This is a genomic window from Kaistia sp. MMO-174 (assembly GCF_037147815.1).
Classification (GTDB): domain Bacteria; phylum Pseudomonadota; class Alphaproteobacteria; order Rhizobiales; family Kaistiaceae; genus Kaistia; species Kaistia nematophila.
The window spans coordinates 281049-336562 of record NZ_JBBCUO010000005.1 but is presented as its reverse complement, the minus strand read 5'-3'; the positions used below and the strand labels follow the sequence as shown (position 1 = coordinate 336562).

55 protein-coding genes (2 of these 55 cut by a window edge) are annotated in these 55514 nt (G+C 67.2%); 20 read left to right on the top strand and 35 right to left on the bottom strand.

Annotated elements, in window-relative coordinates:
• The 7 genes from WFK98_RS19440 to WFK98_RS19410 all read right to left on the bottom strand — a co-directional run.
• Positions 1-529: the start of a GcvT family protein gene (locus WFK98_RS19440; protein WP_336801365.1), read on the bottom strand. 1922 nt of this gene lie to the left of the window's left edge; only the first 529 of its 2451 coding nucleotides appear in the window; its start codon is at positions 527-529; its stop codon lies off the left edge, out of view.
• Entirely contained in the window at positions 526-1419 is an 894-nt protein-coding gene (locus tag WFK98_RS19435) for a choline/ethanolamine kinase family protein (protein WP_336801364.1), read from the bottom strand. Before WFK98_RS19435 ends, WFK98_RS19440 begins: the two co-directional genes overlap by 4 nt.
• 354 nt (positions 1420-1773) lie before the next feature.
• Positions 1774-2541 carry a glutamine amidotransferase gene (locus WFK98_RS19430; RefSeq protein ID WP_266337356.1) on the bottom strand — a complete coding sequence of 256 codons (768 nt, stop codon included), beginning with the start codon at positions 2539-2541 and terminating at the stop codon, positions 1774-1776.
• Positions 2542-2581: 40 nt separating this feature from the next.
• Positions 2582-3067: a tellurite resistance TerB family protein gene (locus tag WFK98_RS19425; RefSeq protein ID WP_266336839.1), complete on the bottom strand. Its 486-nt coding sequence runs from the start codon at positions 3065-3067 to the stop codon at positions 2582-2584.
• A gap of 689 nt (positions 3068-3756) precedes the next feature.
• Positions 3757-4038 carry a translation initiation factor IF-1 gene (infA, locus tag WFK98_RS19420; protein WP_201401761.1) on the bottom strand — a complete coding sequence of 94 codons (282 nt, stop codon included), beginning with the start codon at positions 4036-4038 and terminating at the stop codon, positions 3757-3759.
• A 10-nt stretch (positions 4039-4048) separates the two neighbouring features.
• The gene (locus tag WFK98_RS19415) at positions 4049-4255 is read right to left on the bottom strand and encodes a cold-shock protein (RefSeq protein WP_018182467.1); all 207 of its coding nucleotides are present in this window, start codon (positions 4253-4255) and stop codon (positions 4049-4051) included.
• A 53-nt stretch (positions 4256-4308) separates the two neighbouring features.
• The gene (locus WFK98_RS19410; RefSeq protein ID WP_336801362.1) at positions 4309-5577 is read right to left on the bottom strand and encodes a DEAD/DEAH box helicase; all 1269 of its coding nucleotides are present in this window, start codon (positions 5575-5577) and stop codon (positions 4309-4311) included.
• A gap of 307 nt (positions 5578-5884) precedes the next feature.
• On the opposite strand from WFK98_RS19410, the gene WFK98_RS19405 reads away from it, so the two are divergent.
• The 3 genes from WFK98_RS19405 to WFK98_RS19395 all read left to right on the top strand — a co-directional run bounded on the left by WFK98_RS19405 (position 5885) and on the right by WFK98_RS19395 (position 9602).
• Positions 5885-6829, top strand: coding sequence for a DMT family transporter (locus WFK98_RS19405; protein ID WP_266336838.1), 945 nt, complete (start codon positions 5885-5887; stop codon positions 6827-6829).
• Between the two features lie 163 nt (positions 6830-6992).
• Positions 6993-8138 (top strand): GNAT family N-acetyltransferase/peptidase C39 family protein, encoded by a 1146-nt coding sequence (locus WFK98_RS19400; RefSeq protein ID WP_266336837.1) that lies wholly within the window; start codon positions 6993-6995, stop codon positions 8136-8138.
• Positions 8139-8144: 6 nt separating this feature from the next.
• Positions 8145-9602 (top strand): RimK family protein, encoded by a 1458-nt coding sequence (locus tag WFK98_RS19395; RefSeq protein WP_442907467.1) that lies wholly within the window; start codon positions 8145-8147, stop codon positions 9600-9602.
• Between the two features lie 194 nt (positions 9603-9796).
• Here WFK98_RS19395 and WFK98_RS19390 read toward each other — a convergent pair whose 3' ends face one another.
• From WFK98_RS19390 to gndA, 3 genes are all read right to left on the bottom strand, one after another.
• Complete coding sequence (locus WFK98_RS19390) at positions 9797-10174, bottom strand: nuclear transport factor 2 family protein (protein ID WP_266336835.1); 378 nt, start codon at positions 10172-10174, stop codon at positions 9797-9799.
• 116 nt (positions 10175-10290) lie between these two features.
• Positions 10291-10701, bottom strand: a complete 411-nt coding sequence (locus WFK98_RS19385; protein ID WP_266336834.1) for a hypothetical protein — start codon at positions 10699-10701, stop codon at positions 10291-10293.
• A 177-nt stretch (positions 10702-10878) separates the two neighbouring features.
• Entirely contained in the window at positions 10879-12309 is a 1431-nt protein-coding gene (gene gndA, locus WFK98_RS19380) for an NADP-dependent phosphogluconate dehydrogenase (protein WP_266336833.1), read from the bottom strand.
• Positions 12310-12539: 230 nt separating this feature from the next.
• Here gndA and WFK98_RS19375 point away from each other — a divergent pair, with 230 nt between their 5' ends.
• Positions 12540-12941, top strand: coding sequence for a lysozyme inhibitor LprI family protein (locus tag WFK98_RS19375; RefSeq protein ID WP_336801360.1), 402 nt, complete (start codon positions 12540-12542; stop codon positions 12939-12941).
• 27 nt (positions 12942-12968) lie between these two features.
• Here the strand turns inward: WFK98_RS19375 and gyrB are convergent, their stop codons facing one another.
• Positions 12969-15398, bottom strand: coding sequence for a DNA topoisomerase (ATP-hydrolyzing) subunit B (gene gyrB, locus WFK98_RS19370; RefSeq protein WP_266336831.1), 2430 nt, complete (start codon positions 15396-15398; stop codon positions 12969-12971).
• A gap of 246 nt (positions 15399-15644) precedes the next feature.
• Here gyrB and WFK98_RS19365 point away from each other — a divergent pair, with 246 nt between their 5' ends.
• Complete coding sequence (locus WFK98_RS19365; protein WP_336801359.1) at positions 15645-16241, top strand: DedA family protein; 597 nt, start codon at positions 15645-15647, stop codon at positions 16239-16241.
• Between the two features lie 10 nt (positions 16242-16251).
• Here the strand turns inward: WFK98_RS19365 and recQ are convergent, their stop codons facing one another.
• The 9 genes from recQ to mutM form a co-directional block, all read right to left on the bottom strand.
• A complete protein-coding gene (gene recQ / locus WFK98_RS19360; RefSeq protein ID WP_336801358.1) occupies positions 16252-18054 on the bottom strand; it encodes a DNA helicase RecQ in 1803 nt (600 codons plus the stop codon).
• Positions 18055-18213: 159 nt separating this feature from the next.
• Positions 18214-18837, bottom strand: coding sequence for a LysE family translocator (locus tag WFK98_RS19355; RefSeq protein WP_266336828.1), 624 nt, complete (start codon positions 18835-18837; stop codon positions 18214-18216).
• 1 nt (position 18838) lies between these two features.
• The gene (recF, locus tag WFK98_RS19350) at positions 18839-19993 is read right to left on the bottom strand and encodes a DNA replication/repair protein RecF (RefSeq protein WP_336801357.1); all 1155 of its coding nucleotides are present in this window, start codon (positions 19991-19993) and stop codon (positions 18839-18841) included.
• Positions 19990-21111: a DNA polymerase III subunit beta gene (gene dnaN / locus WFK98_RS19345; protein WP_266336826.1), complete on the bottom strand. Its 1122-nt coding sequence runs from the start codon at positions 21109-21111 to the stop codon at positions 19990-19992. The genes recF and dnaN overlap by 4 nt, the downstream gene beginning before the upstream one ends.
• A 201-nt stretch (positions 21112-21312) precedes the next feature.
• On the bottom strand, positions 21313-22761 hold the full coding sequence (gene dnaA / locus WFK98_RS19340; RefSeq protein ID WP_266336825.1) for a chromosomal replication initiator protein DnaA: 1449 nt from the start codon (positions 22759-22761) through the stop codon (positions 21313-21315).
• 109 nt (positions 22762-22870) lie between these two features.
• A complete protein-coding gene (locus tag WFK98_RS19335; protein ID WP_266336824.1) occupies positions 22871-23317 on the bottom strand; it encodes a rhodanese-like domain-containing protein in 447 nt (148 codons plus the stop codon).
• A 664-nt stretch (positions 23318-23981) separates the two neighbouring features.
• Positions 23982-24248, bottom strand: coding sequence for a 30S ribosomal protein S20 (rpsT, locus tag WFK98_RS19330; protein WP_266336823.1), 267 nt, complete (start codon positions 24246-24248; stop codon positions 23982-23984).
• A gap of 155 nt (positions 24249-24403) precedes the next feature.
• Positions 24404-25177 (bottom strand): enoyl-CoA hydratase, encoded by a 774-nt coding sequence (locus WFK98_RS19325; RefSeq protein WP_336801356.1) that lies wholly within the window; start codon positions 25175-25177, stop codon positions 24404-24406.
• Between the two features lie 143 nt (positions 25178-25320).
• On the bottom strand, positions 25321-26190 hold the full coding sequence (gene mutM / locus WFK98_RS19320; protein WP_336801355.1) for a bifunctional DNA-formamidopyrimidine glycosylase/DNA-(apurinic or apyrimidinic site) lyase: 870 nt from the start codon (positions 26188-26190) through the stop codon (positions 25321-25323).
• Between the two features lie 168 nt (positions 26191-26358).
• Between mutM and ubiE the strand changes: the two genes are divergently transcribed.
• The 6 genes from ubiE to cysK all read left to right on the top strand — a co-directional run bounded on the left by ubiE (position 26359) and on the right by cysK (position 32590).
• Entirely contained in the window at positions 26359-27138 is a 780-nt protein-coding gene (gene ubiE / locus WFK98_RS19315; RefSeq protein WP_336801354.1) for a bifunctional demethylmenaquinone methyltransferase/2-methoxy-6-polyprenyl-1,4-benzoquinol methylase UbiE, read from the top strand.
• Positions 27139-27142: 4 nt separating this feature from the next.
• Positions 27143-28717 carry a 2-polyprenylphenol 6-hydroxylase gene (gene ubiB, locus WFK98_RS19310; protein ID WP_336801353.1) on the top strand — a complete coding sequence of 525 codons (1575 nt, stop codon included), beginning with the start codon at positions 27143-27145 and terminating at the stop codon, positions 28715-28717.
• A 39-nt stretch (positions 28718-28756) separates the two neighbouring features.
• Positions 28757-30010, top strand: coding sequence for a bifunctional phosphopantothenoylcysteine decarboxylase/phosphopantothenate--cysteine ligase CoaBC (gene coaBC / locus WFK98_RS19305; RefSeq protein WP_336801352.1), 1254 nt, complete (start codon positions 28757-28759; stop codon positions 30008-30010).
• 99 nt (positions 30011-30109) lie between these two features.
• Positions 30110-31036, top strand: coding sequence for an Lnb N-terminal periplasmic domain-containing protein (locus WFK98_RS19300; protein ID WP_336801351.1), 927 nt, complete (start codon positions 30110-30112; stop codon positions 31034-31036).
• Positions 31037-31074: 38 nt separating this feature from the next.
• Entirely contained in the window at positions 31075-31551 is a 477-nt protein-coding gene (gene dut / locus WFK98_RS19295; RefSeq protein WP_336801350.1) for a dUTP diphosphatase, read from the top strand.
• A gap of 73 nt (positions 31552-31624) precedes the next feature.
• Entirely contained in the window at positions 31625-32590 is a 966-nt protein-coding gene (gene cysK, locus WFK98_RS19290; protein WP_266336815.1) for a cysteine synthase A, read from the top strand.
• Between the two features lie 330 nt (positions 32591-32920).
• Here the strand turns inward: cysK and WFK98_RS19285 are convergent, their stop codons facing one another.
• A complete protein-coding gene (locus WFK98_RS19285; protein ID WP_336801349.1) occupies positions 32921-33682 on the bottom strand; it encodes an SDR family NAD(P)-dependent oxidoreductase in 762 nt (253 codons plus the stop codon).
• A gap of 365 nt (positions 33683-34047) precedes the next feature.
• Between WFK98_RS19285 and WFK98_RS19280 the strand changes: the two genes are divergently transcribed.
• Positions 34048-34578 carry a hypothetical protein gene (locus WFK98_RS19280; RefSeq protein ID WP_336801348.1) on the top strand — a complete coding sequence of 177 codons (531 nt, stop codon included), beginning with the start codon at positions 34048-34050 and terminating at the stop codon, positions 34576-34578.
• 90 nt (positions 34579-34668) lie between these two features.
• Here the strand turns inward: WFK98_RS19280 and WFK98_RS19275 are convergent, their stop codons facing one another.
• The gene (locus WFK98_RS19275) at positions 34669-35586 is read right to left on the bottom strand and encodes an MBL fold metallo-hydrolase (protein ID WP_336801347.1); all 918 of its coding nucleotides are present in this window, start codon (positions 35584-35586) and stop codon (positions 34669-34671) included.
• Between the two features lie 82 nt (positions 35587-35668).
• Between WFK98_RS19275 and WFK98_RS19270 the strand changes: the two genes are divergently transcribed.
• From WFK98_RS19270 to WFK98_RS19245, 6 genes are all read left to right on the top strand, one after another.
• Positions 35669-35992, top strand: coding sequence for an ArsR/SmtB family transcription factor (locus WFK98_RS19270; RefSeq protein ID WP_336801346.1), 324 nt, complete (start codon positions 35669-35671; stop codon positions 35990-35992).
• 29 nt (positions 35993-36021) lie between these two features.
• Entirely contained in the window at positions 36022-36558 is a 537-nt protein-coding gene (locus WFK98_RS19265; RefSeq protein ID WP_336801345.1) for a rhodanese family protein, read from the top strand.
• A gap of 10 nt (positions 36559-36568) precedes the next feature.
• Positions 36569-37354 carry a sulfite exporter TauE/SafE family protein gene (locus WFK98_RS19260; RefSeq protein WP_336801344.1) on the top strand — a complete coding sequence of 262 codons (786 nt, stop codon included), beginning with the start codon at positions 36569-36571 and terminating at the stop codon, positions 37352-37354.
• Positions 37355-37439: 85 nt separating this feature from the next.
• Positions 37440-38363: a cation diffusion facilitator family transporter gene (locus tag WFK98_RS19255; protein ID WP_336801343.1), complete on the top strand. Its 924-nt coding sequence runs from the start codon at positions 37440-37442 to the stop codon at positions 38361-38363.
• A 104-nt stretch (positions 38364-38467) separates the two neighbouring features.
• Entirely contained in the window at positions 38468-39181 is a 714-nt protein-coding gene (locus WFK98_RS19250) for a DUF899 family protein (RefSeq protein WP_336801342.1), read from the top strand.
• A 19-nt stretch (positions 39182-39200) separates the two neighbouring features.
• Positions 39201-39599, top strand: a complete 399-nt coding sequence (locus WFK98_RS19245) for a YciI family protein (protein WP_336801341.1) — start codon at positions 39201-39203, stop codon at positions 39597-39599.
• Positions 39600-39611: 12 nt separating this feature from the next.
• On the opposite strand, the gene deoA is transcribed toward WFK98_RS19245, so the two are convergent.
• The 7 genes from deoA to WFK98_RS19210 all read right to left on the bottom strand — a co-directional run bounded on the left by deoA (position 39612) and on the right by WFK98_RS19210 (position 47442).
• On the bottom strand, positions 39612-40922 hold the full coding sequence (gene deoA / locus WFK98_RS19240; protein ID WP_336801340.1) for a thymidine phosphorylase: 1311 nt from the start codon (positions 40920-40922) through the stop codon (positions 39612-39614).
• A 198-nt stretch (positions 40923-41120) separates the two neighbouring features.
• Positions 41121-41939, bottom strand: coding sequence for a purine-nucleoside phosphorylase (locus tag WFK98_RS19235; protein WP_336801339.1), 819 nt, complete (start codon positions 41937-41939; stop codon positions 41121-41123).
• Positions 41939-42364, bottom strand: coding sequence for a cytidine deaminase (gene cdd, locus WFK98_RS19230; RefSeq protein WP_266336802.1), 426 nt, complete (start codon positions 42362-42364; stop codon positions 41939-41941). Before cdd ends, WFK98_RS19235 begins: the two co-directional genes overlap by 1 nt.
• Before the next feature lies 1 nt (position 42365).
• Positions 42366-43334: an ABC transporter permease gene (locus tag WFK98_RS19225; RefSeq protein WP_266336801.1), complete on the bottom strand. Its 969-nt coding sequence runs from the start codon at positions 43332-43334 to the stop codon at positions 42366-42368.
• Between the two features lie 9 nt (positions 43335-43343).
• Positions 43344-44471 carry an ABC transporter permease gene (locus WFK98_RS19220; protein ID WP_336801338.1) on the bottom strand — a complete coding sequence of 376 codons (1128 nt, stop codon included), beginning with the start codon at positions 44469-44471 and terminating at the stop codon, positions 43344-43346.
• A gap of 193 nt (positions 44472-44664) precedes the next feature.
• Complete coding sequence (locus tag WFK98_RS19215) at positions 44665-46203, bottom strand: ABC transporter ATP-binding protein (RefSeq protein ID WP_442907458.1); 1539 nt, start codon at positions 46201-46203, stop codon at positions 44665-44667.
• A gap of 246 nt (positions 46204-46449) precedes the next feature.
• Positions 46450-47442, bottom strand: a complete 993-nt coding sequence (locus WFK98_RS19210; RefSeq protein ID WP_336801337.1) for a BMP family lipoprotein — start codon at positions 47440-47442, stop codon at positions 46450-46452.
• Positions 47443-47790: 348 nt separating this feature from the next.
• Between WFK98_RS19210 and WFK98_RS19205 the strand changes: the two genes are divergently transcribed.
• Both WFK98_RS19205 and glk read left to right on the top strand, forming a co-directional pair.
• Entirely contained in the window at positions 47791-48186 is a 396-nt protein-coding gene (locus tag WFK98_RS19205) for a methylglyoxal synthase (RefSeq protein ID WP_266336798.1), read from the top strand.
• A 48-nt stretch (positions 48187-48234) separates the two neighbouring features.
• Entirely contained in the window at positions 48235-49272 is a 1038-nt protein-coding gene (gene glk / locus WFK98_RS19200; RefSeq protein WP_266336797.1) for a glucokinase, read from the top strand.
• Between the two features lie 250 nt (positions 49273-49522).
• On the opposite strand, the gene WFK98_RS19195 is transcribed toward glk, so the two are convergent.
• The 6 genes from WFK98_RS19195 to fabA form a co-directional block, all read right to left on the bottom strand.
• Entirely contained in the window at positions 49523-49750 is a 228-nt protein-coding gene (locus WFK98_RS19195) for a DUF2442 domain-containing protein (protein WP_336801336.1), read from the bottom strand.
• A gap of 99 nt (positions 49751-49849) precedes the next feature.
• A complete protein-coding gene (hrpB, locus tag WFK98_RS19190; protein ID WP_336801335.1) occupies positions 49850-52303 on the bottom strand; it encodes an ATP-dependent helicase HrpB in 2454 nt (817 codons plus the stop codon).
• Between the two features lie 269 nt (positions 52304-52572).
• A complete protein-coding gene (locus WFK98_RS27400) occupies positions 52573-52722 on the bottom strand; it encodes a GIY-YIG nuclease family protein (protein WP_442907466.1) in 150 nt (49 codons plus the stop codon).
• Positions 52723-52911: 189 nt separating this feature from the next.
• Positions 52912-53760: an enoyl-ACP reductase FabI gene (fabI, locus tag WFK98_RS19180; protein ID WP_266336793.1), complete on the bottom strand. Its 849-nt coding sequence runs from the start codon at positions 53758-53760 to the stop codon at positions 52912-52914.
• A 26-nt stretch (positions 53761-53786) separates the two neighbouring features.
• Positions 53787-55010 carry a beta-ketoacyl-ACP synthase I gene (fabB, locus tag WFK98_RS19175; protein WP_266336792.1) on the bottom strand — a complete coding sequence of 408 codons (1224 nt, stop codon included), beginning with the start codon at positions 55008-55010 and terminating at the stop codon, positions 53787-53789.
• 69 nt (positions 55011-55079) lie between these two features.
• Positions 55080-55514 carry the 3' portion of a 3-hydroxyacyl-[acyl-carrier-protein] dehydratase FabA gene (fabA, locus tag WFK98_RS19170; RefSeq protein WP_266336791.1) on the bottom strand. It continues 93 nt past the right edge of the window, so the window shows 435 of its 528 coding nt (coding positions 94-528); the start codon falls outside the window, past its right edge — the gene reads right to left on this strand; the stop codon is at positions 55080-55082.

The window sequence follows — 55514 nt, the reverse complement described above, 5'->3', positions numbered from 1 at the left end:
CGGCGACGCCCTCGCGGATCGTCACGCCCTTCTGGCGCGCGCCCCTGGCGAGCGAGGCGGAGATGTCGGAGGGCGAGACCTGGCCGTCGGTCGGCAGGAAGGCGGCGCCGACGACGTCGTCGACCTGCATCAGCGGCCAGAGGTCCTGCGCCTCGCGCGGCGAAAGCAATTGCATCTCCAGCCCGAAGGAGCGCGCCGTCGTCGCCTGGCGGCGCACCTCGGTCCAGCGCTCGGCATTGCAGGCAAGCCGCAGGCCGCCATTGCGCTTCCAGCCCGTCGCCTGGCCGGTCTCGGCTTCGAGCCGGTCGTAGAGCGCGACCGAATAGCCGAGCAACTGGGTGATGTTCGCCGAAGTGCGAAGCTGGCCGACCAGGCCGGCGGCATGCCAGGTCGAGCCGGAGGTGAGCCTGCCGCGCTCCAGCAGGATGACGTCGGTCTGCCCCATGGCGCCGAGGTGATAGGCCACCGACGCGCCGACAATGCCGCCGCCGATGATGACGATGCGGGCGGAACCGGGAAGATCGCTCATGCGCGCTCCATCTCGTCAAAGCTGGCGAGCGCGAGCTTGAAGCGCCCGAGATATTCGGCCGTATAGGCGGGATAGTCGAAGACCAGGTGGCTGTGCAGCTCCGACACCATGCTCCACATGGTCTCGCGCAGCAGCGACGCCGCCGTCATCGCTGCCGCCCGCCGGCGGAGTTCATCGGTGAGCGGCCGGTCGAAATAGAGTTCGAGCGCGCGCTCGGCCTGCTGCCGCGACAGCAGGTTGTTGGAGGCCAGCCCGCCGAGGTCGAACAGCGGCGAGTTGAAGCCGGCATAGTCCCAGTCGACCAGCCAGAGGCGCTGGCCGTCGTCGATCAGATTGGCCGCCAGCATGTCGTTGTGGCCGAAGACGAGCTCTACCGGACCGACCGCCTTTTCCAACCGCTCGGTCGCGTCGAGCACCCGCACCAGCATCGGCAGGTAATGGCTCTCGCCCGCCTCGAGCGTATGGGTGTAGTCGCGGATGACCTGGAACACCCAGAACAGCGGCGCCGGGCCGCGGAAGAAGCGCGGGATGTCGTGATGGGCCCGCCGCAGCAGCTCGACGATACGGCCGAGATAGCGCTCGTCGCGGATATCCGCCGGCGTCAGGCTACGGCCCTCGACGAAATCGATCACCATCGCGCCCGGCTCGGCATGCACGACGATCGGCGAGATGCCGGCCTCGGCGGCCGCGTGGCTCGCCGCCAGCTCGGTCGAGCGGATGATGCCGTGCTCGATCCTGTCGCCACCGATGCGCACGACATATTTGCGGCCGCCATCCTCGACCAGGCAGTTGGTGTTGGTGAGGCCGCCGGCCAGGGGCTGCGGCGAGACGGGGCCGCTCCAGAACGAGAGCCGCGCGGCGCGCGCCAGCGAATCCTGCGTGTCCGTCATGACCGAAGGTTCCCCCCGCGACGGAAGGAATCCGCCACGCCGCTATAGGAGACCAGGGAGGGGTTGGGATGCAAGCGCCGCGTGCAGGGGCGACGGAAAGCGGAGCGGAGAAGGGTTACCGGGGGTCATCGGTTCCACCCTTCTCCGTCCGATCAGAGCTGACTACGCACAACCGGAAGGTCAGCTTGCCAAGATGTGTCGCAAGCCTCCTGCCAGTTGTGCCGGCCCGTGCCGCCACCAGATATGGTTATAATTTGAATCAAATCGTCCAGATCTGGGGATGGTTAACAACCGATTCACCTTCCGCGCATCGCAATTTGCGAGAGCTTTCGCAATTTGCAACGCGGAGGCGGCTCAGCCGAGGCCGATCGGCTCGGGCGTGCCGGGATCGACCTCGGCCGGTTCGCCATTGGCGCGCGGCAGGCGCAGCCAGAAATCGAGGAAGCCGTCGAGGAAGCGCGAGGTCTGGCCGTCATAGACCGCCCGCCCCTCCATGTGCTGCGCGCGCGGCTGGGCGCCGGGCAGCTTGAAGCGCTCTTCGCCGGTCGTGGTCCAGCGATGCATCATCGCCAGGGTCAGCTCGATATGGAACTGGAAGCCGAAGGCGGACGGGCCGTATTGGAAGGCCTGGTTCTGGTAGAGCTGGCCCTCGGCGAGCAGCGCCGCGCCGGCGGGCAGGTCGAAGCCCTCGCCATGCCACTGGTAGACGATCTCGGGCCACGCGCAGAGCCCCTGCCCCGCCTCGGTAGCGCGCAGCGGATAATAGCCGATCTCGACCAGACCGTCCGGGCGCGGCCCGACGCGGGCGCCGAGATGGCGCGCCAGCATCTGCGCGCCGAGGCAGATGCCGAGCAGCGGCGCCTGTTCGGCGAGCGGCACCGACATCCAGTCGATCTCGCGGCGGATATAGTCCTCGTCGTCATTGCTCGACATCGGGCCGCCGAAAACGATCGCGCCGGCATGATCGGCGAGCGTGTCGGGCAGCGGATCGCCGAAGCGCGGCCGACGGATGTCGAGCGGATGGCCGCGCTCCGCGAGCCGATGGCCGACGCGACCGGGCGTCGAATGCTCCTGGTGCAGGACGATCAGTACAGGCTTCGGCGACTGCGGCACGGCGGAGATCCTATCCCCCGGAGCCACCGGCTCCGCGGGTCGTTGCGATTCATTCCTTCGGCGGAACCAGCATCTCGACGGCATTGCCGCCGGACTGGACGATCTTCTTCAGGCGCAGCCGGGCCCGGCCGGAAACGCCAAGCAAATCGGCGACGCGCCAGATCGCGTTGTCCTCGAACTCGGTCAGCCGTCCATCCGCATAGACGAGGTCCCACATCATCGCGACCACCTGCTCGCGGTCGATCTCTTCGAGCTGCGATTTCAGCACGCTGGTGAAGCGGTAGAAGTCGACCGCCTCGTCGTCGGCCTGCTCGGCGGCGCGCATGAGGTCGTCGGTCGCCTCCTCGTCGAGGCCGAAGCGCGCCTTGAGCAGGTCGTGCAGGCGGACGCGCTCCGCTTCGGAGACCTCACCGTCGACGGCGACGACGTGGTAGAGCAGCGCCGCCGCGGCCAGGCGGTGGTCATTCTCGCCGAAACGCCGGGCCGGCGCCTCGCCGGTCAGCTCCGCGATGAAGTTGCGAAGAACGTTGAGCATCCAATTCCTCCAGGCAACCGACTCGAACGCCGATTCGGTCGTCGTGACGTCCCAAGCTGCATGAGATTAAGGCATGGATAGGAAAGTGGCGCGCGACATGCCGTCGCCGGGCAGAATCGAGACTGGGCCGCCGCGGAATCGCCCGAATCCAGCCGAGTAGCAGGCCGGCAGCGCCACACTCGGGCAAAGTAAACGGCCCACAAAAACAAACCGCCGACCTTTTGGGCCGGCGGCTAAACCATAACTTAAGAAGAATAATTCTTCGCCCGAACCAAAAAAAACTCGAGCTCATCAATTCTAACTACAACTGCGTATCCAATAAGATTCGAATACACTTCTAACCGGGAAGCTCCCGAATGCGTCGAGAGAGAAGGCGACTTAAGATTTGGTGAATCGTCTACCCCCGCGACAAGAAAAGAATATGGTCTTCTGCGGCAGGACGCAAGCGGGTTTTGCCCTCCAGGCGCCACATTTTCACAACCCGCCGAATTTCGGCCCAATTTGGGGTTAATCCGAGGAAACCATACTAGGGTTAGTAAAAGGTTGAGAAAAGCGGCGTCGCCGGACCGGATCGAGCCCCGGCGAAGCCGGCCACCCGAGCCGCCCGAGCCCGCCGTCCGCCGGCCAAAAAGAAAGGGCCGGCGCGATTGCTCGCGTCGACCCTCATGATCTTCACCTGGCGTCGGATGTCAGCGTCGACGTGCCGCGCCACCGCGGAAGGGCGGCCTGGGTGCTTGCGGTGCAAGCGGTTCGCCCTTGTGCCGGAAAACCAGTCGCGCCCGATCGAGATCGTATGGCGTCATCTCGACGGTTACGCGGTCGCCCGCCAGCGTCTTGATCCGGTTCTTCTTCATCCGGCCTGCGGTGTAGGCGACGACGACATGCCCGTTCTCGAGTTCCACGCGGAACTTGGCGTCGGGCAGGACCTCGACGACCGTACCCTCGAATTCGAGCGCTTCTTCCTTCGCCATGTGTCGTTCCTTACGAGACCTTCAGTTCCGTCGCGGACGTCTTGCCGCGACGGTCGGTCTCGAGCTCGTACGAGATCTTGGCGCCGTCGCGCAGCGTCGACAGACCAGCGCGCTCAACGGCGCTGATGTGCACGAACACGTCCTGACCACCCTGGTCCGGCTGGATAAAACCGTAACCCTTGGTCGCATTGAACCACTTAACTGTACCCGTCGCCATGGAAATCTCCTTCAGTCTGGCGGTAGAGAACTTTGCTAACGACGTTCCCGTCGTCAAGCCGCTCGACGGCGCTGTTGGCCACGCCACCGATTTTTCTTGCTCTTTTCTTGCATAGGCTGCCCGTCCCGAGCCGGCTTATCGCCCCGATGCGTCTCCGCAGCGGGTCTCTGAGCCGAAGACGGGGCTTTGAAATTGGTCGCGACTTCCGGAATCGAACGGCGAATCAGCCGCTCGATGGCCTTCAGACGCGCAGCTTCGCCAGCGTCGAACAGAGAGAGTGCGAGCCCGCTGCGACCAGCACGGGCCGTACGTCCGATACGATGGACATACGATTCCGGCTCGTCGGGCAGGTCGAAATTCACAACATGGGTCACGCCAGAGACATCGATGCCGCGGGCAGCGATGTCGGTCGCGACGAGCACGCGAAGGCTTCCATCCTTGAAGCCTTCCAGCGCCTTTTGACGGGCGCCCTGTGACTTGTTGCCATGCAGGGCGAGCGTCTCGACGCCCGCCTTCTGCAGGTGTTGCGCGACGCGGTCGGCGCCGTGCTTGGTACGCGTGAAGACGATGACGCGCTCCATCGCCGGATTGGCAAGCAGATCCAGCAGGAAGTTGCGCTTTTCCGCCGTCGGCACGCGGTAGAGCTTCTGGTCGATGCGATCGACCGTGACTGCCTCCGGCGTCACCTCGACCCGGACCGGGTCCTTGAGGATCTTGCGAGAAAGCTGCGCCACTTCGGCCGGCATGGTGGCCGAGAACAGCAGCGACTGCCGGTTCTCGGGCAACAGGCCGACGATCTTCATGACGTCGCGGACGAAGCCCATGTCGAGCATGCGATCGGCTTCGTCGAGGACGAGATGGGTGACCTCGTCGAGGCGGACGACGCGGGCCTGCAGATGGTCGAGCAGGCGGCCGGGCGTGGCGACGAGGATGTCGACGCCCTTTTCAAGGGCGCGGATCTGCGGCTGATGGCCGACGCCGCCGAAGACGAGCGCATGGCGAATGCCGAGATATTTCGAGAACTTGCGCAGCTCGGAGTCGATCTGGATCGCCAGTTCGCGGGTCGGGGCCAGGATCAGCGAGCGCACGCTCTTCGGCGCAAGGCCATCGGCGCGGCGCGAGAGCTGCTGCAGCAGCGGCAGGCCGAACGCGGCGGTCTTGCCGGTTCCGGTCTGCGCAATGCCGAGCATGTCGCGGCCTTCGAGAAGCGCGGGGATTGCCTGGGCCTGGATCGGCGTCGGCGTCGTGATGCCGGCCACGTCGAGCGCGCGCACCAACGGCTCGGCAAGTGCCAGAGCCGCAAAATTTGTCAGTTGATTCAAGAAGAAAGCCTAATTGTGCGAATACCACCCGGTACTCGACTTCTAGCCATGACCCACGCGCGACAGGATCAGAGGACGGGGTCGTGTCCCGCCATTTCCAGCGAGATGGAGCCACCGAATCTCGTGTGGCACAGCGCGATCACGATGATCGTCGCCGCGTATATGCAGGTTCGACGCGGAAAAAGCAAATGAAAAGTCGCCGCCCCGCAGAAGAAGCCGCCGGATCGCGACGGAAGGGTCTTCGTTCCGGTTGCCTCTGCCGTGCTTCTGTGCAGAGTGCATATTCTCTCATCCCCCAAGTGATCTCATGTCCGCCACCAGCCCCGCCGCTACCGTCCGCCCGCTCTCCGGCCCCCTCCTCGGCATCGCCCTGATGGTACTGGGCATCCTGCTCTACTCCGTCAACGACACGCTCGGCAAATGGCTGGTCGGCACCTATTCGGTCGGCATGATCCTGCTGATCCGCTCGCTGGCGGCGCTCCTCGTCATGCTGCCGGTGATCTGCCGCGACAATGGCGTGCGCCAGCTCGCCAAGGCGCCGCGCCCCTGGATGCAGCTGCTGCGCGTCGGGGTCATCACCGGCGAGATCGGCTTCTTCTACTGGGCGGTGTCGCTGCTGCCGCTCGCCGACGTGATGACCTATTACCTCGCCGGACCGATCTATGTGACGGCGCTGTCGGCGCTGCTGCTGAAGGAAAAGGTCGACGGCCCGCGCTGGGCGGCGATCCTCGCCGGCTTCGTCGGCGTGCTGATCGTGCTGCAGCCCTCGTCCGACAGCCTGAGCTGGGGCGCGCTGATCGCGATCGGCGGCAGCCTGTTCTTCGCCGCGCTGATGATCGTCACCCGCCAGCTGCGCGGCACGCCGGACAAGACGCTGCTGACCTTCTCGACGGTGAGCACGTTGCTCGTCGGCGCGGTGATCGCGCCGTTCAGCTGGGTGACGCCGACGACGATCGACTTCGGCCTGCTCGGCCTGCTCGGCGTCGTCGCGCTGATGGCGCAGTTCTGCGTCACCCGCTCGCTCAAGCTGGCGCCCGCCTCGGTGGTGGTTCCCTACCAGTATACGATGCTGATCTGGGCCGTCGTGTTCGGCTATTTCGTATTCGGCGACCAGCCCAAGGTGTCGATGCTGATCGGCGCCGCGATCATCATCGCCTCGGGCCTGTTCATCTTCATGCGCGAGCAGCGCGAGACGAGGAACAAGGCCGGCGAGACGATCGCCGAAGAAGTCGGCGACAACGTCCCCGGCTAGCCCGCAACGATGCTTCCGGCGCGCCGAAAAAGGCCGGCGCGCTCACGATTGCGTGTTGGAAAAGGTCATAGCGGCGCCGCAATTGCGGCGGGAGATCCGCACTCCGGATGGCGCCCGATCCCGAGGCACCGGCTTTTCCGGAGCCTATTGCGGATCGATCGAAATGGGCGTTCCATCGCGCCTCGTGAGTGCCGTCGACGCCCCATCGCCTCCCGTGTTCACCGTGCGCCCCGCACTGGCCGCCGATGTCGACGGGCTGGTCGCGATCGAGGCCGCCGCCTTCGAAACGGACCGGATCGCGCGGCGCAGCTTCCGCAAGCTGGTCGAGGCGCCGACCGCCGCCATCACCGTCGCGGCGCTGCCCGGCGGCAGGTTGATCGGCTACGCGCTGCTGCTGTTTCGCGCCGGCACCGGCATGGCGCGGCTCTATTCGATCGCCGTCGTTCCCGAGCAGCGCGGCAGCGGCGCCGGCACGGCGCTGATGGCAGAAGCCGAGCGGGTCGCCTACGCCCGCGACCGCCTGCTGCTGCGGCTCGAGGTGCGCGAGGACAATGCCCGCGGCATCCGCCTCTATGAACGGCTCGGCTATCGCCGCATCGGCCGCTATCTCGACTATTACGAGGACCACGCCAACGCGCTGCGCTACGAGAAGCGGCTGCGCGGCGACGCCCAGACAACCGCCGTCCGCTACTATGAGCAGACCACCGATTTCACATGCGGCCCCTGCTGCGTGATGATGGCGCTCGGCCATTTCCGCAAGGACTACGCCCTCGGCCCGGTCGAGGAGATCAAGCTGTGGCGCCAGGCGACGACCGTGTTCATGATGGCCGGACTCGGCGGCTGCGACCCGCACGGGCTGGCCGTTTCCGCCGCGCGCAATGGCCTCTCGGCCAGCGTGCATGTCAGCCGTGAGGGCTCGCTCTTCCTGGAATCGGTGCGCGATCCCGAGAAGCGCCGCGTCATGGAGCTGGCACAGGAGGATTTCCGCCGCCAGACCATCGCCTTCGAGATCCCGATCGCCTATCGGCCGCTCGACGTGGCGGCGATCCGGGCGGGGCTGGCCGAGGGCGCGCTCGTGATCGTGCTGATCTCGGCCTACCGGATGTTCGGCAAGAAGGTGCCGCACTGGGTGCTGGTGGTCGGCGACGACGGCCGCCATCTCTTCGTGCACGACCCCTGGGTCGAGGACCGCGAGCACGAAACCCATGCCGACGCGGCCAACCTGCCGATCCCCTACGCCGATTTCGAGCGCATGGCGCGCTGGGGGCGGGAACCGTTGCGCGCCGCCGTCGTTCTGAGACCGAGGTGAGCCATGGTGGATTGGGTGATCCTGGTCGACGCGGCCAAGGACTTTCCGAATGAAGACACGCCGCACAAGGTGATCACGACCAAGGACTATCTGGCCCGCGCCAACCTGTTCCGCGGCTCCCGTCCCAAGATCATCAACCTGTCGCGCTCCTTCGCCTATCAGAGCCGGGGCTACTACGCCTCGCTTCTCGCCGGCGCGCGCGGCCATCGCGTCGTGCCGACGGTCGAGACAATGATCGATCTCGGCAGCCGCACCCTCTATGCCCAGGCCCTGCCCGAGCTGGAGGACCAGCTGGCCAAGGCCGTCTCCAACGGCGACGACAGGGAAATGCCCGCCCGGCTGCTGGTGATGTTCGGCATCACCGAGGATCACCGCTTCGACCGCTTCGCGCGGCTGCTGTTCGACTGGTTCCGCTGCCCGGTGCTGGAGGTGACGATCGAGCCCGCGGGCCGCGCCGAGATCCGCAAGCTCGCCCCGGTGCCGATCAACAAGTTGACCGCCGAGGAGCTCGCTTTTTTCCATCAGGCGCTACACGACCATACGCGCCGCGAATGGCGCTCGAAGAAGGCGACGCCGACGGCGCCGCGCTATTCCTTCGCCGTGCTGCACGACCCGGCCGAGGCGATGCCGCCCTCGAACCTCGCCTCGCTGAAGCACTGGGCCCGCATCGCCGAGAAGCTCGGCGTCGAAGTCGAGCCGATCACCAGGAAGGACCTGGCGCGGCTGGCCGAGTTCGACGCGCTGTTCATCCGCGAGACGACCTCGATCGACAATCACACCTATCGCTTCGCCCGCCGCGCCGTGCAGGAAGGCATGCCGGTGATCGACGATCCCGTCTCGATGATCCGCTGCACCAACAAGGTCTATCTGCAGGAGCTGATGACCGGGAACGGCATCGCCGTGCCGCCGACCATCATCCTCGCCGGCAATGGCGACCTCGAGCGGGCGGCCGACGAGCTCGGCTTCCCGCTGGTGATGAAAATCCCGGATTCCTCGTTCTCGCGCGGCGTGAAGAAGGTCGACAACCATCGCGAGATGGACCAGTTGGCGCGCGCCTGGTTCAAGGACACCGATCTGCTGCTGGCGCAGAAATTCATGCCGACGGAGTTCGACTGGCGCGTCGGCGTGCTCGGCGGCAAGCCGCTGTTCGTCTGCCAGTACACCATGGCGCGCAAGCACTGGCAGATCGTCAAGCACCAGCGGAACGGCAAGGCGCTCGAAGGCGGCCTGCGCTCGATGACGATCGGCGAGGCGCCGCCGGAGGTGATCGACATCGGCCTCCGCTCCGCGCAGTTGATCGGCAGCGGGCTCTATGGCGTCGACATCAAGCAGACCGACGACGGCTTCTTCGTCATCGAGGTGAACGACAACCCGAACATCGAGCACGGTATCGAGGACGCGGCCGAAAAGGACCAGGTCTGGATCGAACTGACCCGCTGGTTCGTCAACCGGCTGGAACGGTGAGGCAGGCTCTCCGGTCTCTCCAGCTCATGCAATCATGGCCGCGAACCCGCGGTCATCCCGGGCTGGACCCGGGATCATTCAGCCGGACTGACCACCGCGAAACTCCCGGCTTCGCGGCTGCATGGATACCGGATCTCCGCTGCGCTGCGTCCGGGATGACGGCGAGCGTGGAACTGGGGCAGCGGCACCCAGCCTCAATGATCCCAGGCCTGGATGTTGGTCTGGCGGCGGATCTTGCCGTCGGCGAGCTCCAGCATGGCGCTCATGTAGACCTTGACGCCGTCCGGATAGGTGCAGGTCTCGGAAAAGGCCATGTGGCTGCCATCGACCAGTCCGTCATCGACGTGGTGCTTCATGGCGCGGTTGCAGACGTCGTCGAGCATGGCGCCGATCGCCTGCTTGCCCTTGAGCACCAGCGGCCGGCTCGGCGGATGATCCTGGTCGATCACGCGGATCTCGGCATCGTCGGCATAGAACGCCGCCAGCGCCCTCGCGTCATTGCCTTCCACGGCCTTGCGGAGACTGGAGAGATTGAGCCCATCCTGCATCGCTTCCTCCCATGGCTTGGACACGCGCCGCCCGGGGCGCGAAGGGAAGCTTAGCCGATCCGGGCTGGGGCTGGAGGCGTTCGCGACGGCCGCCCGGTCACATTCGGGCGACCGGGTCGCGATCGGGAGGGGGAAAGGGTTCAGCGCTTGCCGTCGCGGTCGCGCGGTTCGACGACGTGGTAGTCCGCGTCGATGGTCGGGCCGTCGCCGGCACGGGGACCGGACGCGCCACGGAACGGATTGGGCTCTTCGAAGGGCGTCGCCGTCTCATAGGCCGTGTCGTAGCCGGTCTCGCGGCCGAAACCGGCGGCGCCGGGCTGCGCGCCCGGTGGCATGGCGCGCGCCAGGATGGCGCGCAAGATCCGCTTGCGGAAGAGATAGACGACGGCAAGGACGGGGATCAGCACCAGCGCGATCGAGAACGACACCACCAGAGCCGCGAAGACCACGGCAGCGCCGACGACCATGGCTGCGCCAAGCTTGAGCTTGTCCTTCCAGCTGGTCGCGCCACGGGGGCCTGAAAGCACGTAGGTCCGGTAGGTCGTCATCATCTCCGCCTGTTCAATATCGCTGACACCATGTGGGAGCGATGGATCGTTCGTGCAATGCCCGTGCGATCCGTAACGGCAGGATTGCGGGCGAATGCGCCCGGATTTGGGCCGTCGCGCAACGGTGCGTTGCGCGACGGTATCATTTTGTTTCCGCGCCGGCGGCGGCGCGAAGCGGCCTCAGGCCTGGATCTCGGATCCGTCCTGGCTCCAGCGGGTGTGGAACTTGCCGGGCTTGTCGAGGCGGCCATAGGTGTGGGCGCCGAAATAGTCGCGCAGGCCCTGCAGCAGGTTGGCCGGGCCGCGGGCGCGGCGCAGCCCGTCATAATAGGCGATCGACGAGGCGAAGGCCGGAACCGGGATGCCCTCGGCGATGGCGAGGCCGACGACCTTGCGCCAGTTCGCCTCTGCCTGGACCACGGCGTCGCGGAAATAGTCCTGCAGCAGCAGGTTGTCGCCGGCGCCGCCCGTTTCGTAGGCCTCGCGGATGCGGTTCAGGAAGCGGGCGCGGATGATGCAGCCGCCGCGCCAGATGGTGGCGAGGTCACCGAGCTTCAGGTCCCAGCCGAACTGCTGCGAGGCGACGGCGAGCTGCTCGAAGCCTTGCGCATAGGCAACGATCTTCGACGCGTAGAGCGCATCTCGGATCGCGTCGATGTCGGCCTGGGTGATGGTCCGCTTCGTCGTGGCCGGATGCGGGAAGCGCTTTTCCGCCTCGGCGCGCTGGGCGCGGCGGCCGGAAAGCGCGCGGGCGAACACGGCCTCGGTGATCGAGGTCAGCGGCACGCCGAGATCGAGCGCGGACTGGGCGGTCCAGCGGCCGGTACCCTTCTGCTCGGCTTCGTCGACGATCGAATCGACAAGCGGCTTGCCGGTCGAGTCGACCTTGCGCAGCACGGCATCGGTGATCTCGATCAGGTAGGAGTTGAGCTCGCCCTTGTTCCATTCGGCGAAGATGTCGGCGATCGCGCCGGCCTCCAGCCCATAGACCGTCTTGAACAGGTCATAGGCCTCGGTGATCAGCTGCATATCGGCATATTCGATGCCATTATGCACCATCTTGACGTAATGGCCGGAACCCTCGGTGCCGATATAGGTGCAGCAGGGCTCGCCATCGACCTGAGCCGCCATCTTGGTGACGATCGGCTCGATGCGGGAATAGGCCTCGCGCGTGCCGCCCGGCATCATGCTCGGACCTTCGAGCGCGCCTTCTTCGCCGCCCGAAACGCCCATGCCGATGAACTTGATGTCCCGGTCCTTGAGGTAATGGAAGCGGCGGTTGGTGTCGGTGTAGAGCGAGTTGCCGCCGTCGATGATGATGTCGCCGACTTCCAGATGCGGCAGCAGTTCCTCGATCACGTCGTCGACCGGCTGGCCGGCCTTGACCATGATGATGATGGCGCGCGGCTTGGCGATCGAGGCGACGAATTCAGGGATCGTCTTCGACGGCGTGAAGCGGCCTTCGCCGCCATGCTCGTTGATGAGTTCGTCGGTGCGGGCGCCGTTGCGATTGAACACGGCGACACCGAAGCCCTTGCGGGCAGCGTTGCGGGCGAGGTTCGCGCCCATCACGGCGAGACCGAGCACGCCAATATCAGCGAGTTGCTGCAATGTGTTTCATCCCTGATGCGTGTGAGTTGTTGACCATCGCACTGCTTATGCTGGCGAGTATGGCACCGGCCACGCGGCTTGCGGAAGTAGACGAGCGCATGACGTATGAACCGATGGCGGAGCGAGGGCAATATGGCGACGGCAAATTGCTACGAACCTCGAACCATCGGGCGCTTGCCGGCCGATGAAATCCGGCCTCTATTGGACGTGGATCAGCCGGGGAGAAACCCATGCGCCGCTTCGTTCTCATCGCCGCAATGACGCTTGCGGGACTGCCGGCGGCGCAGGCCGTCGACTGCGACAATGCCGAAGACCAGGCAACGATGACCGCCTGCGCCGACATGGCGCTGAAGGCGACCGACAGGCAGCTGAACACCACCTATCAGGCGATCACCCGCCGTCTCGCCGACGATCCGGACACCGCCAAGCAACTCGTCGCCGCCCAGCGCGCCTGGATCGCCTTCCGCGACGCCGAATGCGACTTCCGCAGTTCCGGCGTATCGGGCGGCAGCGCCTATCCAATGGTTCGCGCCGCCTGCCTCGATGGCCTCACCCGCACGCGCCTCGATCAACTGAAGACGCTGCTTGTCTGCCAGGAAGGCGACATGAGCTGTCCCGTGCCGGCCGAATAGGCCGGCCGAGACGGCGCCCCCTCCCGATCAGACGTCGAGATTGACGACGCTGAGGGCGTTGTCCTGGATGAAGTCGCGGCGCGGCTCCACCTCGTCGCCCATCAGCTTGGTGAAGAGATCGTCGGCGGCGTCGGCCTCCTTGATCTTCACCTGCAGCAGCGAGCGGACGTTCGGGTCGAGCGTCGTCTCCCAGAGCTGGCTGGCGTTCATCTCGCCGAGACCCTTGTAGCGCTGCAGCTGGATGCCCTTGCGACCGGTGACAAAGACAGCCTCCAGCAACGAACGCGGGCCGTGGATCGGCGTCGACACCTCTTTGCGGCGCAGCGTCGAAGGCCTGGCGAAGACGTCGGAGATGCGCGCGGCGATGGCGTGCAGCTTGCGGGCATCGGCCGAATCGATCAGCGCCATGTCGATCGAATGCACCTCGCGGACGCCGCGGACCTCGCGCTCGAAGCGGTAGCCGCCCTGCGGGTCGAGCGTGCCCTGCCAACCGCGCTCGGTTTCCTCGGCGATCAGGTCGAGCCGCTCGGCAATGGCGTGGGCGGCGGCGAGCGCGCGGTCCTTGTCCTCGAGCAGCGCCGGGTCGAGGCCGCCGGCCATCGCCGCCTGCTCGACCATGCCGCGATCGTAGCGGGTATGGATACCGCTCAGGATCTGGGCGATCTGGCGCGCGTCCTGGATCAGGTGTTCGAGATCGGCGCCGGCGCGGACTTCGCCATCCTCCAGCTGCAGCGCGGCCTCGTCGAGGCCCTGCTGGATCAGGTAGTCCTCCAGCGCCCGCTCGTTCTTCAGATACTGCTCCGAACGGCCCTTGGTGACCTTATAGAGCGGCGGCTGGGCGATGTAGACATGGCCGCGCTCGATCAGCTCCGGCATCTGGCGGAAGAAGAAGGTGAGCAGCAGCGTGCGAATATGGGCGCCGTCGACGTCGGCGTCCGTCATGATGATGATCTTGTGGTAGCGCAGCTTTTCCGGTGTGAACTCGTCCTTGCCGATCGAGGTGCCGAGCGCGATGATCAGCATGCCGATCTGCTCGGACGACAGCATCTTGTCGAAGCGGGCCCGCTCGACGTTCAGGATCTTGCCGCGCAGCGGCAGCACGGCCTGGTTCTCGCGGTTGCGGCCCTGCTTGGCGGAGCCACCTGCCGAGTCACCCTCAACGATGAAGATTTCGGACTTGGCCGGGTCGCGCTCCTGGCAGTCGGCGAGCTTGCCGGGCAGCGAGGCGATGTCGAGCGCGCCCTTGCGGCGGGTCAGCTCGCGCGCCTTGCGGGCGGCCTCGCGCGCGGTCGCGGCCTCGACGACCTTGGACAGGATCGCCTTCGATTCCGCCGGATGCTCCTCGAACCACTGGCCGAGCATCTCGTTGACGATGTTCTCGACGACCGGGCGCACCTCGGACGAGACGAGCTTGTCCTTGGTCTGCGACGAGAACTTCGGGTCCGGCACCTTGACCGAGAGAACGGCCGTCAGCCCCTCGCGGCAGTCATCGGCCGAAAGCGACACCTTCTCGCGCTTCGAAATGCCCTCGCGGTCGGCATAGCCGGTCACCTGGCGCGTCAGCGCGCCGCGGAAACCGGCGAGATGGGTGCCGCCATCGCGCTGCGGGATGTTGTTGGTGAAGCAGAGCACGTTCTCGTGGTAGCTGTCGTTCCACCACATCGCGACCTCGACGGTGATGCCGTCGCGCTCGTTGCTCATGGTGACCGGCGCCGGCATCAGCGGCTTCTTGGTGCGGTCGAGATAGCGCACGAAGGCCTCGAGGCCGCCGTCATAGACGAGTTCCTCGCGCCGAACCTCGACGCCGCGCTTGTCGGTCAGCACGATGCGGACGCCGGAATTCAGGAAGGCGAGCTCGCGCAGCCGGTGCTCCAGCGTGTCGAAATCGAACTCGACCTTGGTGAAGGTCTCGGTCGATGGCAGGAAGGTGACCTCGGTGCCGTTGCGGCCGTCCCAGTCGCCGACCACCTTCAACGGCGACACGGCGTTGCCATGCGCGAACTCGATCTCGTGCACCTTGCCGTTGCGCCAGATCTTCAGCTTCAGGAAGCTCGACAGCGCGTTGACCACCGAGACGCCCACGCCATGCAGACCGCCGGAGACCTTGTAGGAGTTCTGGTCGAACTTACCGCCGGCGTGCAGCTGGGTCATGATAACCTCGGCCGCCGAGACGCCCTCTTCGGCGTGCAGATCGGTCGGGATGCCGCGGCCATTGTCGCGGACCGTGCACGATCCGTCCGGATTGAGGGTGACGTTCACCTCGTCGGCATGGCCGGCCAGCGCCTCGTCGATGGCGTTGTCGACCACCTCATAGACCATGTGGTGCAGGCCGGAGCCGTCGTCGGTGTCGCCGATATACATGCCCGGGCGCTTCCGGACGGCGTCCAAGCCCTTGAGCACCTTGATAGAATCGGCGCCATAGGCTTCAGAGGCTTGATCGCGGGCGGTATCGGACATTCAGGCTTCCTTGAACGTGTCGCGCGCGCGTGCGCGCGAACAGTCGAATCGAGTGGCTAATATATTGCCTGGACAAGCAAATTGCACCCTTTCCCCTAGCAGGAAATCGCGGCGGCGCCGTGGCGAAACGCAGCTGCCGCGCCATCCGGGCACCATGACCGCAACGGCGCTTGCCAGCCTGGCCATGGCACCGGATGCTGTCGGCCTGCCGCCGGTCCCGGCGCCCGCGCAAGGAATGTCCGCCCGATGTCTGCGATCCACGCCTTCCTCGTCCAGTACGGCCTGATCGTCGTCTATCTCGGCGTCATCATCGAGGGCGAAAGCGTGGTGGTCGCCGCCGGCTTCCTGGCGCACCAGCACGTCCTGACCCCCTACTCCGTGTTCCTCGCCGCCTTCGCCGGCTCGGTCACCGGCGATCAGCTGCTGTTCTTCGTCGGGCGCTATTTCGCAGGCAGCCGCTTCGTGCAGCGTCAAACGAAGCGACCCTTGTTCATCCGGGTGCTCGACCAGATCCAGCGCAACCAGGTGGCGTTCATCCTCGCCTTCCGCTTCATCTACGGCATGCGGACGATCAGCCCGATCGCGATCGGCATCGCCCGCGTCAACCCGGTGCTCTATGCGGGGCTGAACCTGGCCTCGGCCGCCGCCTGGGCGGCGATCATGACCACGATCGGCTACCTGTTCGGCCAGACGGTCGAGCGCTTCGCCGGCAGGCTGCACCAGGATCACAAGCTGATCATCGCCGGGCTGCTGCTCATCGGCCTGCCGGTGGCGATCGGCCTTGCGCGCAGCTGGCACGCCCACCGGCAGGCGCGCGCCGCATCGGACGCGGAGGCGCCGTAGCTGGCGCCGGTCAGGCGTGCAGCGCCTCGAGGAACGCCTCGCCATAGAGGGTCAGCTTGCGTTCGCCGACGCCCTGCACGGAGCGCATCTCGTCGAGCGTGCCGGGCATCGCCTCGGCCATTTCGATCAGCGTGCGGTCTGGGAAGACCATGTAGGCCGGCACGCCCTCGTCGCGGGCGATCTCGCGCCGGAGCGCGCGCAGCCGCTCGAACATCGTCGCCGTCGCCTCGTCGAGACCATCGGCGCGGTCGTCCTTGTCGGCGCGACGGGCTCCGCGCCGCGGCGGCGCCTCGCGGATCGAGCGCAATGCGATCTTCTCGTGGCCGAACAGCACCGCCTCGCCTTCCGGGGTGATGCGGAAGCCGCCATGCTCGGCGCTCGCCTCGGCGAGCGCGCCGGCGGCGAAGAGCTGCCGCACCAGCGTGCGCCAGACATGGGCGCTGCGATCGGTGCCGACGCCGAAGGTCTTGATGCGGTCGTGGCCCTGACGCTGCACGGCGTCGGTCGCCTCGCCGCGCAGGACATCGACCAGATGCGCGGCGCCATAGCGCTGGCCGGTGCGCACCACGGCGGAGAGCACCTTCTGGGCGTCGATGGTGGCGTCGACCAGCTCGGCGCCGCCCTGGCAGAGGTCGCAATGCCCGCACGGCCCCATCTGCTCGCCGAAATAGGAAAGCAGCGCCTGGCGCCGACAGGTGGCGTTCTCGGCGAGATCCGTCATCGCCTGGAGCCGCTTCATCTCGACCCGGCGCTGCGCCTCGCTGATCGCCTTCTCCTCGATCTGGCGGCGGCGGAAGGCCATGTCGTCGAGGCCGTAGAGGGTGAGCGTGTCGGCCGGCAGGCCGTCGCGGCCGGCGCGGCCGATCTCCTGGTAGTAGGCCTCGACGCCGCCCGGCATGTCGGCATGGACCACGAAGCGCACGTCGGGCTTGTTGATGCCCATGCCGAAGGCGACGGTGGCGACGACGACGACGCCGTCCTCCTGCAGGAAGATGTCCTGGTGGCGCGAGCGCGTGTCGGCGTCGAGGCCGGCGTGATAGGGCACCGAGCGGATGCCCTTGCCGACCAGCCATTCCGAAAGCTTCTCGGTCTTGTCGCGCGACGAGGCGTAGATGATGCCGCTGCCGCCCTTGTGACGGGCGAGGAAGTCGGCGATCTGCGTGCGCGGCCGGTCCTTCGCCTCGAAGCGCAGGTGAATGTTGGGCCGGTCGAAGGAATGCACCACGACGCGGGGCGGCGACGGAAACAGCTGGGCTGCGATGTCGTTGCGCGTCGCCTGGTCGGCGGTCGCCGTCAGCGCCACCACCTGCACGCCGCCGAGCGCCTCGCGCACCGAGGCGAGCTGGCGGTATTCGGGCCGGAAATCATGCCCCCATTGCGACACGCAATGCGCCTCGTCGATCGCCAGCCGCCGCACGTCGCAGGCGGCGAGCAGCGAGACCAGGCCGTCGCCGGCGAGGCGTTCGGGCGAGACGAAAAGCAGCGTGATCTCGCCGGCGCGCAGCCGCCGCAGCGTCTCGCGATTGGCGTCCTCGCCATTCATCGAGTTCAGCGTCGCCGCCGCCACGCCGACATGCTGCATCTGCTGCACCTGGTCGCGCATCAGCGCGATCAACGGCGAGACGACCAGCGTCAGCCCGCCATCGACGATCGCCGGGAGCTGGTAGCACATGGACTTGCCGGAGCCGGTCGGCATCACCGCGAGCACATGCTCGCCGCGCATCACCGCAGCGATGACCTCGTCCTGTCCGGGGCGGAAATCGTCATAGCCGAAGACGGATTTGAGCGCGGCACGGGCGCGCGAAAGCGGCATGGGGTATCCGGGAGTGATTCGTTTTCGCGCCAATGCTAACCGCTCGACAGCCGGCTTACACGCGCGAAAGCCGGGGCGCGGCGATCCGTCTGGCGCCCAGCTCTTTGTTGGGTCGCGTTTTCTTCACGCGAACCGGCATCCCCTTCGCTCGAAAACGATCTAGCGCGAGGCGATCGCCACCGCCGCGCCGGCCATGACGACGCTGCTGCCGCGATTGACGAGCCGCACCGCCTTCGAACTGGTGATCAGCCGGCGCGCGCGCAGCGCCACCAGGACATAGAAAGCGAAGACGCCGCCGACGACCGTCAGCGTGACCGTGGCGAGTTCCAGGAAGGCGAGGCCGTCGATCTTGTTGATGTCGAGGATCGAGGGCAGCAGTGCCAGGTAGAACACCATCGTCTTCGGGTTGCCGAGGCAGACGGCGAGCCCGGCGAAGAACAGTTTCACCCGGCTCTCGCGCGTCGTCACCGGGGCGAGGTCGGGCGCGGCGGCGGGCGCCTTCCACATCTTCCAGGCGATGTAGAGCAGATAGGCGGCGCCGGCATATTTGATGACGGCGAACACCTCGTGGAAGGTCTGCGCCACGACGGCGAGACCGAGCACGGCGAGGGTCAGCCAGACGATGTCGCCGATCGCCATGCCGGCGGTGAACGCGACGGCGCCGGGGCGGCCGCGACCGAGCACGCGGGCGACGATCGCGGCGATGCCCGGGCCGGGCGCGAAGGCGGCGACGGCCAGCGCGGCGGCGAACAAAGCCAGTCCCGAGATCGAAAGTCCTGTCATCTCACCCCTCGCCCGAAAACGGCTCGACGCGACCCGGCGTCACCGTGAAGATCTGCGCCGATTGCGGCAATTCGGCGAAGAGCGCCGGATCGGCGCCGGTCATGAACACCTGTCCGCCCAGCCTGTCCAGTGCCTCGAACAGCGCGGCCCGGCGACGCTGGTCGAGATGCGCGGCGATCTCGTCGAGCAGCACGATCGGCGCCAGCCCGCTCATCCGCGCAACGAGGCGGGCATGAGCCAGCACGATGCCGACCAGAAGCGCCTTCTGCTCGCCGGTCGAGGCTCGGCCGGCGGGCACGTCCTTCGGGCCATGGCGGACGACGAGATCGCTCGCCTGCGGACCGACCAGGGTGCGGCCGGCGGCGCGATCGCGGGCACGGCCATTGCGCAGCGCGGCACGGTAGCGGTCCTCGGCCTCGACGGCGGGACCCTCGCCGATCCAGCCCTCGACATCGCCCTCCAGCGCCAGCACGGCGAACGGGAACGGCGAGGCGTCGTCGCGCTCCTCGGAGATCAGGCCGGCGAGGCGCTCGGCCGTCTCCTTGCGCGCCGCGGCGACCGCAACGCCGATCTCGGCGATCTCGGCCTCCAGCCCGTCGAGCCAGGCGCGATCTGGCGCGGGATCCTCGAGCAGGCGATTGCGGCCGCGCACGGCCTTTTCGAACGCGTTGACGCGGGCGCCATGCTGGGCGTCGACCGCGAGCACGAGCCGATCGAGGAAGCGGCGACGGTCGCCGGCCGGCCCGGTGAAGAGGCCGTCGAGCGTCGGCGTCAGCCAGACGATGCGGAGATATTCGGCAAAGGCGGTGGCGGAGGAGACCGGCGCGCCGTCGATGCGGCAGCGGCGCGACGGCGGCTGGCCGTCGAGCGCCGTGCCGAGGCGGACCGGCCCGTTCGCCGTGTCGAGATCGACCGCGACGACGAATCCGCCACCGCCGCCGATCCGCGCCATATCGGCCATGTCGGCCCGGCGCAGGCCGCGTCCGGGCGCCAGCAGCGAGATCGCTTCGAGAAGATTGGTCTTGCCGGCGCCGTTCTCGCCCGAAAGCGCCACCAGCCGCCCGGCGATCGGGACATCGAGGCGGGTGTAGGAGCGGAAATCGGCCAGCGTCAGCCGCGTGATGCGCGGCTGGGCAACCTCGGAAACCAGGCTCACACGCGCATCGGCATCAGGACGTAGAGCGCGTCCTCGTCGCCGTCGTCCTGGATCAGCGTCGGCGAACCGGGATCGGCCAGCTTGAACAGCGCCGTCGCCGTCTTCAGCTGTCCGGCAATGTCGAGCAGGTAGCGCGAATTGAAGCCGATATCGATGGGATCGGCGCCGTAGTCGACGTCGAGTTCTTCCGTCGCCGAGCCGGAATCCGGATTGTTGACGGTGAGCGCCAGCCGGCCCTCGGAGGAGAGCGACAGCTTGACGGCGCGGCCGCGTTCGCTGGCGATGGTCGAGACACGGTCGACGGCGTTCGAGAAGGTGCCGCGGTCGACCTTGAGCAGCTTGTCATTGCCCTGCGGGATCACGCGCGCATAGTCCGGGAAGGTGCCGTCGATCAGCTTCGAGGTCAGCACCACGCCGCCGAAGGAAACGCGGATCTTGGTCTCGGACAGCTCGATCGTCGCCGTCTCGTCGGAGTTCTCGAGCAGCTTCTGGATCTCGCCGACGGCCTTGCGCGGCACGATCACGCCCGGCATGCCCTCGGAGCCGGCCGGCGCGGCGGTCTGCGCCCGGGCGAGACGATGGCCGTCGGTCGCCACCGCGCGCAGCACGGTGCGGCCGTCGATCGTCGGCGTGTGCAGATAGATGCCGTTCAGGTAATAGCGGGTCTCTTCCGTCGAGATCGCGAACTGGGTGCGATCGATCAACGTCTTGAAGGCGGAGGCCGGCATCTCGAAGCGGATCGGGAATTCGCCGGTAGTCAGGTCCGGGAAATCCGCCTCGGGCAGCATCTGCAGCGAGAAGTTCGAGCGGCCCGAGCGGACCGTCAGCGTCTGGCCGTCGGCCGAGGTCTCCAGCGCCACCTCGGAACCGTCCGGCAGCTTGCGGACGATGTCGTAGAGCATGTGCGCCGGCACGGTGGTCGCGCCGGGGCGACCGACGTCGGCGGCGATGGTCTCGAGGATCTCGAGGTCGAGATCCGTCGCCTTCAGCGTCAGTTCCGAACCGGAGGCCCGCAGCAGGACGTTGGAGAGGATCGGGATCGTGTTCCGCCGTTCGACCACGCGATGGACGTGGTTGAGGGACTTGAGGAGATTGGATCGCTCGAGGGTCGCTCTCATGGAACGCAGGAACCTTGACAGAAAAGCCGCGCGGATGGCGCGGCGGCACCGACAGAGGCCGGACATGCGTCCGGTACGGACCGTGGAAATTGGCTTGTTCCAGACCGGAACGCAAGGCCTCCACGGCGAATGGACGAGGCGCGGCGAAAGCCGGGACGGAAACGGGCCGGCGGAATGGATCCGCCCGGCCCGCCGTCTCGACTATTCGTCGATCATGCGCTTCAGCAATTCGATCTCTTCCGCCAGGTGCTGGTCGCCCTGCATCATCTCCTCGACCTTGCGGACGGCGTGCAGCACCGTGGTGTGGTCGCGACCGCCGAAGCGGCGACCGATCTCGGGCAGCGAGCGCGGCGTCAGCGTCTTCGACAGATACATGGCGATCTGGCGCGGGCGCACGATGGTGCGGGTGCGCCGGCTCGACAGAAGGTCGGCCTTCGAGACGTTGTAGTGGCGCGAGACGATCTTCTGGATGTCCTCGATCTTCACCCGGCGCGGCTCGGAAGCGCCGACCAGATCGCGCAGCGTGATCTCGGCCGAGCTCATCGTCACCGGCTGGTTGGTGAACTGCCACTGCGCCACGAGGCGGTTCAGCGCGCCTTCGAGGTCGCGACCGTTCGAGACCACGGACTGGGCGACATATTCGATGACGGTCTCGGGAACGTCGACGCCCGGGTTCTGCGACTGCGCAATCACATAGCGTGACTTCAGTATATCGCGACGAAGATCCAGGTCCGGCGAGCCGATCTCGAAGGCGACGCCGCCGCGCAGGCGCGAACGGACGCGCTCGTCGAGCGTCTCGAGCTCGGCGGCCGGCCGGTCGGCCGCCACCACCACCTGGCGCGCGCCGTCGATCAGCGCGTTCAGCATGTGGCAGAATTCCTGCTGCACGGACTTGCCCTGCAGGAACTGCAGGTCGTCGATCAGGAGCAGGTCGATCTCGCGAAGGTTTTCCTTGAAGGCGATCGCCGACTGGTTCTTCAGCGCCGCGACGAAGCGGAACATGAAGTGCTCGGCGGTCAGGTAGACCACCTTGCGGCTCGGATCGGCGCGGCGCGCCGCCTGGGCGATCGCATGCAGCAGATGCGTCTTGCCGCGGCCGACGCCGGCATGGAGATAGAGCGGGTTATAGGGCGTCGGCCGGCCGGCCGGCGTCTCGGCGACGGCGCGGGCCGCCGCATAGGCGACGCGGTTGGCGCCGCCCTCGCAGAAGGTCTCGAAGGTGAAGCGCGGGTCGACCGGCGAGCCGGCGCCATCGGCCTCGGCGCGGGCGGGGCTGGCCGGCGCGAGGACGGGCGCGGCGCTGGCCGCGGGAATGAAGGTCGGCGTCGGCGCGGCCGGAGCCGCAGCGGTCGTCGCGACCGGTTTGTCGACCTTGGCCGGAGCGCGGGCACGGACAGCGCCGCGCACCACCAGCTCGACGCGCCGCACGCTGTCGACTTCCGCCGTCCAGAGGCCAAGCAGCTTGTCGAAATAATGCGACTGGATCCAGGACTTCAGGAACCGGGTCGGGACCGACAGGTTGACCGAGGCGCCATCAGCGCCCTCGAATTCGACCCGGGCGAACCAGCTCGAAAAGACGTCCTCGCCCAGCTCGGTCCGGAGCCGCGTCTTGACGCGCTCCCACAGCACCGCATCGGCACGACCGCTCATCGGCTGAACCTCATCGACGGCGAGAGCCCGCAGGGCCGAAGCCCCCGATCCGAATTCGCCAGTCCTGTCGTCGCGCATCTGAGCCCCTCTCGTATCGAATGGCATCTATTCATGATTGGACCCAAGGCAGTCCCGCGGCTTTCCAGCCATCCACGGAACCACGATGTCGGCCCTCGTCCAGCGGCCCTTCGAAGCCGCCGGCAATGTTGAAGCACCGGTCGTAACCGGCATCGGCCAGGGCGTTCGCCGCCGCGAGGCTGCGCGCGCCGGACCGGCACAGAAAATACAGGGCCGTCTCGCGGCCGACGCCGCGCCGGTCCAGCTCGGCCGCCAGCACCTCGGCGAAGTCGGCGTTGACCGCCATCGTCGGGTAGCTCTGCCACTCCACCAGCAGCGTTTCCTTGCCGATCGCGCTCAGATCGACGATGCCGACATAGGCCCACTCGGCCCGGGTCCGAACATCGATCAGCATCGACTGCGGCTCGCTGGAAAGACCTTCCCAAGCCTCATCGGCCGAAACGTCGCCGGCGAAGCTGCCGGCAGGCGAACGAGACATACTGCCCCCTCACGCACATGACCGTCAGATCATGGGCTATGTGTAAAACGCTAAGTTGATACAGGGTGGTGGAGGTTCTTCCAGAACGCGGAAGCAGTTAAATACGCATAAACACTACATATAGAGTAAACTTAATGTCCGCGCTTTCACTGCCTGTACGCCCCTAAACTTTCAGGGGCGAGAAACGCCCGTTTGAATAATGGCCGGCTCACCCGTCCGGCGGAGGACGACTGCTGTCGCCGTCTCCATGAACAGGAAAATACACAGGGGGTTGGTGGCTCGCAACGGCGATGGGCCAAGATTCGCCCGCGCCCCCGCGCCGCACCCCCTGCCTTCCGCCCCCTCACTCCCGCCAGCCCGTCCGAATCCCTTACGACTCAAAGGGTTCAGATGGCGTCCGCCGGGACCGAGAAAAGATCCGAAGCAGGCGAAAAATATTCGACCTGCGCCTCTTGACTCGCCCAGAATCCGCCCGAGTCGATGGAGACCGATCGGACCGCAACGCAAGTCATTGATTTTGTTTATCAAATGCTGCGAAGCAGTCTGGCCGTCGGCGCTCGCGCCATGGCCAAAACGGCATTTCTGAGGCAAGGCAGTCACTTACCCGCATAACAAAAAAGCCCGGCCGAAGCCGGGCTTTTTGTCAATCCCCAGAACTCTGAGATCAGGCGGAGATCGCCTTCACGCGAGCGGCAAGGCGCGAAACCTTGCGGGAAGCGGTGTTCTTGTGCAGCACGCCCTTCTGGGCGGCGCGCATCAGTTCCGGCTGGGCGCTCTTGAGCGCATCGGCGGCGGCGGCAGCGTTGCCGGAAGCGATCGCCTCCTCAACCTTGCGGATGAAGGTGCGCATGCGGCTGCGACGGGTGCGGTTGACCTCGGCACGGCGAGCAATCTTGCGGGTCGCCTTCTTGGCGGACGGCGTATTGGCCATGAGGGGCCTTCCTGAAAAAGCGGTTCGTTGGACTTTCCGTGCCACAAACCCACGCGGAATTCGGGCTAAACGGAAGGGGCGGCTTCGCGGCCGCCCGGGTTCATGGCGGGCTTATAGTCGTCTGCCCGCGCGGCGTCAATCGGGAAGCGCCGGATTCAGCGGTTGCGGAACGCGGCCGGCCGCTTGTCGAGAAAGGCCGCCATGCCCTCGCGCGCATCCTCGGTGGCGAAGAGCGAATGAAACAGCCGACGCTCGGTACGGATGCCTTCGGAAAGCGGGCTTTCGAAGGCGCGGTTGACCGCCTCCTTGGCCATCAGCACTGACGGCCGCGACAACGCGGCGATCTTCTGCGCCGCCGCCAGCGCCTGCTCGACCAGCTCGGCCGCCGGCACGACGCGCGAGACCAGGCCGATCCGCTCCGCCTCGGTCGCGTCTACCATCCGGCCGGTCAGGACCATGTCCATCGTCTTCGCCTTGCCGACCGAGCGGGCGAGGCGCTGGCTGCCGCCGGCGCCCGGGATCAGGCCCAGCGTGATCTCAGGCTGGCCAAATTTCGCGTTGTCAGCGGCGATGACAAGATCGCACATCAGCGCCAGCTCGCAGCCGCCACCGAGCGCAAAGCCGGCGACCGCCGCGACGACCGGCTTGCGCACGCGCGACAGCCGCTCCCAATGCGCGACGAAATCGTCGAGGAAGACGTCGACATAGCCGAGCGCCTGCATCTCCTTGATGTCGGCGCCGGCGGCGAACGCCTTCTCGGATCCGGTCAGCACGATCGCGCCGATGGCGTCGTCCGCCTCGAAGGCGTCGAGCGCGGCATTCAGATCGGCGATCAGCTGGCGGCTCAGCGCGTTCAGCGCCTTGGGACGGTTCAGGCAGATGAGACCGACGGCGTCCCGCGTCTCGACAAGGATGGTCTCATAAGCCATGGCGCGCTCCGCTCTTCCGGTTGTGCCCTGCTCCGCCGGCGAGGGCGGCGCGAAGGGCAGATCGAGGCAAACGCCTAGCCGACGCGTCCCGGACCTTCAAGGGCGACGGCTCCCCTCCTCCCGCGAGCCACGCGGAAGGAAGATCATTTCTGGCAGGTGGCGCAGAAGAAGGTGGAGCGGCCGGACTGCACCTTGCGCTCGATGACGCCGGAACAGTCGAGCTTCGGGCAGGGTTCGCCCTCGCGGTCGTAGACGCGGAACGAATGCTGGAAATAGCCGAGTTCGCCATTCGCCTGGCGGTGGTCGCGCAGCGACGAGCCGCCGGCGGCGATCGCGGCCGCCAGCACCTCGCGGATCGCCGCCGCCAGCCGGTCGGCGGCTTTCGCGGTGAGCGAGCCAGCGGCCCGCTCCGGCGACAGGCCGGACATGTTGAGCGCTTCGCAGACATAGATATTGCCGAGCCCGGCGATCAGGCCCTGGTCGAGGAGGGCCGCCTTCAGCGGCGCCTTCTTCGCCTCGAACAGGCGATGCAGGACCTTGCCGTCGAAGGCGTTGCCGACCGGCTCGACGCCGAGGCCGGCGAGATGGCGCGCCGTCTCGATGCCGGCGCGCGAGGCGAGATCCATGAAGCCGAAGCGGCGAGGGTCATTATAGATGACGCGCTTGCCGTTCGAGAGATGGAAGACGACGTGGTCATGCGCCAGCGCTTTTCCGCGCGGATGATGGAAAGCGCCCGGCGTCTCCGGTTCGGCGAGCGGCCCCTCCTCGACGCGGAACGAGCCCGACATGCCGAGATGCATGATGACGACGCTGCCGTCGTCGAGATCGGCAAGCAGATATTTGGCCCGCCGCCCCAGCCCGTCGATGCGCCGTCCGGTCAGCCGCTCGGCGAAGCGCTCGGGAAAGGGAAAGCGCAGGTCCGGCCGGCGCTGCTCCAGCCGGTCGATCACGGCGCCTTCCATGGCGGGGGCGAGGCCCTGGCGGACGGTTTCTACCTCGGGAAGTTCTGGCATTTAGGCTGCGTCAACTCTGCGGGTGTCGGGGCCGTGGCGCATGAAGGGCGCTTCGGTTATCAAGGACTTCGATTTTCCCGAGATCGGGCGGGGGGGCGCCGCTTCTCCGCGGCGCGACCCGTCCAAGCGATCTCTGGCTCACATGCGTAATATAAGGAGTGGGACGCCATGGCGACCGAATCTCGCAGCGAGACGCCCGGAACGGGCCGCGCCTCCTTCGGATTCCGCGATGTCGACGTCGATGCCAAGCAGGGCATGGTTAATGACGTCTTCCACAAGGTCGCCTCGCGCTACGACCTGATGAACGACTTCATGTCGGCCGGGCTGCACCGCGTCTGGAAGGACGCGATGGTGTCGTGGCTGACGCCGCCGCGCAACCGCCCCTTCGAGGTGCTCGATGTCGCCGGCGGCACCGGCGACATCTCGTTCCGCATCGTCGAGCGCTCGCACAAGTCGGCGACCGCCACTGTCTGCGACATCAATGCCTCGATGCTGGAAGTCGGCCGCGAGCGCGCCGAGAAGCGCGGCCTCGCCGACCATGTCAGCTTCGTCGAGGGCAATGCCGAGGAGCTGCCCTTCGAGAGCAACCGCTTCGACGCCTATACGATCGCCTTCGGCATCCGCAACGTGCCGCGCATCGACCAGGCGCTGAGGGAGGCCCACCGCGTGCTGAAACCGGGCGGCCGCTTCCTCTGCCTGGAGTTCTCCGACGTCGACGTGCCCGGCCTCGACAAGATCTACGATTTCTATTCGTTCAACCTGATCCCGGCGATGGGCAAGGTGGTCGCCGGTGATTCCGAAAGCTATCGCTACCTGGTCGAATCGATCCGCCGCTTCCCGCATCAGGAGCGCTTCGCCGAGATGATCCGGCAGGCGGGCTTCGCCAAGGTCTCCTATCGCAATCTGACGGGCGGCATCGCCGCCATCCACTCGGGCTGGAAAATCTGACGCGATGGCGCTCGGCATAGCCGCCCTCTTCCGCCTCGCCGCGGCAGGCTTCGTTCTGGCGCGCGAAGGCGCGTTCGGCCTCGTCGACATCGACGACCTGCCCTCCGGCGCCCGCCTCGGCGTCCGGCTCGGCCGGCTGCTCGAGCGCCGTTCTGCCGCCGACGCGGATCGCGGCGAGCGGATCACCGCCGCCCTCAACAAGCTCGGCCCCTCCTATGTGAAGCTCGGCCAGTTCATGGCGACCCGGCCCGATTTCGTCGGCGAGGATGTCGCCGATGCGCTCGGCCGGTTGCGCGACGAGATCGAGCCGTTCGGCGAGCCCGCGGCGCGCGTCGTGATCGAGAAGAATTTCGGCCGGCCGGTCGAGACCATCTTCGCCTCGTTCTCGCCGCCGCTCGCCGCCGCTTCGATCGCCCAGGTGCACAAGGCCGAGGTGGTCGAGCGCGATGGCAGCCGGCACGCCGTCGCGGTCAAGGTGCTGCGGCCGGGCGTGCGCGCCCGCTTCCACCGCGACCTCGAGACTTTCTATGCCGGCGCGCATCTGGTTGAGCGGATCGATCCGGCGATGAAGCGACTGAAGCCGATCGCCGTCGTCGACACGCTGGCCCGTTCGGTCTCGATGGAGATGGACCTTCGCCTCGAGGCGGCGGCGCTCTCCGAAATGGCGGAGCGCACGAAGGGCGACCCCGGCTTCCGCGTGCCAAAAGTCGACTGGGCGCGGACGGCGCGCGACGTGCTGACGCTCGAATGGATCGACGGCGTCAAGCTTTCGGACCCCGCCGGCATCGAGGCGGCCGGCCATGACCTGAAGGCGGTCGCCCGGCGGCTGATGCAGGCCTTCCTGCGCCACGCCATGCGCGACGGCTTCTTCCATGCCGACATGCACCAGGGCAACCTGTTCGTCGACGCGGCCGGCGACGTCGTCGCGGTCGACTTCGGCATCATGGGCCGGCTCGGCCAGGCCGAACGGCGCTTCCTCGCCGAAATCCTCTACGGCTTCATCAAGCGCGACTATCTGCGCATCGCCGAAGTGCACATGGAAGCCGGCTATGTCCCGGCCCGCCATGCGCCGGAAGACTTCGCCCAGGCGCTGCGCGCCATCGGCGAACCGATCCACGGCCAGCCGGCCAGCGACATCTCGATGGCCAAGCTGCTGACGCTGCTGTTCGAGGTGACCGAGCTCTTCGACATGCAGACGCGGCCGGAACTGCTGATGCTGCAGAAGACCATGGTCGTCGTCGAAGGCGTCGCCCGCTCGCTCGATCCCGAGTTCGACATGTGGGCGGCCTCCGAGCCGGTGGTGCGCGAATGGATCGAGCGCAATCTCGGCCCGCTCGGCAAGTTGCAGGAAGCGGGCTCCGGCATCGCCGATCTCGGCCGCGCCGCGACGGGCCTGCCGGCGCTGCTGCAGAACGGTGCCCGGATCGCGGCGCAGCTGAGCGACGCGACGCGCGACGGCATCACGCTGTCGCCGGAAACCGTCGAGGCGATCGGCCGCGCCGAGGGCCGCGGCAATCGCTGGCTGACGATCGGCGTCTGGGTGGCGGTTGTGCTGCTAGCCTGGAATATGTTCACCTGATCCGGCGCATCGACGCGCCAGATCGAGCGGGGAAGCATCATGGCGGATATTGACGCGACGCTTCGGGGCAAGCGCATCCTGCTCATCATAGCGGGCGGCATCGCAGCCTACAAAAGCCTCGACCTGATCCGCCGGCTGAAGGAGCGCGGCGCCACGGTGCGCGTCGTCATGACCCGCGGCGCGACCGAGTTCATCACGCCGCTCGCGGCCGGCGCGCTCGCCGGCGGCACGGTCTACACGGACCTGTTCGACCGCGAATCCGAGCAGGATGTCGGCCATATCCGGCTCGCCCGCGAGGCGGACCTGATCGTCGTCGCGCCCGCCACCGCCGACCTGATGGCGAAGATGGCGGGCGGCCATGCCGACGACCTCGCCAGCGCAATCCTGCTCGCCACGAAACGGCCCGTGCTCGTCGCGCCGGCGATGAACCCGGCCATGTGGGCGCATCCGGCGACCCAGCGCAACGTCGCGACGCTTCTCGCCGACGGCATCCGCCTCGCCGGCCCCGAGCGCGGCGAGATGGCCGAGAGCGGCGAGGCGGGAACCGGGCGCATGGCCGAACCGCTCGCCATCGTCGCCGCCGTCGAGGCGCATTTTCCCGGCAGCAAGACCGACACGGTCGACGCGACGAAGCCCTTGACCGGAAAGCATGTTCTGGTCACGGCCGGGCCAACGCACGAGCCGATCGACCCGGTCCGCTACATCGCCAACCGTTCCTCCGGCAAGCAGGGCTTTGCCATCGCTGCTGCTGCGGCGGCGGCCGGCGCCCGCGTGACGCTGGTGGCCGGACCGGTCGGCCTGCCGGATCCCGACGGTGTCGCCGTCCGCCGCGTCGAGACGGCGCGCGACATGCTGGCCGCCGTCGAAACCGCGCTGCCGGCCGATATCGCCATCTTCGCCGCCGCCGTCGCCGACTGGCGCCCGGCGCAGGAGGCGACGTCGAAACTGAAGAAGGACGGCTCCGGCGTCGTGCCGCCTCTCCATGTGACCGAGAATCCCGACATTCTCGCCACCATCGCGCACCTGAAGGACCAGCGCCCCGGCCTCGTCGTCGGTTTCGCGGCCGAGACGGACGATGTCTTTGAAAACGCGGAGAAAAAGCTCGGCCGCAAGGGCGCCGACATCATCGTCGCCAACGACGTCTCGCCGGAGACCGGCGTCATGGGCGGCGGCGCCAACACCGTGCATCTGGTGACGGCGGAGGGGATCGAGAGCTGGCCGCAGATGCCGAAGGACGAGGTGGCGCGCCGACTCGTGCACTGGATCGCCGGCCGACTTTCGCCCACCGCCTGACCGGAGGCACGCATCATTCGCGCGCTTCGCACCCTCCTGCTCTGGCTCGGAGGACTGCTGCTCTGGCTCGCCATCGCGCTGACGGCGGTGCTGGTCGGCATGGCCTTCTGGTACCAGCTGCCGCTGCCTCAGACGGCGCTGAAGCTCGCCATCGGCGCCTGGGCGATCTTCGCGCTCGGCGTGCTTTGCCTTGAGATAACAAGGCGTTCGTGGATTTCGCGCGGCGTCTATGGGCTCGCCCTGATCGCGGCCGCGCTCTGGTGGGCGGGCATCCGGCCGAGCTTCGACCATGAATGGGCGCCGGATGTCGAGCACATCGTCACCGGCACGCGCGACGGCGACATCGTCACGCTGAAGGACGTCCGCGACTTCGACTGGAAGAGCGAGACCGACTTCACGCCGCGCTGGCAGACGCGGACCTACGACCTCTCGAAGCTCGAGACGGTCGACCTGTTCCTCTCCTACTGGTCGAGCCCGGCGATCGCCCACACGCTCGTCTCCTTCGGCTTCGAGGGCGGCGAACATATTGTCTTCTCAGCGGAAATCCGCAAGGAGAAGGGCGAGAGCTTCTCCTCGATCGGCGGCTTCTTCAAGGAATTCGACCTGGCGCTGATCGCCGCCGACGAGCGCGACATCATCCGCCTCAGGACCAATATCCGCGGCGAGGACGTCTATCGCTACCCGATCCACATGCCGCAGGCCGGCATGCGGGAGCTGTTCCTCTCCTATCTCGAGACCGGCAACCGGCTTGCGACCGTGCCGACCTTCTACAACACGGTCACGACCAACTGCACGACGGTGGTCTTCCGCCTGCTCCGGGCGCTCGATCCGGCGCTGCCGTTCGATTACCGCATCCTGCTTTCCGGGTATCTTCCCGGATATATCTATCAGAATCAAGGGTTTGAGACGGGCCTGACCGAAGCGGAATTCCGCGCCCGCGCCGCGATCAGCGCGCTCGGAATCGCCGCCGGCGACAGCCCCGATTTCTCCGCCGCCATCCGGGCCGCCGGCACGCTGCCGCGTTAACGGCCCGTTATCGTCTTGTTAAGCATGAGGACCGCGCCGTGCCGCACCAGCCGACCATCGAACTGAAGGTGCTCGACCCGCGCCTCGAGGCCTGGGGCCTGCCGGCCTATCAGAGCGACATGGCGGCGGCGATCGACCTGCGCGCCGCCATCGACGCGCCGCTTGCGATCGAGGCCGGCTCGCCGGCCGTGCTGGTCCCGAGCGGGCTCTCCCTCTTCATCCGCGACCCGTTCGTCGCCGCGATGATCCTGCCGCGCTCCGGCCTCGGCCACAAGCAGGGCCTCGTGCTCGGCAATTCGACCGGGCTGATCGACGCCGACTATCTAGGGCCCATTCTGGTCAGCGTCTGGAACCGCAATGCCGCCGGCACGGCGCCGATCGCGATCCAGCCCGGCGACCGCATCGCCCAGATGATGTTCGTGCCGGTGGTGCGGCCGCGTTTCGAGGTGGTCGCCGAATTCTCCACGGAGACGGCGCGCGGCGCCGGCGGCTTCGGCTCGACCGGCGGCAAATAGCCGGCGAGGCTCGACCCGGCCGCCGGGCTCGACTAGACTTCCGCCACAAATCCAACGGGTTAAGGAGGAACGAATGGCCGAAGCAACCAAGCGCGGACGCGGCAAGATCTACGCCTCGATCACCGACACGATCGGCGACACGCCGATCGTCCGGCTCGACCGCATCGCCGCCGAGAAGGGCGTGAAGGCCAACCTCTTGGCCAAGCTCGAATTCTTCAATCCGATCGCCTCGGTCAAGGATCGCATCGGCGTCGCCATGATCGACGCGATGGAGGCCGAAGGCCGGATCACGCGCGGCAAGTCGACCCTGATCGAGCCGACCTCCGGCAATACCGGCATCGCGCTCGCCTTCGTCGCCGCGGCGCGCGGCTACCGGCTGATCCTGGTGATGCCGGAGACGATGTCGATCGAACGGCGCAAGATGCTGAAGCTGCTCGGCGCCGAGCTGGAGCTGACCGAGGGCGCCAAGGGCATGAAGGGCGCCATCGCCCGCGCCGAGGAGCTGAAGGCCGAGATCGGCGACGCCGTCATCCCGCAGCAGTTCCAGAACCCGGCCAACCCGGCGATCCACCGCGCCACCACGGCGGAGGAGATCTGGAACGACACCGATGGCGGCATCGACATCCTCGTCTCCGGCATCGGCACCGGCGGCACCATCACAGGCGTGGGCCAGGTGCTGAAGCCGAGGAAGCCGTCGCTGAAGGTGATCGCGGTCGAGCCGGCCGAGAGCCCGGTGCTCTCCGGCGGCGCCCCCGGCCCGCACAAGATCCAGGGCATCGGCGCCGGCTTCGTCCCCGGCGTGCTCGATACCTCGATCTATGACGAGGTGGTGCAGGTGGCGAGCGCCGAGGCGCTTGCGACGGCGCGCGAGGTGGCGCGGATCGAGGGCATTCCGGTCGGCATCTCGTCCGGCGCCGCCGTCGCCGCCGCGCTCAAGGTCGGCGCGCGCCCGGAAAACGCCGGCAAGAACATCGTCATCATCATCCCCTCCTTCGCCGAGCGCTATCTCTCCACCGCGCTGTTCGAAGGGCTGGAATAAGGCTCGCCCCCGCTCCCGCACGCGCGAGAGGGGGGGTTAGGGTCTGCCCGCATCCTCTCCGCGTCATCCCTGCTTTCGCGGGGATGACGGCGAACCGGATGTCTGGCATGGCGAGCCCCTCACCTCTCCCACGGGGAGAGGTCGACGCACGCAGTGCGGCGGGTGAGGGGTTCAGGCCTCGTCCGTGAGATCGCATCCCCTCACCCGGAGCTCCGCTCCGACCTCTCCCCCTGGGAGAGGTGAACGACATCGCCCCGGCACTCCAAGCGTGCCCCCAAAAACAAAAAAGGGCCGGCGCGACGGCCGGCCCTCTTCGAAAACGAGAAGGGCTCAGACCCAGCCGCCGTCGACGATGTAGCTCTGGTTGGTGCAGCCCGACGCCTCGTCGGAGGCGAAGAACAGCACCGGCTTGGCGATGTCGTCCGGGAAGAGCTTGCGCTTCAGGCACTGCTTGTTCATCAGGTCGACCTCAGCTTCCGGCGTCAGCCAGAGGTCGATCTGGCGCTGCGTCATGATCCAGCCGGGGACGACCGAGCAGACGCGGATGTTGAACGGGCCGAGATCACGCGCGAGGCCGCGGGTAAGACCCTGCACGGCCGATTTCGCCGAGGTATAGGCCGGCATGCCGCCCTGGCCGATCATCCAGGAGGTCGAGCCCATGTTGATGATGGCGCCCTTGCCGGCGGCCTTCATGTCCTCGACGACGGCCTGCGCCGCGAAGAACTGGTGGCGGATGTTGACCTGGTAGCGCTCGTCCCAATATTCGGGCGTCACGTCTTCCAGCTTGTGGCGCTGGTCGTGCGCGGCGTTGTTGATCAGGATGGTGATGGCCCCAAGCTTTTCGCGCACATTGGCGATCGCCTGGCGCAGCGCCGCGATGTCGCGCAGGTCGCACTTCTCGAAATGCACGGTGCCGGTGGCGGAAAGCTCCTTTGCAAGGGCTTCCGAGGCCTCGGCGTTGATGTCGAGGAAGCCGACCTTCGAGCCCTGGGCGACGAAGTGGCGGACGATGGCCTCGCCGATTCCGCTGCCGCCGCCGGTAACGAGCACGGTCCGGTCCCTGAGGCTCGGATAGATGGCGCCGCTGGTCATAGATGTCTCCGTCCCTGATCTCGCGAACGGTCGCGAGCGATGTCTGCAACGCGCCGGTCAAGCCGGCCCGCGCCTGTTTTAGGCGAAAGGCCGAGCGAGCGGAACCGAAATTTGAGGGGCGTACGTCAGGGCGGGAGATTGGAAGGGAATGCAGCCAAAGCACTAAATCCCATCCGCACCAGTTGGGCGCACTCCCGCACGCCGCAGAACTACATCCCGCAGGCGAATATAAATTAGAAGCGCGATACTAGCGCTTCTGGTGATCATTCAATGACTTATTGATATCGAACTGATCCGAAAATCGTAGAATATTGACCTGCCTTAGTTGAAATTCGAATGCCGCGACTCAAGGGGGAATTCAGCGGATGTCGTACTTTGCAACATATGGGCCGTATGAGATCCCGCGCTCGGGTGGTAAAATCAACGGACGGCAAAGTGATTTTTGGCGCGGAATAGAGGAGCTTCCAGACTCAGAGGGAATCTCGACCGCAATTGGATGCTACTTGTTCTGCATTCGACATGGCGAAAAAATCAGGCCTTGGTATGTCGGAATGACTAGGGCCAAATTGGGATTTAGAGGAGAGATCTTTCAGGAGCATAAGCAAAATATATACAATGACTGCCTGAAAAAACAGACCGGAAGGCCGGTAATATTTCTGTTCCCCCTGATCACCGACGGAAGTGATCGCTTTAGCAAAGCCGCATCCAGCAAGCGTCGTGAAATTGAATGGCTTGAGATTCAATTGATGGGTTTTGCACATCGGCGCAATCCGAATATCAGCAATGTCCGTGATATGAGTTTTCTACGAAACATAGAAGTGCTTGGTCTTATTGGAAGGCGTCGAGGAAGACCGTTCCGAGAAGCCCAGTTGATCAGAAAGGCCCTGTTGGTCTGACCGCTAAGATTCGGTGAGCCATCTCCGCTTGCGTCCCCCGGACCGCGCCGCCACGCGCTGCACGGCCCGGACGATGCGTCCTTCCCTACCCTACCCGAGCACCACCCCACCCGCCGCCTTGACCGGGATTTTCAGGTACCGCACGCCGTTGCTTTCGGCCTCCGGAAAACGGCCGGCGCGGATGTTGACCTGGATCGACGGCAGAAGCAGCGTCGGGGCCGAGAGGGTGGCGTCGCGCGCTTCGCGCAGCGCCACAAAATCCGCCTCGCTCGTGCCGGCGCCGACATGGACATTGGCGGCGCGCTGCGCCGACACCGTCGTCTCCCAGGCATAGTGATCGCGGCCCGGCGCCTTGTAATCATGGCAGAGGAAGAGCCGCGTCTCGCCCGGCAGGTCAAGCAGGCGGCGGATCGAGCGATAGAGCGTGCGCGCGTCGCCGCCGGGAAAATCCGCCCGCGCCGTGCCGTAATCCGGCATGAACAGCGTATCGCCGACAAAGGCGGCGTCGCCGACGCGATAGACGATATCGGCCGGGGTGTGGCCGGGCGTATGCAGCACCGACGCTTCCAGCTCGCCGATCCGGAAGCGCTCGCCATCGGCGAAGAGATGGTCGAAATCGCTGCCGTCGGTCTTCAGGTCGGTGGCGTTGAAAACGGGGCGAAAAATCCGCTGCACGTCCTTGATGTGCTCGCCGATGCCGATTTTCGCGCCCGTCCGCGCCTTGATGAAGGGGGCGCCGGAGAGATGGTCGGCATGGGCATGCGTCTCCAGCGCCCAGACGATCTCGTAACCGGCCTTCGCAGCGGCGGCGAGGATCGCCTCGACCGAGCGGGTGTCCACCGTGCCGGAGGCGGCGTCATAATCGAGCACGGGGTCGATGACGGCGGCTTTTCGCGTGGCCGGGTCGGCGACGAGATAGCTGATCGTATGGGTCGGCTCGTCGAAGAAGGCGCGGATTTCCGGCGCGCTGGCGGCGACCGGGGCTGACTTCAGGGTTTCGGTCTTCATGTCGGCAACTCCATCGGGTTGGTGCTTGACATATATATTAGCGATATCTAATTTAGCAACAGCTAATGTAAGGAGCCGACAAATGGCCGTCTTCCTCGACCTCTCCGCCTTCGAAGCGAATGCGCTTCAGGTTGCCGATCTCCTGCGCGCGCTCGGCAACGAGAAGCGGCTGATGATGCTCTGCAAGCTGGTGGAGCATGGCGAGATGACGGTCGGCGCGCTCGCCGACGCCGTCGGCCTCGGCCAGTCGGCGCTGTCGCAGCATCTGGCGCGCATGCGCGACGAGAACATCGTCGCCTTCCGCCGCGACGGCCAGACGCTCTGGTACCGCATCGCCGATCCGCGCATCGAGGAGATGATGGCGCTGCTGCACCGCCTCTATTGCCGGGACAAGCCGGCCGGCTGATCCCCTCCCCCTGAACAGAAAGAAGAGCCATGTCCCTGACCCCGATCTCCGCTGACCGGGCGGCCGAACTCGTCGCCGCCGGCGCCCTCCTCGTCGATATCCGCGAGGCCGACGAATATCGCCGCGAGAAGATCGCCGGCGCCTTGTCGCGGCCGCTCAGCGCGCTTTCCGCGCTGGCGCTGCCGGACGAGCGCGCCATCATCTTCACCTGTCGCTCCGGCGCCCGCACCACGGCGCATGCCGAGCGGCTCGCCGCCGCCGCCGGCCGTCCCGCCTTCCGCATCGAGGGCGGGCTCGACGCCTGGAAGAAGGCCGGCCACGCCGCGATCGCCGACAGGCGCCAGCCGCTCGAACTGATGCGGCAGGTGCAGATCGCGGCCGGCAGCCTGGTTGTCGCCGGCGCGGCGCTCGGCGCCTTCGTGCATCCGGGCTTCTACGCGCTTTCCGCCTTCGTCGGCGCCGGGCTGGTGTTCGCCGGCGCCACCGGCACCTGCGCCATGGCGCGGCTGCTCCGGCACGCGCCCTGGAACCGGCCCGCCGCGACGGCGGCCATCACCACGGGATGAGGCAACGGCGATGATCCATGGCACAGACGGGCTCGCCATCGGCTTCGGCTCGGTGGTCGGCTTCATCCTCGGCCTGGTCGGCGGCGGCGGATCCATCCTCGCCGTGCCGTTCCTGGTCTATGGCGTCGGCGTCGCCTCGCCGCATGTCGCGATCGGCACCGGCACGGTCGCCGTCGCCGTCAGCGCCTTCGCCAATCTCTTCCCGCACTGGCGGGCCGGCCGGGTGAAGTGGCGCTGCGGCGCGGTCTTCGCCGCCGCCGGCGTCCTCGGCGCGCTCGCCGGCTCGGAACTCGCCAAGGCGGTCGACGGCGAGAGGCTGCTGATGCTGTTCGGCGCGCTGATGGTGGCGGTCGGCTTCGTCATGCTGCGCCGGCGCGGCGCGGCCGGCGATCCCGACATCCGCCTCCAGGCATCGACGGCCTGGCGGCTGCTGCCGCGGCTGATCGCGGCCGGCTTCGGCGTCGGCGCGCTTTCCGGCTTCTTCGGCATCGGCGGCGGCTTCCTGATCGTGCCGGGGCTGATGCTGGCGACCGGCATGCCGCTCCCCTTCGCCATCGGCACCTCGCTGGTGGCGGTCAGCGCCTTCGGCGCGGCGACGGCGTCGAGCTATGCGGCGAGCGGGCTGGTCGACTGGCGGCTGGCGCTCGTCTTCATCCTCGGCGGCCTCGCCGGCGGGCTGGGCGGCGCGGCGATCGGCGGCAAGCTCGCCAACCGCAAGGCGCTGCTCGGCCGGATCTTCGCCGGCGTCGTGATCACCGTCGGGCTCTATGTGCTGCTGCGCGGCTTTCTCGCCTGAGCCGGACGGGCGTGCATCGCGCCCCGGGGATCGCTAAGCTCCCGCTCCGGTTGCGATCCGGCGACCGGGGAGCAGGAGAAGCCATTTGACCGAGCAGGGCGTGCTGCGTGCCTCGATCGTCGTCACCTTCCTCGTCGCGACGTTCGGCATCGTGTTCGGCCTGCTCTCGGGCTCGTTCTCGATCGCCTTCGACGGCGTCTATTCGCTGGCCGACGCCGGCATGACGACGGTGGCGCTCGGCGTCTCGCACCTGATCGTGCAATCGGCGAAGCGCGACGCACTTTCCGGCAAGCTGCGCAACCGCTTCACCATGGGCTTCTGGCATCTCGAGCCGATCGTGCTCGGGTTGAACGGCACCATCCTGATCATCGTCGCCATCTACGCGCTGATCAACGCCCTCCTCTCGATCCAGGGCGGCGGCCGCGAGCTCGAATTCGGCTTCGCCATCGCCTATGCCGCGACGACGCTTCTGATCTGCCTCGTCATGGCGACGATCGACTGGCGCGCCAACCGGAAAATCCAGTCCGACTTCCTGAAACCCGACATCCATTCCTGGGTGATGTCGGGCGCGATCAGCGGCGCGCTGCTCGTCGCCTTCGCCATCGGCTATGGCGTCGAGAACACGATGCTCGAATGGATCTCGCCCTATATCGATCCGGTCGCGCTCGCGGTGATCAGCGCCGCCATCATCCCGATCCCGATCGGCACGGTGCGGCAGGCCGTCGCCGACATGCTGCTGCTGACCCCGCCCGACCTGAAAGAGCAGGTCGACGGCGTGGCGAAGGAGACGGTGGCGCGGCATGGCTTTCTCGGCTACCGCGCCTATGTCGCCAAGGTGGGCCGCGCCAAGCAGATCGAGATCTATTTCATCGTCGCCCGCGACGGCCCGGCGCGGCGGCTGGAGGAATGGGACCGGATCCGCGACGAGATCGGCGAGGCGATCGGCGACGAGAGCCACAATCGCTGGCTCACCATCGCCTTCACCACCGATCGCGAATGGGCCGAATAGTTTTTTCGCCGCCGCTGTCGATCCGGGCCGGGCTCGTTCGTTGTGCAAGGGAGGCGCGGCCGTTTCGGCCGGCGCCGGGGAAAGACCTGCGAAAGGGATGGACCATGCCTCACGACCAGATCACGCAGCCAGGCCTCGTTCCGGCAATGGCGCTGGCCGCCCGCAACGACCACCGCGTCCGCAATGAAAGCGACGCATACCGCCGCGCCCGCCAGGCGCTGCTGGCGGAGGAGATCGAGCTGCGTCGCCAGATCGAGCGGGTGGCGGCGCTGCGGCGCGACCTGCCGCCGGGCGGCATCGTCGACAGGGACTACCGGTTCGATGGCGAACTGGGGCCGGTCGATTTCGCCGGCCTGTTCGGCGACAAGCAGACCCTCGTCGTCTACAGCTACATGTACGGGCCGCAGCGAAAACGCCCCTGCCCGATGTGCACCTCGCTGATGAGCGCCTGGGATGGCGAGGCGCAGGACGTCGAGCAGCGCGTCGCGCTCGCCATGATCGCCCGCTCGCCGATCGAGCGGCTGTGGGCGTTCAAGCAGGAGCGCGGCTGGAAGGGGCTGAAGCTCTATTCCGACATCAGCGGCGACTATACGCGCGACTACGTCGATCCCGCCGACGGCGACTCGCCGGGCCTCAACGTCTTCACCCGGCGCGACGGCACCATCCGCCATTTCTGGGCCGGCGAAATGGGGTTCGAGACGGCCGATCCCGGCCAGGACCCGCGCGGCGCACCCGACCTGATGCCGCTCTGGAACATCCTCGACATGACGCCGGAAGGCCGCGGCACCGACTGGTATCCGAGCCTCGAATATCGCTGAGATCGAAAGGGGAGGTCCGATGCAGTTTGCCTGTCTGGTCTATGTCGACAGCGACGCGATGGCGGCGCTCTCGAGCGAAGAGCAAGCCCAACTCACCGACGAGACGATCGCCCAGGACTGGGCGCTGCGCCAGGCGGGCCGGCTGATCCTGGCGCGGCCGCTGCAGGCGCCGACAACCGCCGCCATCGTGCGCGTGCGGGCGGGGCGCGCCACCGTCACCGACGGCCCCTTCGCCGAGGCCAAGGAAATGCTCGGCGGCTTCCTGATCATCGAGGCGGATGACCGGGATCAGGCGATCGCGGTCGCCAAGGCCTCGCCCATGGCGCGGATGGGCAGCATCGAGGTGCGGCCGATCCTGGTCCAGACGCACAGCGTGACGGGAGAGGGACGGCCGCCCGCCCTCTCGCCCGCCGGATAGGCGACGGCGAAATCAGCCGTCGACGCGTTCGTAGACCGTCGCGGTGACTTCGGGGCGGCTGCCGAGGCGGTAGGCGGCGCGCAGCAGCCGGGCGGCATGCTCGGCCTCCGCCTCGCTGCGGGCGTGCACGCGGGCAAGCGGCGTCTGCGCATCGACCCGCGTTCCCATGCCGGCGAGACCGGAGAAGCCGACCGAGAGGTCGATCGGGTCGCTGGCGACGCGGCGGCCGCCGCCGAGCTCGATCACGGCGATGCCGACGGCGCGGGTGTCGATCGCCGCGACATGGCCATCCCCCTCGGCCAGCACGTCGCGGACGACCGCCGCCTTCGGCAGGTAGTCGTCGACGCGCTCGACGAAATCGGCGGGGCCGCCGAGGCCGGCCACCATGCGGCCGAAAATCTCGGCCGCATGGCCGGAGGCGATCGCCGTCTCGATGCGGTCGCGCGCGGCGCTGACGCCATCGGCCCGGCCGGCGGTGATCAGCATTTCGGCGCCGAGCGCCACGGTGATCTCGTGCAGGCGCGGGTCTCGCGCCGCGCCGGTGAGATAGTGAACGGCGTTGCGGACCTCGAGCGCGTTACCGGCGGCCGACGCCAGCGGCTCGTTCATGTCGGTGATCAGCGCCGTCGTCCGCACCCCCGCGCCGTTCGCCACCTCGACCAGGCTCTTTGCCAGCGCGCGGGCGTCAGCGTGGCTGGCCATGAAGGCGCCGGTGCCGGTCTTGACGTCGAGGACGAGGCCCTGCAGGCCGGCGGCGAGCTTCTTCGACAGGATCGAGGCGGTGATGAGCGGGATCGACTCGACCGTCGCGGTGACGTCGCGGATGGCGTAGAGGCGCTTGTCGGCGGGCGCGAGATCCGCCGTCTGGCCGATCACCGCCGTGCCGCATTCCTTGACCACCTTGCGGAACAGGTCGAGGTCGGGCTGGCTGCGATAGCCGGGGATGGAATCGAACTTGTCGAGCGTGCCGCCGGTGTGGCCGAGGCCACGGCCGGAGATCATCGGCACATAGACGCCGCAGGCCGCCACGGCGGGCGCCAGCATCAGCGAGACATTGTCGCCGACGCCGCCGGTCGAATGCTTGTCGACGACCGGTCCGTCGAGCTCGGACCAGTCGAGCACCGACCCGGAATCACGCATGGCGAGCGTCAGCGCCACCGCCTCGTCCCGCGTCATGCCACGGAAGAAGATCGCCATGGCGAAGGCGGCGACCTGGCCCTCGGAGACAGAGCCCGAAGTCAGGCCCTCGACCATGAAGCGGATCGCCTCGGCGGGCAGCACCTCGCCCTCGCGCTTGGCGCGAATGATTTCCTGCGGCAGCATCGTTTTGCTTTTTCCTCCCTTACCGATACGCGTCCAGCCATGGTCACGGATCGCACGAATTCTCACCTCTCCCATGGGGAGAGGTCGACGGCCAAAGGCCGGCGGGTGAGGGGCTGCGATCTCTCCGGAGAAGCCTGCCCCCCTCACCCGGCCCTGCGGGCTGACCTCTCCCCATGGGAGAGATGGAGGCCCTCTTCGTCAGTCCTCCAGATCCCTGAGGAACCGGCGGATGATCTTCTCGAGCTTCTTCGCGCCGAGGGGAGCCATCTCCTTAGTCTCCTCATGCGACAGCTCGCCCGCCGCCATGCCGGCGCCGAGATTGGTGATGTTGGAGACGGCGGCGACACGGAGCCCGAAGAAGCGCGCCAGGATTGCCTCCGGCACGGTCGACATGCCGACGGCGTCAGCGCCGAGGATGCGCGCCATGCGGATCTCGGCCGGCGTCTCGAAGGACGGGCCGGAGAACCACATGTAGACGCCGCTCTCCAGATCGATCGCCTCGCGCTTGGCGGCGCGCTCCAGGCTCGCGCGCCAGACGAGATCATAGGCGGTCGACATGCCGACGAAGCGGGCGTCGGTCTCCTCGCCGATCAGCGGGTTGCCGCCGGAGAAATTGATGTGGTCGACCAGCATCATCAGCGAACCCGGCCCCATTTCGGGCCGGAGCGAGCCGGCGGCATTGGTCAGGATCACGCCCTCGCAGCCGAGCGCCTGCAGCATGCCGATGGCATTGCGCATGACGCCCGCATCGCCGGATTCATAAAAGTGCGAGCGGCCGGAGAAGACGAGCACGTCGACGCCCTCGAGCCTGCCGGCGACAAGCGTGCCGGCATGGGCCGAGACTTTCGAGAGGGGCATGCCGGGCAACTCGGCATAGGGGATGCGGACGGCGTCGACGACCGCGTCGGCCAGCGGGCCAAGGCCGGAGCCGAGCACGATGCCAAGGCGATAAGGCGCATCGCGCCGCTCGCGCACAACGGCGGCCGCGGCGCGGCCGTCGTCCCGGAGCGCCGACATCAGAACCGCTCGTCCATGGAAAAGCCGGCCGGCAGCAGCTCGGCCATGGTGAAATCCTGGCCCTTGCCGGTCGGGTCCGAACAATGGATCTGCGTCTTCGGATGCGAGAATTCCTTCAGCCGCTGGCGGCAGCCGCCGCAGGGCGTGCAGACGATGCCGCCATCGACGCGATCGGCGACGACGACGACGGCCGCGATGCGGCGGCCCTCGCCTGGCACACCGGCGGCGATCATCTGGCCGATCGCCGAGGTCTCGGCGCACCAACCCTCGGGATAGCTGGCGTTCTCGACATTGGCGCCGACATAGACGCTGCCGTCCTCGGTCAGCACCGCCGCGCCGACCATGAACTTCGAATAGGGCGCATGCGCGTTGATGCGAACGGCCTGGGCTCGTTCGAACAGGTCCGCCTTGATCTGGTCGTCCATTCTAGCGCTCCTTCACATAGGGTACGCCGCCGGCCTTGGGCGGGATCGCCTTGCCGATGAAGCCGGCGAGCAGGATGACGGTCAGGATGTAGGGCAACGCCTGGATCAGCTGCACCGGCACTTCGCCGATGCCCGGCAGGATGATGCCCTGCAGGCGGATCGAGGCGGCGTCGAGGAAGCCGAACAGCAGGCAGGTCAGAAGCACGTTGAGCGGCTTCCACTTGGCGAAGACCAGGGCGGCGAGTGCGATATAGCCCTTGCCGGCCGACATCTCGCGGATGAAGCTCGCCGACTGCGCCACCGACAGATAGGTGCCGGCGAAACCCGCGAGGATGCCGCAGCAGATCAGCGCGCGGTAGCGCAGCCAGGCGACAGAGATGCCGGCCGTGTCGACGGCGCCGGGGTTCTCGCCCACCGCGCGGACGCGGAGGCCGAAGCGCGTGCGGTAGAGCACCCACCAGGTGAAGGGCACCGCCAGGAAGGCGAGATAGACCAGGATATTCTGGCCCGAGATCAGCCCGGAATAGATCGGCCCGAGGACCGGAATCGGCGCGATATCGGCAGCGAATGGCAGCGTGATCTCGGTGAAGCGCGCCGAATTGGGCAGTTGCGGCGTGCGGCCACCCTGGCCGAACCAGGCATTGCCGAGCAGGATCGTCAGGCCGGAGGCGATGAAGTTGATCGCGACGCCCGAGATGATCTGGTTGCCGCGCTGGGTGATCGAGGCGAAGCCGTGCAGCAGGCTGAGCAGCACGCCGGTCAGGATGCCGGCGAAGAGCCCGAGCCAGGCCGAGCCGGTGACGGTCGCAACCGAGGCGGCGGAGAAGGCCGCGAACAGCATCTTGCCTTCAAGACCGATGTCGAAGATGCCGGAACGCTCGGCATAGAGGCCGGCGAGGGCCGTGAAGATCAGCGGCACGGAAAGGCGGACCGTGGCGGCGAGAATCTGGATCAGATCGGCGAAGTCCATGATCGCTCCTCAGGCCGCGCGGGCGGCCGGGGCCGCCGCCTTGGGTTTGGGCGCGAAAAGCGCGATCAGGGCGGGGCGGAACATGTGCTCCAGCGCGCCGGCGAACAGGATCACCAGGCCCTGGATCAGGATGATCACCTCGCGCGAGATGTTGGGCATGTCGAAGGCGAGCGCCGCGCCGCCCTGGTAGAGCACGCCGAACAGGATCGAGGCGATGATGATGCCGACCGGATGCGAGCGGCCCATCAGCGCGACCGCGATGCCGACAAAGCCGGCGCCGGCGGGGAAATCGATCTGCAGCTTGCCGGCGTCGCCCATCACCGGGTTCAACGCCATCATGCCGGCGAGACCGCCGGAGATCAGCATGGTGACGACGACGGTCTTCACATAGGGAATGCCGGCGTAGACCGCCGCCGTGGCATTGGTGCCCATGGTGCGGATCTCGTAGCCGAAGCGGGTGCGCCAGATCAGCAGCCACACCGCGAAGGCCGCTATCAGCGCGATCAGGAACGAGACGTTGAAGGGCGCCGCGCCGATGTCGAGGCCGAACACCTGCATCAGCCAGCCGAGCTTCGGCAGCTGGCCGCCTTCCTCGAACAGACGCGTCTGCGGCGACATGTTGCCGGGCTGCTTGATGACGTTGACCAGCAGGTAGACCATCAGCGCAGCGGCGATGAAATTGAACATGATCGTCGTGATGACGATGTGGCTGCCGCGCTTCGCCTGTAGCCAGGCCGGGATGAAGGCCCAGAGTGCGCCGAAGGCGAAGGCGCCGGCCGTCGCCACCACGGCGGTGATGTACCAGGGCATGATCCGGTCCAGCGCCAGCGCGCCGAAGGCGACGCCGAGACCGCCGAGATAGACCTGGCCCTCGCCGCCGATGTTGAACAGGCCGCCATGAAAGGCGACCGCGACCGCGAGGCCGGTGAAGATGAAATTGGTGGCGTAGTAGAGGGTGAAGGCGATGCCCTCGCCATCGCCGAGCGCGCCCTGGACGAGGTATTTCACCGCCTCGATCGGGTTCTCGCCGATGAACAGCACGACGAGGCCGGAAAGGGCGAAGGCCACGGCGACGTTGAGAAGCGGCAGCAGGCCAAAATTGACCCAGCGCGGCAGGGTTCCGAGTGGGACGCTCATGGGTGTGCTTCCGGGTGGTGGGCCGTGGTGGTAGCTGCACCTCTCCCAGAGGGAGAGGTCGACGGCAAAGCCGGCGGGTGAGGGGTTGCGATCTTCCCGGTGAGGCTTGAACCCCGCACCCGGCCCTTCGGGCCGACCTCTCCCCGTGGGAGAGGTGAAAGCAGCAGCCGTTCGCGAGATGCGACAAACGCCATCACTCCGCCGCCTCCCGGCCGATGCCGGCCATCATCAGGCCGATCTCCTGCTCGTCGGCATGGGCGTCCGGCTCGCCGACGATGGTGCCGGCGAACATGACGAGGATGCGGTCCGACAGCGAGCGGATCTCGTCGAGCTCGACCGAGACGAGCAGGATCGCCTTGCCCTGGTCGCGCAGCGCGACGAGCCGCTTGTGGATGAACTCGATGGCGCCGATGTCGACGCCGCGCGTCGGCTGGCCGACCAGCAGGCAGGCCGGGTCGCGCTCGATCTCGCGCGCCAGCACGATCTTCTGCTGGTTGCCGCCGGAGAAATTCGCCGTCTTCAGGCGCGGATCGGCCGGGCGGATGTCGTATTTCTCGATCTTCTCGACCGCATCCTTGCGGATGGCGTCGATGTCGAGGAACGGGCCTCTCAGATATTTCGGATCGTCCTGGTAGCCGAGGATCGAGTTTTCCTTCTCCTCGAAGGCGAGCACCAGGCCCATGTGGTGCCGGTCCTCCGGCACATGGGCGAGGCCCTTCTTGCGCAATTGCGCCGGGTCGACATGCTCGACCGGCTCGCCGTTCAGGAGGATGCGGCCGGACGACGGCTTGCGGATGCCGGCGATCGCCTCGAGCAGCTCCGACTGGCCGTTGCCGGCGACGCCGGCGATGCCGACGATCTCGCCGGCGCGCACCTCGAACGAGACGTTGTCGACCATGGTGACGCCGCGACCGTCCTTGACGGTCAGGTTCTCGACCGCGAGCACGACCGGGCCGGGCTTCGCCTCGCTCTTCTCGACGCGCAGCAGCACGCGGCGGCCGACCATCAGCTCGGCCAGCTCCGGCATGGTGGTTTCGGCGGTCTTGCGGGTCGCGACCATCTCGCCGCGCCGCATGACCGAGACGGTGTCGGTGATCGCCATGATCTCGCGCAGCTTGTGCGTGATCAGGATGACGGTTTTGCCCTGCGCCTTCAGCTGCGCCAGCATCTTGAACAGGTGATCAGCCTCGGCCGGGGTCAGCACGCCGGTCGGTTCGTCGAGGATCAGCACCTCGGCGCCGCGATAGAGCGCCTTCAGGATCTCGACCCGCTGCTGCTTGCCGACGGGGAGTTCCTCGATGATCGCGTCCGGGTCGACGTCGAGCCCGTATTCGCGCTCGATCTGCTGCAGCGCCTTGCGCACGGCGGTCTCGCCGCCCTTCAGCAGCGCGCCGCCCTCGACGCCGAGCATGACGTTTTCGAGGACGGAGAAATTCTCGACCAGCATGAAGTGCTGGTGGACCATGCCGATGCCGGCCCGGATCGCGGTCTGGCTGTCGGTGATGCGGATCTCCTTGCCATCGACCAGGATCTGGCCGCTGTCGGCATGGTAGAAGCCGTAGAGGATCGACATCAGCGTCGACTTGCCGGCGCCGTTCTCACCGATGATGCCGTGGATCGAGCCCTTGGCGACGGAGAGATGGATGTTCTTGTTGGCGTGGACCGGCCCGAAGCGCTTGTCGATGCCGACAAGCTCGATGGCGGGCGTTGCATCCAGGGTCGAAGCTGTCATTCAGGGGCCCCGAAACGGCTGCGCCTTCGCGCGAAGGCGGCCGAACCAATCATCGCCGTGACCGGATCCGGGGCCGGACCTCCGTACCCGGCGCGGAGCCGCTGCTCCACCGGGATGCCCCTTGTCCGGCGTCGCCGCCGCCCTCAATGCCGAGAGGAACGACCGCGCTTCCGGCCGCATGGATCGAAGAGCCGCGACGCCGGATCGCTCCGGCATCGCGGCCTTTGTCTCAGGAGAGGCGCGGGCTTAGCCCGGGCACTTCTCGTCGGTCATGTAGTTGTGCACCTTGACGGCGCCCGAGATGATGTCGGCCTTGGCCTTCTCGACGGCGGCCTTCATGTCGTCGGTGACGAGCGGCTTGTTGTTGTCGTCAAAGGCCCAGTCCACGCCGCCTTCCTTCAGGCCGAGCTGCTGGGTGCCGGCGGTGAACTTGCCGTCCTTGACGTCGGCATAGGCGTTGTGCACGGCGACGTCGACGCGCTTGACCATCGAGGTCAGGATCTTGCCGGGGTGCAGGTGGTTCTGGTTGGAATCGACGCCGATGCCGAGCTTGCCCGCGTCGACGGCCGTCTGCAGCACGCCGAGGCCGGTCGCGCCGGCAGCGGCGTAGATCACGTCCGCACCCTGGTCGATCTGCGACTTGGCGAGTTCACCGCCGCGAACCGGGTCGTTCCAGGCGGCGCCCGTGGTGCCGGTCATGTTCTGGAACACTTCGGTCGCGCCGGCCGCCTTGGCGCCCTGGACGTAGCCGCAGCCGAACTTGCGGATCAGCGGGATATCCATGCCGCCGACGAAGCCGACCTTCTTCGATTCCGACTTCAGGCCGGCGAGCACGCCGACGAGATAGGATCCCTCGTCCTCGGCGAAGACAACCGAACGAACGTTCGGCGCGTCGACGACGGAGTCGACCAGCACGAACTGGGTATCCGGGAATTCCTTCGAGACCTTGGCGATGGCGTCGGTCCAGGCGAAGGAGAGCGCCACGACCGGGTTGTAGCCGCGCTTGGCGAAATTGCGGATCGCCTGCTCGCCCTGGGTGTCGTTCTGCGGCTCGAAATCCTTGTAGTCGATGCCGGTCTCTGCCTTGAACTTCTCCGAGCCGTTGTAGCCGGCTTCGTTGAAGGACTTATCGAACTTGCCGCCGGTGCCATAGACGATGGCCGGCTTGACGTCAGCCGCCGAGGCCGCGCCCGTGGCCATGAGCGCAACGACGGCCGCCCCGATGAACTTACGGATCATGATGCTAGCTCTCTCCTCTTGAAGCCAATTCGACCGGCGTTTCCCGCCCGGCCGAGAGTTCCCCTGACGCCGCGGCCAAGCGGCGGTTCCTTTTTCTATTTCGCACGGGGACCGGCAAATTTCATGCGCTTTCTTTATTCAGGCCCCGTCGATCCGCCACCCCTGCAAACGAGACGGATCCTGACTCTCAGATTATGCGGCGACATTTTTTTATACAACTGATCAAAGAAACGCCGACCCGCGGATGCCCCAATCAAATTGTCGCCCTGCCTCACTTTCGGCTTTTCCTCGGACCCCGATTTTTCTATCACTGGCGGACCGGTCCGGACGACCGCATGGAGACTGCCAATGACGATCCGCCCGGCCCTGGCGCTGGTTGCCCACGACAAGAAGAAGGACGATCTCGTCGCCTTCGCCGTCTCGCACCAGAACAAGCTTGCCGAATTCGATCTTTACGCCACCGGCACCACCGGCAGCCGCATCCTCGCCGCCGCGCCCGACCTGCCGGTGACACGGCTGAAGAGCGGGCCGCTCGGCGGCGACCAGCAGATCGGCGCCCTGATCGCCGAAGGCCGCGTCAAGGGCCTGATCTTCTTCGTCGATCCCCTGACGCCGATGCCGCATGACGTTGACGTCAAGGCGCTGATGCGGCTTGGTGCGCTCTACGACATCCCGATGGCCCTGAACCGGGCCACGGCCGACCTTCTGATCGCCCACCCCGACGCCTTTCTGCAGACCACCTGACGCCTGCCTCGACCTCTCCTGCGACCGCTCAGCCCAGACCAAGGCACCATGACCACGACAACACCGAGCCGCGCCTTCGTTCCGTTCCCGACGCTGATCGGCGACATCGGCGGCACCAATGCCCGCTTCGCGCTGGTTCCTGACGAGACGGGCCGGGTCATCCGCTTCCCGACGGTGCTGACGGCCGATTTCGCCACCATCGACGACGCGATCGCCGCCGTGCTGCCGCCGGACGTGACGCCGCATTCGGCCGTGCTGGCGCTGGCCGGGCCGATCCAGGGCGACCGCGTGCCGCTGACCAATTGCCACTGGGTGGTGGAGCCGAAGCGCATGATCGCCCGCTTCGGCATCGACGAGGTGATCCTGCTCAACGATTTCGAGGCGCTGTCGCTGTCGCTGCCGGCGCTCGCCGGCGACGACCTGGTGTCGATCGGCAGCGGCGCGCCGCTCGCCAATGCCGCCCAGGTGGTGGTCGGCCCCGGCACGGGCCTCGGCGCCGCGGCGCTGATCCACGCCAACGGCGCCTGGCTGCCGGTCCCCGGCGAAGGCGGACATATCGACCTCGCCCCGGTGAGCGCGCGCGACTTCGCGATCTGGCCGCATATCGAGCGGCCGCACCAGCAGACCGATCCGTTCGCCCGCATCGAGGGCGAGACGCTGCTTTGCGGCAGCGGCCTGCTACGCCTCTACCGCGCCGTCGCCTCCGCCAATGGCGTGGCGCCGCGCTTCGACGATCCCTCCGGCATCACCGCGGCGGCGATCGAGCGCTCCGACGCCGTGGCCGAGGAGGCGCTCGAGCTCTTCTGCGTGCATCTCGGCCGGCTCGCCGGCAATCTGGCGCTGGTCTTCATGGCGCGCGGCGGCGTGTTCCTCGCCGGCGGCATCGCCGCCAAGATCGCGCCCTTTCTAGCCGAGAGCGGATTTCGCGAGGCCTTCATCGACAAGGTTCCGCATGGCGCGCTGATGGACCGGATGCCGACCTCGGTCGTCGTCCATCCCGAACCGGCGCTGGCCGGCATCACCGCCTATGCCCGCCACCCCGACCTGTTCGGCGTCGTCACCGAAGGCCGCCGCTGGCACAAATAGGCGGCAACCGGCGAAGCCCCTCACCCAACCCTCTCCCGCAAGCGGGCGAGGGCTTTTGGCCGCCTCAGGCGGAGAGCACCCGGACTCCGTCATCCTCGCGAAGGCGAGGATCCATGCCGCCTGAGCCCAGGGAAGCCCGAACCGTTCTCTTGCGACGACAACCCGGATGAATGGATCCCCGCCTTCGCGGGGATGACGCGAGCGTGGGACAGTGTCCTGCGCCCATCGGGAAGGTCTCCCGCGAAAAGCCTCAGCTGATGCGCAGCAGGCTCGCGATCTCGATGTCCTCACCGAGGTCCGGCCAGTGGATCGCCTCGCCGCGACCGGTCAATCGCCAATTCTCGCGCTCGGCGCGGGTGGCGCCGACGAGGCGGGGAAACCAGTCGATCGGGGTCGCCAGTTCGCGGCCATCGGCGAGGCTGACCAAGAGCGCATCCCTGGTGACGGCCGCATCGATGGCGACGGGATCAATCTTCATGGTCGTTCCTTTCCACGGCGGCCGGGATGATTCGGATCTGTCCAGCATGCCCACAGCAGCATGGCGATTCCGAGTCCCTCAACGCGCCCTGTTGGGACGTCACGTCCCGCGCGGCTTGGCGCGCGCCGTCGCCTGCGCGGTCAGCGGGTCATCCGGCCAGACATGCTTGGGATAGCGACCGCGCATGTCGGAGCGCACGTCCTTCCACGACCCGCGCCAGAAACCGGGCAAATCCTTCGTGATCTGGATCGGCCGGTGGCCGGGCGACAGCAGCGTCACCGTCACCGGCACGGCGCCATCGGCAACGGCCGGGTGGCGATCGAGACCGAACAGTTCCTGCACCCGGATTTCCAGCACCGGGCCGTTCTCGTTCGAATAGTCGATCGGCACGCGCGAGCCGGATGGCGCATCGAAATGGGTCGGCGCGAGGCGATCCATCTGCGCGCGCCTGGCCCACGGAACGAGGCTTACCAGCCCCTCATGCAGGATGCCCGGCGTCACCGCGTCGAGCCGGCGCTTGCCACTCAGAAACGGCCCCAGCCAGTCTGCAAGCGTTTCGGCCAGCGCTTCATCCGAGACATCCGGCCAATCATCACCGAACCGCGCATGCAGGAAGGCAATGCGGGCGCGGAACTGTTCGGCCGTCTTTTCCCAGGGCAGGTCAGCGACGCCGCGCCGGCGGATTTCGGTGAGCAGCGCCGCCTGCACCGCCGCGTCGGAAACCTTGCCGCTGGCGCGGTCGGCGAGAACCAGCCGGCCGAGCCGTCGCACGCTGCGGCCACGGACGGAACCGGTCTGCGGATCGAAGGCGACGCCCTCCTCCTCGGTGATCAGGCTGGCGAAATTCGCCTCGATCTCGGCGAGCGTGATTGGCGCCGCCGTCAGGATGCGGGCCTTTTCCGCCGCGCCCTGCAGGCTGGCGATCGCGAGGAAGGGTTCGCGCGACAGGGCATCGGACGCTTCGAGAACGCCGCCACGGCCATTCGCCATGACAAAGGCGCCCGGCGCGCCGCGCGCCATGGCGATGCGATCCGGGAAGGCGAAGGCGGTGAGCAGACCAGCCTCCTCCGGGGTATCGCGGCCGTCATCGGGCCGCGCGCCGACATCGCGCGCCCAGCGCGAGGCGAGCTGCAGCGAATCCCGGCTCCTGGGATCGCGGGCGGCATAGAGCCGGCGCAGCCGCTCGCGCAGGTCGGTGTCGTTGCCACCAAGACCGGTTTCGGACAGCACGGCGGCGATAGCGCCGGCAAGCCCGCCGAGCCCAAGCTCCGCCCCCTTGCGCAGCATGTGGCCGAGGCGCGGGCTGACGGCAAGACGCGCGAGCGCCTCGCCCTCCCGGGTCAGGCGGCGATCGGCGTCGAGGGCGTCGAGCCGGGAGAGCAGCGCGACGGCTTCCTCCCAGGCCGGCTTCGGCGGCGGATCGAGGAAGGCGAGCTGACCGGGATCGGCGACGCCCCAGTTGGCGAGATCGAGCACCAGCGGCGCCAGGTCCGCCTCCAGCATTTCCGGCCTGTCGAATGGCGCGAGCGCCGCCGTCTGCCCCTCCTCCCAGAGCCGGTAGCAGACGCCGGGCTCGGTGCGGCCGGCGCGGCCGCGCCGCTGGTCGGCCGAAGCGCGCGAGACGCGACGGGTTTCGAGCCGGGTCAGCCCCGTCGCCGGCTCGTAGATCGGCGCGCGGGCAAGACCTGAATCGATGACAACGCGCACGCCCTCGATGGTGAGCGAGGTTTCGGCGATCGAGGTCGCCAGCACGACCTTGCGCCGGCCCAGCGCGGCGGGTCGGACGGCGCGGTCCTGCGCGGAAAAGTCGAGCGCGCCATAGAGCGGCGCGATCTCGACATCGGCCCCGACACGCCCCTCCAGCCGCTCGGCAACGCGGCGGATTTCCGCCTGGCCGGGCAGGAAGACGAGCAGGCTGCCGGCCTCGGCGGCGAGCGCGCGGCGCACCGCGTCGGCGACGTCGTCCTCGATGCGGCGGGCGGGATCGCGGCCGCCATGCCGGGTCTCGACCGGGAACATGCGGCCGAGGCTTTCGACCACGGGCGCGTCGCCGAGAAGCCGGGCGACGCGGGCGCCGTCGATCGTCGCCGACATGACGAGGAGGCGCAGGTCCTCGCGCAGGCCGGCCTGCGCGTCGAGCGCCAGCGCCAGGCCGAGATCGCCATCGAGGCTGCGCTCGTGGAACTCGTCGAAGATGACGGCGGCAACGCCGTCGAGCGCGGGGTCGTCGAGGATCATGCGGGTGAACACGCCCTCGGTGACGATCTCGATCCGGGTCTTCGCCGAGACCTTCTTCTCCAGCCGGACGCGGTAGCCGACGGTCTGGCCGACATCCTCGCCGAGCGTCTCGGCCATGCGGCGGGCGGCGGCGCGGGCGGCGAGCCGGCGCGGCTCCAGCATCAGGATGCGGCGATTCTCCCGCCAGGGCGCGTCGAGCAACGCCAGGGGCACACGCGTCGTCTTGCCGGCGCCGGGCGGCGCCACCAGCACGGCGCTGTTTCCGCGCTCCAGCGCGGCTTTCAATTCGGGAAGGGCATCGTCGACGGGCAGCATGGCTGCCGTCATAGAGGGGGATGGGCGTTCGTGCCAGTGGGGACAAGGTTCTCGCGAAGATGCGGCTGGAAAGGCGGAGCGCGCGATCAACATGGATCCCTGCTTTCGCAGGGATGACGGCGAGGGTGGGACTACAACGAGATCTCGCCGTAGAGATCGAGCCAGTCCGGATTGGCACGTTCGATCAATTCAATCTTCCAGTCCCGCTTCCAAAGCTTCATCTGCGTTTCGCGACGGATGGCCGATTCCATTGTGTCATGCACCTCGAACTAAACCAGCGTCTTGATCCCGTAGCGACGCGTGAAGCCCTCCAGCAAACCTTCCCGGTGCTGCCAGATCCACTGAGGCAGATTGCTTGTCACGCCGATGTAGAGCGTTCCATTTCGGGCACTGGCGAGGATGTACACGCAAGGTGTCATGCACCCAAGATTGCACGACCCATCCTCGCCGTCATCCCTGCGAAAGCAGGGATCCATGGCCGGTTCACACGCGGACGCAACCGGGATGACCGCAAGGGCAAGCCGTGTCTCGCCGCCTACAGCCACCCCCAAAAACAGAAAAGGGCGCCGCGGGGGCGCCCTTTGAAATCGTCGGGAGGGCCGAAAAGCCTATTCGACCGCCTGCGGGTTGTTCGCCTCGGCATTGGCCTCGTGCACCTTCAGCTCTTCCAGTCGCGGCATCGAGACGATGTTGTAGCCGGAATCGACGAAATGCACGTCGCCGGTGACGCCGGCGCCGAGTTCGGACAGCAGGTAGAGCGCCGAGCCGCCGATCTCGTCGAGCGAGACCGTGCGACGCAGCGGCGAATTCTTCTTCTGGTAATTGTACATGATGCGCGCATCGGCGACGCCGGAGCCGGCGAGCGTGCGGACCGGGCCGGCCGAGATGGCGTTGACGCGGATATTGTCGCCGCCGAAATCCATGGCGAGGTAGCGCACCGACGATTCAAGCGCCGCCTTGGCGACGCCCATGACGTTGTAGTTCGGCATGACCCGGGTCGAGCCGCCATAGGTCAGCGTCAGGATCGAGCCGCCATCCTTCATCAGCGTCGCGGCGCGCTTGGCGATCTCCGTGAAGGAGAAGCAGGAGATCACCATCGTCTTCACGAAATTGTCGCGCGTCGTGTCGGCGTAGCGGCCCTTCAGCTCGTTCTTGTCGGAGAAGCCGATGGCATGAACGATGAAATCGATCTTGCCCCATTCCTTCTCCAGCGCCGCGAAGACGCTGTCGACCGAGGCGAGGTCCTCGACGTCGCAGGGGAGCAGCAGCTTGGCGCCGACAGCGTCGGCCAGCGGCTTGACGCGCCGGCCGAAGGCCTCGCCCTGATAGGTGAAGGCGAGTTCGGCGCCATGCGCGGCCAGCGTCCGGGCGATGCCCCAGGCGATCGAATGATCGTTGGCGACACCCATGATGAGACCGCGCTTGCCGCTCATCAGGTTGCTGATTGGTGCCGTCATTCGATCGTCCTTGTTCTTGTTGTGTCTCAGGCGACGTAGCGCTGGAAGACCAGCGAGGCGTTCGTGCCGCCGAAGCCGAAGGAGTTGGAGAGTACGGTATCGATCTTCGCGTCGTCGATGCGCTTGCGCACGATCGGCATGTCGGCGAAGGCCGGATCCAGTTCTTCGATGTGCGCCGATTCGACGATGAAGCGGTTGTTCATCATCAAGAGGCTGTAGATCGCTTCCTGCACGCCGGTGGCGCCGAGCGAATGGCCCGTCAGCGCCTTGGTGGCGGAAATCGGCGGGCACTTGTCGCCGGAACCGAACACGGTGCGGATCGCCTCGATTTCCGGGGCGTCGCCGGCCGGCGTCGAGGTGGCGTGCGGGTTGATGTAGTCGATCGGGCCCTTCACGGTCGAAAGCGCCTGGCGCATGCAGCGGATGGCGCCCTCGCCAGACGGGGCGACCATGTCGTAGCCGTCCGAGGTGGCGCCGTAGCCGACGACCTCGCCATAGATGCGGGCGCCGCGGGCCTTCGCATGCTCGAGCTCTTCCAGCACCAGCACGCCGGCGCCGCCGGCGATGACGAAGCCGTCGCGGTTCTTGTCATAGGGGCGCGAGGCGACGGCCGGGCGGTCGTTGTACTTGGACGACATGGCGCCCATGGCGTCGAACAGCACGGAGAGCGTCCAGTCGAGCTCCTCGCAGCCGCCGGCGAACATCACGTCCTGCTTGCCGTACTGGATCATCTCATAGGCGTTGCCGATGCAATGATTGGAGGTCGCGCAGGCGGACGAGATCGAATAGTTGACGCCCTTGATCTTGAACCAGGTCGCGAGCGTGGCGGAGGCGGTCGACGACATCGCCTTCGGCACCGCGAACGGACCGACGCGCTTCGGGCCCTTGGAGCGGGTGATGTCGGCCGCCTCGACGATGGCGCGGGTCGACGGGCCGCCCGAGCCCATGATGATGCCGGTGCGCTCGTTCGAGACCTCGTTCTCCTCGAGGCCGGCGTCGCGGATCGCCTGCTCCATGGCGACATGGTTCCAGGCGGTGCCGCCGCCGTGGAAGCGCATGGCGCGACGGTCGACGACCTCGGCCGGATCCAGCGTCGGCATGCCCTGCACCTGGCAGCGGAAGCCGAGCTCGGCGAAGTCCTTGGCGGCGGTGATGCCGCTCCGGGCCTCGTGCAGGCTCGCCAGCACTTCCTGGGTGTTGTTGCCGATGGAGGAGACGATACCCGTCCCGGTCACTACGACCCGCTTCATCGCTCGGTGTCCTTCCTGAATTCTAACGTTCGGCCATGACCGGCCGGCCCGCACGGGCCGGCCCCGCCATCAACCGACGGCAGGTGTCGCCTCGCCCTGGAACAGGCCGACGCGCAGGTCCTTGGCGCGGTAGATGGTGACGCCATCCGCCTTCAACCAGCCATCGGCGATGCCGAGCACCAGCTTGGAGCGGAGAACGCGCTTCAGGTCGACGCCGTATTCGACCTTCTTGACGCTCGGCACGACCATGCCGGAGAACTTGATCTCGCCGGTCGAGAGCGCGCGGCCGCGACCGGGCGAACCGCTCCAGCCGAGGAAGAAGCCGAGCATCTGCCACATGGCGTCGAGGCCGAGGCAGCCCGGCATCACCGGATCGCCCTTGAAGTGGCACTGGAAGAACCAGAGATCCGGATTGACGTCGAGCTCGGCGCGGATGTGGCCCTTGCCATACTCGCCGCCCTCTTCGCTGATCGACGTGATGCGGTCGAACATCAACATGGGCGG

Excerpts from the sequence above, each read along its gene's own strand:
- dnaN (WP_266336826.1), bottom strand. The coding sequence starts at position 21,111 with ATGAGAGCGACCCTCGAGCGATCCAATCTCCTCAAGTCCCTCAACCAC.
- ubiE (WP_336801354.1), top strand. The coding sequence starts at position 26,359 with ATGGCGACCGAATCTCGCAGCGAGACGCCCGGAACGGGCCGCGCCTCC.
- ubiB (WP_336801353.1), top strand. The coding sequence starts at position 27,143 with ATGGCGCTCGGCATAGCCGCCCTCTTCCGCCTCGCCGCGGCAGGCTTC.
- WFK98_RS19385 (WP_266336834.1), bottom strand. The coding sequence starts at position 10,701 with ATGATGACGACCTACCGGACCTACGTGCTTTCAGGCCCCCGTGGCGCG.
- WFK98_RS19425 (WP_266336839.1), bottom strand. The coding sequence starts at position 3,067 with ATGCTCAACGTTCTTCGCAACTTCATCGCGGAGCTGACCGGCGAGGCG.
- gyrB (WP_266336831.1), bottom strand. The coding sequence starts at position 15,398 with ATGTCCGATACCGCCCGCGATCAAGCCTCTGAAGCCTATGGCGCCGAT.
- WFK98_RS19235 (WP_336801339.1), bottom strand. The coding sequence starts at position 41,939 with ATGTCGGCGCTCCGGGACGACGGCCGCGCCGCGGCCGCCGTTGTGCGC.
- WFK98_RS19415 (WP_018182467.1), bottom strand. The coding sequence starts at position 4,255 with ATGGCGACGGGTACAGTTAAGTGGTTCAATGCGACCAAGGGTTACGGT.
- WFK98_RS19355 (WP_266336828.1), bottom strand. The coding sequence starts at position 18,837 with ATGACAGGACTTTCGATCTCGGGACTGGCTTTGTTCGCCGCCGCGCTG.
- WFK98_RS19375 (WP_336801360.1), top strand. The coding sequence starts at position 12,540 with ATGCGCCGCTTCGTTCTCATCGCCGCAATGACGCTTGCGGGACTGCCG.
- fabB (WP_266336792.1), bottom strand. The coding sequence starts at position 55,010 with ATGAAGCGGGTCGTAGTGACCGGGACGGGTATCGTCTCCTCCATCGGC.
- WFK98_RS19405 (WP_266336838.1), top strand. The coding sequence starts at position 5,885 with ATGTCCGCCACCAGCCCCGCCGCTACCGTCCGCCCGCTCTCCGGCCCC.
- WFK98_RS19275 (WP_336801347.1), bottom strand. The coding sequence starts at position 35,586 with ATGAAGACCGAAACCCTGAAGTCAGCCCCGGTCGCCGCCAGCGCGCCG.
- WFK98_RS19270 (WP_336801346.1), top strand. The coding sequence starts at position 35,669 with ATGGCCGTCTTCCTCGACCTCTCCGCCTTCGAAGCGAATGCGCTTCAG.
- WFK98_RS19210 (WP_336801337.1), bottom strand. The coding sequence starts at position 47,442 with ATGATCCGTAAGTTCATCGGGGCGGCCGTCGTTGCGCTCATGGCCACG.
- WFK98_RS19220 (WP_336801338.1), bottom strand. The coding sequence starts at position 44,471 with ATGAGCGTCCCACTCGGAACCCTGCCGCGCTGGGTCAATTTTGGCCTG.
- WFK98_RS19195 (WP_336801336.1), bottom strand. The coding sequence starts at position 49,750 with ATGAAGATTGATCCCGTCGCCATCGATGCGGCCGTCACCAGGGATGCG.
- WFK98_RS19260 (WP_336801344.1), top strand. The coding sequence starts at position 36,569 with ATGATCCATGGCACAGACGGGCTCGCCATCGGCTTCGGCTCGGTGGTC.
- WFK98_RS19335 (WP_266336824.1), bottom strand. The coding sequence starts at position 23,317 with ATGTCTCGTTCGCCTGCCGGCAGCTTCGCCGGCGACGTTTCGGCCGAT.
- WFK98_RS19325 (WP_336801356.1), bottom strand. The coding sequence starts at position 25,177 with ATGGCTTATGAGACCATCCTTGTCGAGACGCGGGACGCCGTCGGTCTC.
- coaBC (WP_336801352.1), top strand. The coding sequence starts at position 28,757 with ATGGCGGATATTGACGCGACGCTTCGGGGCAAGCGCATCCTGCTCATC.
- WFK98_RS19285 (WP_336801349.1), bottom strand. The coding sequence starts at position 33,682 with ATGACCAGCGGCGCCATCTATCCGAGCCTCAGGGACCGGACCGTGCTC.
- WFK98_RS19265 (WP_336801345.1), top strand. The coding sequence starts at position 36,022 with ATGTCCCTGACCCCGATCTCCGCTGACCGGGCGGCCGAACTCGTCGCC.
- recQ (WP_336801358.1), bottom strand. The coding sequence starts at position 18,054 with ATGCCGCTTTCGCGCGCCCGTGCCGCGCTCAAATCCGTCTTCGGCTAT.
- hrpB (WP_336801335.1), bottom strand. The coding sequence starts at position 52,303 with ATGCTGCCCGTCGACGATGCCCTTCCCGAATTGAAAGCCGCGCTGGAG.
- WFK98_RS19365 (WP_336801359.1), top strand. The coding sequence starts at position 15,645 with ATGTCTGCGATCCACGCCTTCCTCGTCCAGTACGGCCTGATCGTCGTC.
- WFK98_RS19300 (WP_336801351.1), top strand. The coding sequence starts at position 30,110 with ATGGCCTTCTGGTACCAGCTGCCGCTGCCTCAGACGGCGCTGAAGCTC.
- WFK98_RS19205 (WP_266336798.1), top strand. The coding sequence starts at position 47,791 with ATGACGATCCGCCCGGCCCTGGCGCTGGTTGCCCACGACAAGAAGAAG.
- glk (WP_266336797.1), top strand. The coding sequence starts at position 48,235 with ATGACCACGACAACACCGAGCCGCGCCTTCGTTCCGTTCCCGACGCTG.
- mutM (WP_336801355.1), bottom strand. The coding sequence starts at position 26,190 with ATGCCAGAACTTCCCGAGGTAGAAACCGTCCGCCAGGGCCTCGCCCCC.
- deoA (WP_336801340.1), bottom strand. The coding sequence starts at position 40,922 with ATGCTGCCGCAGGAAATCATTCGCGCCAAGCGCGAGGGCGAGGTGCTG.
- rpsT (WP_266336823.1), bottom strand. The coding sequence starts at position 24,248 with ATGGCCAATACGCCGTCCGCCAAGAAGGCGACCCGCAAGATTGCTCGC.
- cdd (WP_266336802.1), bottom strand. The coding sequence starts at position 42,364 with ATGGACGACCAGATCAAGGCGGACCTGTTCGAACGAGCCCAGGCCGTT.
- WFK98_RS27400 (WP_442907466.1), bottom strand. The coding sequence starts at position 52,722 with ATGACACCTTGCGTGTACATCCTCGCCAGTGCCCGAAATGGAACGCTC.
- WFK98_RS19250 (WP_336801342.1), top strand. The coding sequence starts at position 38,468 with ATGCCTCACGACCAGATCACGCAGCCAGGCCTCGTTCCGGCAATGGCG.
- WFK98_RS19280 (WP_336801348.1), top strand. The coding sequence starts at position 34,048 with ATGTCGTACTTTGCAACATATGGGCCGTATGAGATCCCGCGCTCGGGT.
- WFK98_RS19215 (WP_442907458.1), bottom strand. The coding sequence starts at position 46,203 with ATGACAGCTTCGACCCTGGATGCAACGCCCGCCATCGAGCTTGTCGGC.
- fabI (WP_266336793.1), bottom strand. The coding sequence starts at position 53,760 with ATGACGGCACCAATCAGCAACCTGATGAGCGGCAAGCGCGGTCTCATC.
- WFK98_RS19225 (WP_266336801.1), bottom strand. The coding sequence starts at position 43,334 with ATGGACTTCGCCGATCTGATCCAGATTCTCGCCGCCACGGTCCGCCTT.
- infA (WP_201401761.1), bottom strand. The coding sequence starts at position 4,038 with ATGGCGAAGGAAGAAGCGCTCGAATTCGAGGGTACGGTCGTCGAGGTC.
- WFK98_RS19245 (WP_336801341.1), top strand. The coding sequence starts at position 39,201 with ATGCAGTTTGCCTGTCTGGTCTATGTCGACAGCGACGCGATGGCGGCG.
- cysK (WP_266336815.1), top strand. The coding sequence starts at position 31,625 with ATGGCCGAAGCAACCAAGCGCGGACGCGGCAAGATCTACGCCTCGATC.
- WFK98_RS19400 (WP_266336837.1), top strand. The coding sequence starts at position 6,993 with ATGGGCGTTCCATCGCGCCTCGTGAGTGCCGTCGACGCCCCATCGCCT.
- dnaA (WP_266336825.1), bottom strand. The coding sequence starts at position 22,761 with ATGAGCGGTCGTGCCGATGCGGTGCTGTGGGAGCGCGTCAAGACGCGG.
- WFK98_RS19435 (WP_336801364.1), bottom strand. The coding sequence starts at position 1,419 with ATGACGGACACGCAGGATTCGCTGGCGCGCGCCGCGCGGCTCTCGTTC.